General features: G+C 44.5%; 51 protein-coding genes. 23 read left to right on the top strand and 28 right to left on the bottom strand.

Going from position 1 to position 51,169, the window contains the following annotated elements:
- Positions 1–795: 795 nt before the first annotated feature.
- From ACFPFU_RS19540 to ACFPFU_RS19530, 3 genes are read right to left on the bottom strand one after another with little or no spacing between them, the layout of a single operon-like run.
- The gene (locus ACFPFU_RS19540; protein WP_377067240.1) at positions 796–990 is read right to left on the bottom strand and encodes a hypothetical protein; all 195 of its coding nucleotides are present in this window, start codon (positions 988–990) and stop codon (positions 796–798) included.
- A gap of 48 nt (positions 991–1,038) precedes the next feature.
- Positions 1,039–1,872: a helix-turn-helix domain-containing protein gene (locus ACFPFU_RS19535; protein WP_377067238.1), complete on the bottom strand. Its 834-nt coding sequence runs from the start codon at positions 1,870–1,872 to the stop codon at positions 1,039–1,041.
- On the bottom strand, positions 1,854–2,981 hold the full coding sequence (locus tag ACFPFU_RS19530; RefSeq protein WP_377067236.1) for an MBL fold metallo-hydrolase: 1,128 nt from the start codon (positions 2,979–2,981) through the stop codon (positions 1,854–1,856). Before ACFPFU_RS19530 ends, ACFPFU_RS19535 begins: the two co-directional genes overlap by 19 nt.
- Positions 2,982–3,301: 320 nt before the next feature.
- Between ACFPFU_RS19530 and ACFPFU_RS19525 the strand changes: the two genes are divergently transcribed.
- Positions 3,302–3,505, top strand: coding sequence for a S26 family signal peptidase (locus tag ACFPFU_RS19525; RefSeq protein WP_377067234.1), 204 nt, complete (start codon positions 3,302–3,304; stop codon positions 3,503–3,505).
- 71 nt (positions 3,506–3,576) lie between these two features.
- On the opposite strand, the gene ACFPFU_RS19520 is transcribed toward ACFPFU_RS19525, so the two are convergent.
- The 8 genes from ACFPFU_RS19520 to ubiE all read right to left on the bottom strand — a co-directional run bounded on the left by ACFPFU_RS19520 (position 3,577) and on the right by ubiE (position 10,714).
- The gene (locus ACFPFU_RS19520) at positions 3,577–5,061 is read right to left on the bottom strand and encodes a beta-galactosidase (RefSeq protein WP_377067232.1); all 1,485 of its coding nucleotides are present in this window, start codon (positions 5,059–5,061) and stop codon (positions 3,577–3,579) included.
- The gene (locus tag ACFPFU_RS19515) at positions 5,058–5,522 is read right to left on the bottom strand and encodes a MarR family winged helix-turn-helix transcriptional regulator (RefSeq protein ID WP_377067230.1); all 465 of its coding nucleotides are present in this window, start codon (positions 5,520–5,522) and stop codon (positions 5,058–5,060) included. Before ACFPFU_RS19515 ends, ACFPFU_RS19520 begins: the two co-directional genes overlap by 4 nt.
- A gap of 591 nt (positions 5,523–6,113) precedes the next feature.
- Positions 6,114–6,569, bottom strand: coding sequence for an Hsp20/alpha crystallin family protein (locus ACFPFU_RS19510; RefSeq protein WP_377067228.1), 456 nt, complete (start codon positions 6,567–6,569; stop codon positions 6,114–6,116).
- 280 nt (positions 6,570–6,849) lie between these two features.
- Positions 6,850–7,629, bottom strand: a complete 780-nt coding sequence (locus ACFPFU_RS19505; RefSeq protein WP_377067226.1) for a ThuA domain-containing protein — start codon at positions 7,627–7,629, stop codon at positions 6,850–6,852.
- A gap of 40 nt (positions 7,630–7,669) precedes the next feature.
- Positions 7,670–8,434 carry a M15 family metallopeptidase gene (locus ACFPFU_RS19500; RefSeq protein ID WP_377067224.1) on the bottom strand — a complete coding sequence of 255 codons (765 nt, stop codon included), beginning with the start codon at positions 8,432–8,434 and terminating at the stop codon, positions 7,670–7,672.
- Positions 8,434–9,195, bottom strand: a complete 762-nt coding sequence (locus ACFPFU_RS19495) for an SDR family NAD(P)-dependent oxidoreductase (protein ID WP_377067222.1) — start codon at positions 9,193–9,195, stop codon at positions 8,434–8,436. Before ACFPFU_RS19495 ends, ACFPFU_RS19500 begins: the two co-directional genes overlap by 1 nt.
- A gap of 71 nt (positions 9,196–9,266) precedes the next feature.
- Positions 9,267–10,043, bottom strand: a complete 777-nt coding sequence (gene porT, locus ACFPFU_RS19490) for a type IX secretion/gliding motility protein PorT/SprT (RefSeq protein WP_377067220.1) — start codon at positions 10,041–10,043, stop codon at positions 9,267–9,269.
- Positions 9,992–10,714 (bottom strand): bifunctional demethylmenaquinone methyltransferase/2-methoxy-6-polyprenyl-1,4-benzoquinol methylase UbiE, encoded by a 723-nt coding sequence (ubiE, locus tag ACFPFU_RS19485; protein WP_377067218.1) that lies wholly within the window; start codon positions 10,712–10,714, stop codon positions 9,992–9,994. The genes porT and ubiE overlap by 52 nt, the downstream gene beginning before the upstream one ends.
- Before the next feature lie 118 nt (positions 10,715–10,832).
- Here ubiE and yihA point away from each other — a divergent pair, with 118 nt between their 5' ends.
- Genes yihA through ACFPFU_RS19470 form a run of 3 tightly spaced genes read left to right on the top strand, consistent with a single transcriptional unit; the run spans position 10,833 to position 12,279 of the window.
- Positions 10,833–11,447, top strand: a complete 615-nt coding sequence (yihA, locus tag ACFPFU_RS19480) for a ribosome biogenesis GTP-binding protein YihA/YsxC (RefSeq protein ID WP_377067216.1) — start codon at positions 10,833–10,835, stop codon at positions 11,445–11,447.
- 47 nt (positions 11,448–11,494) lie between these two features.
- Positions 11,495–11,947: a DUF5606 family protein gene (locus ACFPFU_RS19475; protein WP_377067214.1), complete on the top strand. Its 453-nt coding sequence runs from the start codon at positions 11,495–11,497 to the stop codon at positions 11,945–11,947.
- Positions 11,948–11,958: 11 nt separating this feature from the next.
- A complete protein-coding gene (locus tag ACFPFU_RS19470; protein WP_377067212.1) occupies positions 11,959–12,279 on the top strand; it encodes a hypothetical protein in 321 nt (106 codons plus the stop codon).
- 7 nt (positions 12,280–12,286) lie between these two features.
- On the opposite strand, the gene fbp is transcribed toward ACFPFU_RS19470, so the two are convergent.
- On the bottom strand, positions 12,287–13,309 hold the full coding sequence (fbp, locus tag ACFPFU_RS19465) for a class 1 fructose-bisphosphatase (RefSeq protein ID WP_377067210.1): 1,023 nt from the start codon (positions 13,307–13,309) through the stop codon (positions 12,287–12,289).
- A gap of 56 nt (positions 13,310–13,365) precedes the next feature.
- Between fbp and ACFPFU_RS19460 the strand changes: the two genes are divergently transcribed.
- Positions 13,366–14,646 (top strand): aspartate kinase, encoded by a 1,281-nt coding sequence (locus ACFPFU_RS19460; RefSeq protein WP_377067208.1) that lies wholly within the window; start codon positions 13,366–13,368, stop codon positions 14,644–14,646.
- A 9-nt stretch (positions 14,647–14,655) separates the two neighbouring features.
- Here ACFPFU_RS19460 and ACFPFU_RS19455 read toward each other — a convergent pair whose 3' ends face one another.
- Together ACFPFU_RS19455 and ACFPFU_RS19450 are read right to left on the bottom strand one after the other, a co-directional pair.
- Positions 14,656–15,537: a fructosamine kinase family protein gene (locus ACFPFU_RS19455; RefSeq protein WP_377067206.1), complete on the bottom strand. Its 882-nt coding sequence runs from the start codon at positions 15,535–15,537 to the stop codon at positions 14,656–14,658.
- Entirely contained in the window at positions 15,524–16,015 is a 492-nt protein-coding gene (locus ACFPFU_RS19450) for a low molecular weight protein-tyrosine-phosphatase (RefSeq protein ID WP_377067204.1), read from the bottom strand. The genes ACFPFU_RS19455 and ACFPFU_RS19450 overlap by 14 nt, the downstream gene beginning before the upstream one ends.
- A 162-nt stretch (positions 16,016–16,177) precedes the next feature.
- On the opposite strand from ACFPFU_RS19450, the gene ACFPFU_RS19445 reads away from it, so the two are divergent.
- Positions 16,178–16,591 (top strand): Fur family transcriptional regulator, encoded by a 414-nt coding sequence (locus ACFPFU_RS19445; RefSeq protein ID WP_377067202.1) that lies wholly within the window; start codon positions 16,178–16,180, stop codon positions 16,589–16,591.
- 49 nt (positions 16,592–16,640) lie between these two features.
- Positions 16,641–17,270: a peroxiredoxin gene (locus ACFPFU_RS19440; protein WP_377067200.1), complete on the top strand. Its 630-nt coding sequence runs from the start codon at positions 16,641–16,643 to the stop codon at positions 17,268–17,270.
- Positions 17,271–17,374: 104 nt separating this feature from the next.
- On the opposite strand, the gene ACFPFU_RS19435 is transcribed toward ACFPFU_RS19440, so the two are convergent.
- The 4 genes from ACFPFU_RS19435 to ACFPFU_RS19420 form a co-directional block, all read right to left on the bottom strand.
- Positions 17,375–17,989: a thioredoxin family protein gene (locus ACFPFU_RS19435; RefSeq protein WP_377067198.1), complete on the bottom strand. Its 615-nt coding sequence runs from the start codon at positions 17,987–17,989 to the stop codon at positions 17,375–17,377.
- A 9-nt stretch (positions 17,990–17,998) separates the two neighbouring features.
- On the bottom strand, positions 17,999–18,478 hold the full coding sequence (locus tag ACFPFU_RS19430; protein ID WP_377067196.1) for a TlpA family protein disulfide reductase: 480 nt from the start codon (positions 18,476–18,478) through the stop codon (positions 17,999–18,001).
- Between the two features lie 168 nt (positions 18,479–18,646).
- Positions 18,647–19,489 carry a sugar phosphate isomerase/epimerase family protein gene (locus ACFPFU_RS19425; protein ID WP_377067194.1) on the bottom strand — a complete coding sequence of 281 codons (843 nt, stop codon included), beginning with the start codon at positions 19,487–19,489 and terminating at the stop codon, positions 18,647–18,649.
- Between the two features lie 509 nt (positions 19,490–19,998).
- Positions 19,999–20,340, bottom strand: coding sequence for a hypothetical protein (locus ACFPFU_RS19420; protein ID WP_377067192.1), 342 nt, complete (start codon positions 20,338–20,340; stop codon positions 19,999–20,001).
- Positions 20,341–20,577: 237 nt separating this feature from the next.
- Here ACFPFU_RS19420 and ACFPFU_RS19415 point away from each other — a divergent pair, with 237 nt between their 5' ends.
- The 3 genes from ACFPFU_RS19415 (at position 20,578) to ACFPFU_RS19405 (ending at position 25,543) form a co-directional block, all read left to right on the top strand.
- The gene (locus tag ACFPFU_RS19415; protein WP_377067190.1) at positions 20,578–23,052 is read left to right on the top strand and encodes a bifunctional UDP-N-acetylmuramoyl-tripeptide:D-alanyl-D-alanine ligase/alanine racemase; all 2,475 of its coding nucleotides are present in this window, start codon (positions 20,578–20,580) and stop codon (positions 23,050–23,052) included.
- 108 nt (positions 23,053–23,160) lie between these two features.
- Positions 23,161–23,832, top strand: coding sequence for a hypothetical protein (locus tag ACFPFU_RS19410; RefSeq protein ID WP_377067188.1), 672 nt, complete (start codon positions 23,161–23,163; stop codon positions 23,830–23,832).
- Between the two features lie 10 nt (positions 23,833–23,842).
- A complete protein-coding gene (locus ACFPFU_RS19405; RefSeq protein WP_377067186.1) occupies positions 23,843–25,543 on the top strand; it encodes a capsule assembly Wzi family protein in 1,701 nt (566 codons plus the stop codon).
- A 20-nt stretch (positions 25,544–25,563) separates the two neighbouring features.
- On the opposite strand, the gene ACFPFU_RS19400 is transcribed toward ACFPFU_RS19405, so the two are convergent.
- On the bottom strand, positions 25,564–26,460 hold the full coding sequence (locus tag ACFPFU_RS19400; protein WP_377067184.1) for a M28 family peptidase: 897 nt from the start codon (positions 26,458–26,460) through the stop codon (positions 25,564–25,566).
- A gap of 74 nt (positions 26,461–26,534) precedes the next feature.
- On the opposite strand from ACFPFU_RS19400, the gene ACFPFU_RS19395 reads away from it, so the two are divergent.
- Positions 26,535–27,530: an NTPase gene (locus ACFPFU_RS19395; RefSeq protein ID WP_377067182.1), complete on the top strand. Its 996-nt coding sequence runs from the start codon at positions 26,535–26,537 to the stop codon at positions 27,528–27,530.
- A gap of 169 nt (positions 27,531–27,699) precedes the next feature.
- On the opposite strand, the gene ACFPFU_RS19390 is transcribed toward ACFPFU_RS19395, so the two are convergent.
- The 4 genes from ACFPFU_RS19390 to ACFPFU_RS19375 all read right to left on the bottom strand — a co-directional run bounded on the left by ACFPFU_RS19390 (position 27,700) and on the right by ACFPFU_RS19375 (position 29,642).
- Positions 27,700–27,957, bottom strand: a complete 258-nt coding sequence (locus tag ACFPFU_RS19390) for a DUF6952 family protein (RefSeq protein WP_377067180.1) — start codon at positions 27,955–27,957, stop codon at positions 27,700–27,702.
- A complete protein-coding gene (locus ACFPFU_RS19385; RefSeq protein WP_377067178.1) occupies positions 27,938–28,252 on the bottom strand; it encodes a thioredoxin family protein in 315 nt (104 codons plus the stop codon). Before ACFPFU_RS19385 ends, ACFPFU_RS19390 begins: the two co-directional genes overlap by 20 nt.
- 89 nt (positions 28,253–28,341) lie before the next feature.
- Entirely contained in the window at positions 28,342–28,911 is a 570-nt protein-coding gene (gene yjjX, locus ACFPFU_RS19380; protein ID WP_377067176.1) for an inosine/xanthosine triphosphatase, read from the bottom strand.
- Positions 28,912–28,934: 23 nt separating this feature from the next.
- Entirely contained in the window at positions 28,935–29,642 is a 708-nt protein-coding gene (locus ACFPFU_RS19375) for a YebC/PmpR family DNA-binding transcriptional regulator (protein ID WP_377067174.1), read from the bottom strand.
- Positions 29,643–29,806: 164 nt separating this feature from the next.
- Here ACFPFU_RS19375 and ACFPFU_RS19370 point away from each other — a divergent pair, with 164 nt between their 5' ends.
- Positions 29,807–31,147 (top strand): NAD(P)/FAD-dependent oxidoreductase, encoded by a 1,341-nt coding sequence (locus ACFPFU_RS19370; protein WP_377067172.1) that lies wholly within the window; start codon positions 29,807–29,809, stop codon positions 31,145–31,147.
- Positions 31,148–31,183: 36 nt separating this feature from the next.
- On the opposite strand, the gene ACFPFU_RS19365 is transcribed toward ACFPFU_RS19370, so the two are convergent.
- From ACFPFU_RS19365 to ruvB, 3 genes are all read right to left on the bottom strand, one after another.
- Positions 31,184–32,281: a peroxiredoxin family protein gene (locus ACFPFU_RS19365; protein WP_377067170.1), complete on the bottom strand. Its 1,098-nt coding sequence runs from the start codon at positions 32,279–32,281 to the stop codon at positions 31,184–31,186.
- A 74-nt stretch (positions 32,282–32,355) separates the two neighbouring features.
- Positions 32,356–33,282 (bottom strand): tRNA epoxyqueuosine(34) reductase QueG, encoded by a 927-nt coding sequence (queG, locus tag ACFPFU_RS19360; RefSeq protein WP_377067168.1) that lies wholly within the window; start codon positions 33,280–33,282, stop codon positions 32,356–32,358.
- Positions 33,283–33,319: 37 nt separating this feature from the next.
- On the bottom strand, positions 33,320–34,357 hold the full coding sequence (ruvB, locus tag ACFPFU_RS19355) for a Holliday junction branch migration DNA helicase RuvB (RefSeq protein WP_377067166.1): 1,038 nt from the start codon (positions 34,355–34,357) through the stop codon (positions 33,320–33,322).
- Between the two features lie 169 nt (positions 34,358–34,526).
- Between ruvB and ACFPFU_RS19350 the strand changes: the two genes are divergently transcribed.
- From ACFPFU_RS19350 to ACFPFU_RS19315, 8 genes are all read left to right on the top strand, one after another.
- A complete protein-coding gene (locus ACFPFU_RS19350) occupies positions 34,527–35,585 on the top strand; it encodes an FAD:protein FMN transferase (protein WP_377067164.1) in 1,059 nt (352 codons plus the stop codon).
- A gap of 37 nt (positions 35,586–35,622) precedes the next feature.
- Positions 35,623–36,357: a ZIP family metal transporter gene (locus tag ACFPFU_RS19345; protein ID WP_377067162.1), complete on the top strand. Its 735-nt coding sequence runs from the start codon at positions 35,623–35,625 to the stop codon at positions 36,355–36,357.
- A gap of 240 nt (positions 36,358–36,597) precedes the next feature.
- On the top strand, positions 36,598–36,861 hold the full coding sequence (locus ACFPFU_RS19340) for a DUF4212 domain-containing protein (protein WP_377067160.1): 264 nt from the start codon (positions 36,598–36,600) through the stop codon (positions 36,859–36,861).
- 25 nt (positions 36,862–36,886) lie between these two features.
- Complete coding sequence (locus ACFPFU_RS19335; protein ID WP_377067158.1) at positions 36,887–38,575, top strand: sodium:solute symporter family protein; 1,689 nt, start codon at positions 36,887–36,889, stop codon at positions 38,573–38,575.
- Between the two features lie 62 nt (positions 38,576–38,637).
- Positions 38,638–39,117 carry a GNAT family N-acetyltransferase gene (locus tag ACFPFU_RS19330; RefSeq protein ID WP_377067156.1) on the top strand — a complete coding sequence of 160 codons (480 nt, stop codon included), beginning with the start codon at positions 38,638–38,640 and terminating at the stop codon, positions 39,115–39,117.
- A gap of 96 nt (positions 39,118–39,213) precedes the next feature.
- Positions 39,214–41,112 (top strand): acetate--CoA ligase, encoded by a 1,899-nt coding sequence (gene acs / locus ACFPFU_RS19325; RefSeq protein WP_377067154.1) that lies wholly within the window; start codon positions 39,214–39,216, stop codon positions 41,110–41,112.
- A 97-nt stretch (positions 41,113–41,209) separates the two neighbouring features.
- Positions 41,210–43,156 (top strand): DUF294 nucleotidyltransferase-like domain-containing protein, encoded by a 1,947-nt coding sequence (locus ACFPFU_RS19320; protein ID WP_377067152.1) that lies wholly within the window; start codon positions 41,210–41,212, stop codon positions 43,154–43,156.
- Between the two features lies 1 nt (position 43,157).
- On the top strand, positions 43,158–43,832 hold the full coding sequence (locus tag ACFPFU_RS19315; protein WP_377067150.1) for a 3'-5' exonuclease: 675 nt from the start codon (positions 43,158–43,160) through the stop codon (positions 43,830–43,832).
- 5 nt (positions 43,833–43,837) lie between these two features.
- On the opposite strand, the gene ACFPFU_RS19310 is transcribed toward ACFPFU_RS19315, so the two are convergent.
- Complete coding sequence (locus ACFPFU_RS19310; RefSeq protein WP_377067148.1) at positions 43,838–45,250, bottom strand: DUF4403 family protein; 1,413 nt, start codon at positions 45,248–45,250, stop codon at positions 43,838–43,840.
- A 190-nt stretch (positions 45,251–45,440) separates the two neighbouring features.
- On the opposite strand from ACFPFU_RS19310, the gene ytxJ reads away from it, so the two are divergent.
- Both ytxJ and ACFPFU_RS19300 read left to right on the top strand, forming a co-directional pair.
- Positions 45,441–45,776: a bacillithiol system redox-active protein YtxJ gene (ytxJ, locus tag ACFPFU_RS19305; RefSeq protein WP_377067146.1), complete on the top strand. Its 336-nt coding sequence runs from the start codon at positions 45,441–45,443 to the stop codon at positions 45,774–45,776.
- Between the two features lie 149 nt (positions 45,777–45,925).
- Positions 45,926–48,820, top strand: a complete 2,895-nt coding sequence (locus ACFPFU_RS19300; RefSeq protein ID WP_377067144.1) for an outer membrane beta-barrel protein — start codon at positions 45,926–45,928, stop codon at positions 48,818–48,820.
- Positions 48,821–48,916: 96 nt separating this feature from the next.
- Here ACFPFU_RS19300 and ACFPFU_RS19295 read toward each other — a convergent pair whose 3' ends face one another.
- Complete coding sequence (locus ACFPFU_RS19295) at positions 48,917–50,158, bottom strand: 6-bladed beta-propeller (RefSeq protein ID WP_377067142.1); 1,242 nt, start codon at positions 50,156–50,158, stop codon at positions 48,917–48,919.
- A 368-nt stretch (positions 50,159–50,526) separates the two neighbouring features.
- Here ACFPFU_RS19295 and ACFPFU_RS19290 point away from each other — a divergent pair, with 368 nt between their 5' ends.
- The gene (locus tag ACFPFU_RS19290; protein ID WP_377067140.1) at positions 50,527–50,838 is read left to right on the top strand and encodes a hypothetical protein; all 312 of its coding nucleotides are present in this window, start codon (positions 50,527–50,529) and stop codon (positions 50,836–50,838) included.
- Positions 50,839–51,169 lie beyond the last annotated feature (331 nt).

Raw genomic sequence — 51,169 nt, 5'->3', positions numbered from 1 at the left:
TAATAAAAAACCGTCCTGGAAATACCTTCGCCCTCAGCAAATGAAGCTTTGCTTATACCGGAAGCCCGCCACCTGCAAAACAGGTTATAATACTCGTCGTTGCTTATCTTTTTCATGATGCAACTATGCGATGTTTGCACCAGCTATGAAATATGGGGTTTATCGGACGGATACTGATTAATTGGAATACGTAATTTTGTGGAACAATACCCAAGTAGTTCCGGAATCTTTCAGAAAGTTGTGCATACTCTAATGCTTTATCAATGATTATCATTTACTTAAGATGGCTCACTTTACCCTTTAATGTGAGTACATTGGTGGTTTTCAGATGAAGTACTTAAACTGAAATCTATATTTGGAATTTAGGAAAAAGGGTTCTGAACTATTTTCCGGGAGACAGATATGTTCAACGCTCCTGACCAGCACCAACAAGCCGTGTGACCAAATGCCACTCTCTATAATTTATGTCAAGTTCTACCAAATCTTCCGACCCATCAAGGTTTGCACATATGAACTGATCTTGAGTCTTGATTCTTTCATATCGGTAATACATAGAAACGTCTTTTGAAAAGGTATTCCTGTATAAATTTTCTACATTCTATTGACTTTCTTTCCTTAACTGATCCAAGGTTTTTCCGATTCCCGGAAAAATTTCCTCAACGTTTTCTTCCTCAAAATTCCAATGTGATTTTCACCTATCCAAATACCTCAAAAACCGGTTTCAATCGATCAGAAATTTCGCTTCAGAAACAGCTTCTATATCCTCAAAAAAGTTCGACATTTTGCCGCTTCTCTCTACAAAAACCCCGTTTGCGGTACGTATGCGGGGTTTTTTGGTTTTTGGGGAAAGCGGCTCTGAAAAAGCAACTGGTCACCGGTCTGCAGGGCGTTTTCGGGATGGACGTCCAAACCATATTTTTTAAGCGCAGTGGTTGCCATCCTTTTTAGATGATCCTTGGCGGGGGCATTGGTGATTTCTAACGGATCCATAGAAAACCCCCTCTGGGCAGAAAGTGTCCGACAATTGTCCGAAAGCGCCTAGGTGGTTATTTTTCGCAAAATTTTCGACGGTGCTACCCCGAATTTTTTCTTAAAGGCAAAGGAAAAATGGGACAGGTCTTCAAAGCCCAGATCAAGATAGACTTCGGTGGGTTTCCTCTTCTTTTGCTGGATCTGGAAATGAGCCTCCTGTAATCGCTTTTGTTGGATCCAATGGCCAGGGGTATCCTTGAACAACTGTACAAACTCTCTTTTGAAAGTGGAAAGGCTGCGGCCGGTCAGAAAGGCCAACCGCTCCAGGCTCACGTTGAACCGGTAATGCTGGAGCATAAAGGCCTTCAAATCGATTTTTTGGGGAATGCTGAAATCAAAAAGAATATTAGCAAGCCCGGAATCAAGCTGCAAAAGAATCAAGAGCAATTCCTCCCTTTTTACATCCCTGAACCGGTCATCAATTTGACCGTCCCTTTGATAATAGGGGACCAATGACCGGATGAAGTTGGGGATCAGGTCCGTTTTTTCAAAGAATACAAATGTGCCTTCTGCATAGCGTGCCCCGGTTTTAAAAGCATGCTTCTTCTGGAAATCTTTCAGAAATGGTTCGTCAAACACCACCACTACCTTTTCAAATTGGTCATTTTCCTTTTGCTTGGCATACCTTGCCAAATTGTTTTTTCGAAGCAGGCAGTAGTCACCGGAATGCATGGCGTATTTTTTGTGTCCGTCATAACCTTCGACAAACCCTTTTGCCAAGAAAAAGAAAATATGCTCTGGGATAAACTGCTCGTCCGATATTTCCGGCCCGATATAACAGGACTTGATCTCCGGAGTGGCATATTGTATACCGCTCAATTTTAGTTTACTTCGGTCCACCACGATCTAAAGGTTTGGGATTCATCTTCAATATTCACTTTTTCACCGATAATCGGCGTCACCAGGGGAATTTCCTTCTCCAAGGCAAACCTGCTCACCTCTCGCAGAGGTTCATCCCAAGGGTGCATCGCGAGCCTAAACTTACCGGAGTGAACAGGCATCACCCGTTTTGCCTGAAGGTCGGCCGCCGCAGCAATAACCTGATCGGGCATAAAATGAATTTTATCCCAGGCTACATTGTACTGCCCATTTTCCAGGATCGCCAGATCGAATGGCCCGTGTGTAAGGCCAATCTCAGCCAAATGGCTATCGTAACCGCTATCGCCTCCCACAAAGATTTTGAGGTTGGGGGTCTCTATCACATAGGAAAGCCATAAGGTATTGTTTCTTCGCATGCCCCTTCCCGAAAAATGCCTGGCCTTGGTCGTATGGATTTTCAGTTCTCCAAAGGCCATGGTTTCATCCCAGTCTTTTTCGATGATCACCGAAGGGGAATAACCCCAATGTTCAAAATGAGAACCCACCCCCAGGCCACAGACCACTGTTTCTACCTTATCACGCAGGCCCACAATGGTGCTGTAATCCAAATGGTCGTAGTGGTCATGGCTGATCAGGAGGTAGTCGATCTGCGGAAAATCAGTTACCGTATATTGATCTGTTCCTTGAAAAGCTTTCATACTGCCGGGTATGGGAGAAGCATTGCCGCTCAACACCGGATCTACCAAAAAACGCTTGCCCCCGATTTGCATAAAATAGGAGGAATGGCCAAACCACACCAGCACATTTTCCTCTGGGACTAATTGCAGCAGATCGGTTTTGGTGGAAGGAATCAACCCCTTCGGATGGCGATTGGGATGGCTTTTGAAAAATTGGTCGAAAATAATCCCTGCCATTGAATAGCCTTCTGATAGCATGGGTGTGGGACTGAAATTCTCAAATTGACCGTTTTTGAATTGAGGGGATTCCTGGATCCTGGCCAGGCGATCCCCACTCGGGGATTTGCCAAACATGGGAAGCTGCAGAAACAATAATCCGCCCACTGCAAATAGCAGGATAATACTCAGTACTGTGATCATGATGCGTTTCAGTAAAACCAGGAATCTATTCATTTACAGCAAAGGTACACATTGCATCAATACCCAACTTTGTTGAAAAGTTCAAATTTATTTGTTGGGAGGGCCAGGTTATACCCCCAACTATTGGGGTGCACCGCAGTGTACTCGAAAGTTTTGCTAAAAGGGGCCCCCTTAGGGATTTCAAAATGGGGTCAACCTTAGAAAAGACCTTCGCGTATTTGACAACCCCAAAGGTCCGGCATCACAAACCTTTCCCTCTTCGTTAATATTTCTTAAATCACTGGATATGAATAGCTTTGTGAGAGAATTACTCCTATAGACTTGCTCGACCCACTGAGAGGCCCACTGACCTGATGACCTATCTGGTGAAGCGCTGTGTGGTCCTCCCGGGGGATGTACTGGAAATCAGGGACAGGCAGGTATATATCAATCAGCATAAAATGAACAACCCTGCTGGAGTGAAACTCTTATATGAAGTGGTCACGTATGAAGTGGTCACGGAATACCCCCTTCAGCCCCATCCGCTGCCCTGTCCGTTTTCTCGCCCAAATTCATAGTCATCTGCCCTATCTGATGTTAAACATGCCTGAGGTTGTAAAAGTGGATTTCGAGGGGGAAACTGGCCCCACTAATGAGAAATAACAAAAACAGGACTTGATGAAACCGGAAATGTAAAAGTATGTTCATTTTTTTCAAAATTCACAGGCTCACCATAAATATCCTGAATGTGCAACTTCTTAAAGGGTAAAGTCACTGTGCGCATTTCAGGAATTAACTTTTTGGACAGATTGTCGGTCCGTTTTTCCCAAATTATAATGATTTTATCTCCGGATATTTTTTCAACCAAAAAGCTTAAAATGTCTTCATTTTCAGATATTTCAATTTGACTGATATGTTGAAAGCCTTCCATTTTATGTGCAAAACCTTTCATTACCCCAGCAAGTGATCTGTAGTTTTTAAATTCTCCATTTTCATAATCAGCCATTTTGTTTTTGCCATACATGATCGTCATCAAATCGTACTTATTTTCTGTATCATGCCAAAAATCCCAAAAGAATGTCTTTTGAACACCTGCTTCCAAAGCCAGGATATTTCTAATGACCAAATCCGCTGCCTGGAATTTTTCATATAGCTTGCCATAATCAGAATCACTTTCTTCCAAAAATAGCCTCGTCTCAGGAGCCAGTTCGTCCTTCCGCTCATAAAAGGCCTTGATCTTTTCCTGCACTTGGTAATAGGCTGCAGTATCTTGGCTGGCATATGCTGCACTCCACTGGGCCAATAATGAGCCATACTGTCTATTGACCGGAAATTCCATAAATCCGGGTCCATTGTATTCTGAACAGATAATAGGGATATCATCCAATTTGTTGCGAAAGTAGGCTACCCTTTCCCGAATGGTGTAGGGATTGGCATATAGCCTCAGGTCAAAAACATCAAAAAAGCCCCGGGCCTCTTGGATGACATCTTCGAAAAAGGAAAGTCCGGCTTTTTGATTGGGCATTTCAGGCATCCCAGGTGGATTGAACAAACCATCATACCCACCCAATACAACCAGGGCTTTGGGATCCGCATCCTTGACCGCTTTGTAAAAAACCTTGGTTTGATCTATAAACTCCTGCTTGTTTCCAGCCCAATATACCGGATTGTTGGGTTCACAGTCATTTTGCCAGTATTTCACTTTTCCTTTGGTCCGTTTGACGAGTTGATAAATGAAATCATAATAATCCTTTTCGGACTTAGCAGGTGAGGGGGGCAAAAGATTCGTGGATATTGATGTAGCCCAAGTAGATGCGGAATAAATTGCCAACAATACCTCGTCTCCTTCAGCGAGCTGTTCCATCAATGCATCAACAATTCCCCATTCATATTTTCCTTTTTCAGGTTCGATTTGATTCCAAAAAAGATAAACTTTTGTGGAGTGGATTCCCAACTCCCTAATTTTGTCCATAAAAAGAGGCGGTTCTGAATTATGGCCATAATCAAACCCCCAAGCAATACCCAATGGAAAGGTGTTTTGTCGTTGGAGTTCCTGTGCTTTTAGCGGTGAACAGCAAATGAATTGAATGAAAAACAGGATCAAGGTGACCCGGTGACAAATTGTCGGTTTCATTTCCTGGAAATTTTTGATGCGTTATTTCGATAAATTTCTATCAGGCTTTGTGTAAACTCCCTTAATGATTCGAGCTCTTCGTTATTATAATGGCTAAGCTTCAAAATCACATCATGGGCCAAAGCTCCATAAATTTGAGCTGCTTTCTTTTCTTTTCCGGGAAGGTATGTTACGATGACCTTTCTTCTATCCAAGGGATCTTTTTCCCTTTTCACGAAACCTGATCTTTCCAACCTGTCGATGACACTGGTGATGGCTCCGGTGGTCAGGCCCGTCAACTTTGCCAGTTCCCCTGCAGTAGTGGATTTCCTTTCCATCAGGAAATCCAAACATTCTCCATCGGTGGCGTTGAGTCCTATACTTAGGGCAGCAAGACTCTGAAACAGCAAAGTTTCCCTGGTTAAATCTTTAATGGACTTGACCAAATCAAGTAATTCAGGTGAGTGTGTGGGATTGTCCATCTATCTTAATAATTAAATATCTTAATTATTAAGGCAAATATAAGGAATAGGTTTGTTTAAAAAAAATTTAAGGACCTTTTTATAATTTTACGATTGACTGCAAGGATTTAATTGTAAATCTTACCGTAAAAACCCAACTTTTGCCTGCAACTTGAAATAAAAATCTTTACAATTATAGAAAAAGAGGTCTTTCTGTTTTTGACCCAGTATGGGATAATGTTCCTCATCTTGGAAGGATAAATTGGGTGACTTTCCTTGTCATGTGTGATTTTATTTTGATAGCGCTGAAAACATTTAACCTATCGCGGTTTCGCAAATCAAGATAATGAGGCTGTACTCCTGTTCAGTCCCGGAATTTTCCTAAAAATCCAATACTCCCCAACAGAAAAAACCAGGAGGCTGGATAATAAGTCTTTGCCATTGCTCACTGCACCAAGTTTTCTTCTGTGAATGAAATAAAAATGATAAAAGAGAGTCCTACAAGGGTTCAAAACCCTTGTAGGACTCTCTTTTTTTCCGATGCCGGAATCGAAATAATATCGGGGGATTACCGGAGGTTTTTACCTATGATAAAACTTCTGTGATGATCTGTCAGGAGATTTTGATTTCTCTGGCAGGTTTTGGCTTGGCTTCTTCACGTTTCGGCAAGGTGATGTGAAGAATACCGTCCTGATAGTTCGCCATGATTTTATCCGCATCTATGGTATTTTCAGGAATACTGAAACTCCTTTGAAATGACTGGTAACTGAACTCACGTCTGGTGGTCCTGTCACCGTCTTTTTCTTCGCGTTCTGTTTTTTTCTCAGATGAAATGGTCAGTCTGCCATTATCAAAATTGATCTTGAAATCCTCTTTTTTCAGCCCGGGAGCCGCCACTTCGATCTGAAACCTGTTTTCATTTTCTTTTACATTTACAGCGGGCAGGGTCGAATCATTTCCTGCAAAATTCGAATTGTCCCAGTCCATCAAACCCCCATCGAAAAACCTGTCTATCAATGAAGGAAAAGATGGAAACCAATCGTTGGATCTTCTTCTTGCTAGTGTCATGGTTATTCCTCCTTTTTATTAGTTAAACATCTTAATAAAATGTTAAAAAAATAAATTCAAATTATGTACCAGAGCAAGGTTACAGGATGATTAATTGAAGGTAAATCGTTTGATTTTCAATATTATATAAAAAAACCCGTTTTTATCTCCTTAGCGCCATCGCTCCTGTATGTCATCCTGGCCTAACCATGCCAAAAGATGTCAATTTGACATATTGAAAAAAGGCCACCGGAATCACTTCCGGCGGCCCTATTATTTATTTTTACTACAGGATTAGCTATCATAAAGGCATTCCCAACGCTGCATACCAGATACCCCCATACAGGTGGTCCAGAAAGTCAGCGTCTTCAAAGGCTTCCTCCACGTGTCCCAGTCCGGTATAAAAAATCCGGCCGCCATCGTATTCATGATACCAGGAAATAGGGTGTACAGCGCCCATACCCATTTTGTTTCCGCCCCTCTCCCCCACATCATAGGAAGTCTCATCCAATTGGATCAAAATGTTTACTTTGTCATTGAAATTTTTGAACTCATACCATTCGTCCGTCCTGAGCCATTTTTCATTCAGATGATAGGTAGACGGATGATTCCCGTCCACCACTTCCATGCGGGCTGTCTGTTGGTGGGGGTGGTGGGCAAATTGGCCTCCGATCAGTTTGCTGTACCATTCCCATTCGTACTCTGTGTCTGTCGCACTGTGGACGCCTACCACTCCCTTTCCACTTTGAACAAACGCTTCGAAAGCAGCCTTTTGCTCTTCATTGAAAATGGTTCCCGTGGTGCTCATCAGAATGATCACATCGTATTTTTCAAGGTTCTCACTGGTAAACTGACCGGCATCTTCTGTGGCATACACCTGAAAACGGTGTTTTTCCCCTAGTTTTTTAATGGCAGCTACCCCTTCAGGAATGGACTGGTGCCTGAACCCCTGGGTTTTGCTGAAGACCAAGGCCCTAAACTGCGGCCTGGCCTGGCCAAAGGTCATTTCAGGTAAAAGCATCAGGACCAGCGCAATCACCAATAGGCCCAATGGTTTGAATGTATTGTTCAATTGATTCATGGATTATAATTATTTAAAACAAATGACGATTATACAATTATTATTTCACAATTTCGAATTTCTCCCCAGCTTCTTTTCTGCTAAAAGCATTAAAATGCCACCATTCTGATCCAATGCCTGAAAAACCGGCTTTTTTCATGACACTTCTCAGTATTTCCCTGTTATTCACATGTCCTTGTACAATTTTTCCTTCCCTGAGCATCTGTTTTTCCCGGTCCGGATAGGCCGCGTATCCAAAATAATCATAGTCAGTGCCCATGTCCAATGGTCTGCCGGTGTCGCTATGGGCCAGGGTAAGGTCCACAGCCACTCCGAAATTATGCAGGCTGCCTTTTTCGGGATCGGCCACATACAGTGGTTTTATACTGTCCGGTTTATCTAAATTGTCCCAGAGCACTTGCTGGACACTCAGAGGCCTGACGCCGTCATAAACCAAAAAGGTGAGATCCGGATGGTCTTCCTTTAGATAGCCGTGTGCCTGTTTCAACATTTCGGCCACCTCCGGTTGGAGGTAGCAGTTTTGGAGTTCGCCGTATACGTCTTTTCCGAAAAAATTATCTTCCGTAGAATATTTCAGCTCCACATAAATCCCGGGTATTACCGTCTTGATATCCACCAAACCCGCATTGATAAGCCGCTGTTCCAATTTTCCGACAGGCCGCTGTCCGGAGGAGAAATCCAAGGAAGCAGTGTCCGCTTCTGACAGTTCAGGCCATGCTTCCAGTGATTCTGCGGGCTCATCATTTCGGGGGGCCTGGCAGGCCATAAGGCAGCCAAAAAGATAAATGAACCAGGAAAACCGCATTATTGCTCTTTTTTGTGAAAGACCATGGTACTCGCCTGTGCCACGGGAAGAATAATTACATCGGCCATGACCACATGCGCCGGACGGGTCACAGCAAAAGTAATGATATCAGCAATGTCTTCGGCTTTCAAAGCATCAAATCCCTGATAGACGGATGAAGCCCTTTTCTCATCCCCTTTGAACCTTACCAGGGAAAACTCGGTCTCTACCAGCCCGGGATGGATTCCCATGACCTTGATGCCATAGGGGTTGAGGTCAAGTCGCATGCCTTTGGTGATGGCATCAACCGCATGTTTGGAGCCGCAGTAAACATTCCCTTTGGGATACACCTCTTTTCCTGCTGTGGAGCCCACATTGATCACCTGCCCCCGTTTGCGTTCGACCATACCGGGAATGATCTTTTTAGATACATAGAGCAAACCCTTGACATTGATATCCATCATGGCCTCCCAATCCTCCACACTGCCTTCATGGATAGGATCAAGTCCATGTGCGTTCCCCGCGTTGTTGATGAGTATTTCAATCTCCTGCCAGTCTGCCGGGAGAGAATCAATGGCTTCATTTACTTCGGTTTGGCTCCTGACGTCGAATGTGAGATAATGGTAAGGAGTACCTTGAGGCAGGTCTTCCTTAAGACTTTGCAGTCTTTCTTTTCTTCTGCCGCAGGCAAGGATCGCAAAACCTTCCTTGGCTAATGACACGGCACAGGCCCTACCTATGCCTGAGGTAGCCCCTGTGATAAAAGCAATTTTATTTTCCATAACTTAAATTAAAGGATTTCATTATGGATAAAAAATTTGGATAGGGTAATTGACCGGCTTTTTGTATCAGCCTACTGAAAGTTAAGGTAAATGGTAATGGATTTCCTACGGATATCAGTAATGGCGCCATCAATGCGGGGATCCGAATGCCCTTCTCTATACAGGTTCATGAGACCGTGCGAAAACCTGATTTCAGGGGAGAATTTAAAGTACTTAAAATACAGATCAAATCCCATCCCCATTTCAAGAGCCAAATCCCTGCCCAGCAAAACCACCGGGTCTTCATCGGCTTCTTCCTGTTTTTTGGTCCGGACCTGGCCGTTTACTCCCCCTATAAAGAACATACGGGTGTTGTTGAATCGCTCGGATTTATACTTGAAGAGAACGGGAAACTCTATCAGGGTTTCTTCGGTCATCAGAGGAACCGTGTTGATTCCTATTCCCCCTACTTCATTGGGATCGTCAGCAAAGAGCTGTACATCTGTCCTGTGTTCATAAAAGCCAACCTTAGGGGTGAACAGCACATTGACTTGGTCATGTAACCTTCCAGTGACCAAAAAACCCAGGGCAAAACCGGGCGAAAAAACAGGCATGATCGCCCTCACATTGGTCAGATTGGTATTATCCGGATCAAGAAAATCTTCAGAATACTTTATCCTTAAGGTGCTGTTATGGCCTGCTAAAAAAAAACCATAGGAAACATTCTGGTCATCGCTGCCCGACTTGTTGAATATAAAATTTCTTTCCTGACCATATACCAGGGAATTGAAGAAAAGGAAAGGTAAAATCGCTAATATTACTTTTCTCCTATATAAATGGAACTTATCCCGAATGTCAGTTCTTTGCATTTCGTGTTTTTGAAACCTACCTTTCGCAGAATTTCCAAGAAATCATTTCCATCAGGAAATGCCTGTACGGATTCCGGCAGATATGTGTAGGCGGCGTTGTCTTTTGATACTAATTTTCCAATCCGAGGTAAAATATATTTAAAATAAAAATTATAAGCTTGTTTCATGGGGAATTTTTTTGGTTTGGAAAACTCCACAATGACCGTTTTTCCCCCGGGCTTCAGCACCCGGTGCATATCGGCCAATCCTTTCTCCAAATTTTCAAAATTCCTGACACCAAAAGAAACGATGACGGCATCAAATTTATTTTCCGGGAACAACAACTTTTCCGAATCCCCCATCTGCAGTTCTATCAAATGGTCCAGCTTTTTCCTTTTGATTTTCCGGCGGCCTTCTTCCAGCATTCCGGCTGATATGTCCACGCCCACTACCTTGTCGGGATGGAGTGCCAGGGCCTCAATGGCGAAATCCCCCGTGCCGGTAGCAATATCCAAAATTAATTTTGGCTGGTCTTTTTCCAGCAGTCTGATGGCTTTTTTCCTCCAGGTAATGTCTATTCCCAAACTCAGCACGTGGTTCAGCAAATCGTATTTTTTGCTGATGTTGTCGAACATGCTGGCAACCTGTTGCTTCTTGCCTTCATTTTTATCTTTATAGGGAAGTACTGACATGTCGTTTGATTTCCATGCAATATTACTAACTAAACCCGAGCATTGGAAAAATGTTAATCATTTATTGGTTTGGCCTGAATTTAACAATTTGGTTAACTTTGTCTAAAAGGATACGGCCATGATAAAGAAACCCAGTTTTTTGGTTAGCAATACGGATTACAAAAAATGTCCCTCGCCTAATAGGCCGGAGTTTGCGTTTATTGGCAGGTCAAATGTGGGGAAGAGTTCCCTCATCAACATGCTGACCAACCATAAGAACCTGGCTAAAATTTCCGGTAAGCCGGGGAAAACCCAGCTGATCAACCATTTTGACATAGATGGACGGTGGTATATGGTAGATCTTCCCGGCTATGGGTTTGCCAAAGTCAGCAAAAGCTTAAAGTCCGATTGGGATAAAATGATCAGGGAATACCTCACCCGAAGAGAAAATCTCACGGTCACGTTTGTTTTGGTGGACAGCAGGCTTGATCCCCAAAAAATAGACGTTGAATTCATCTACTGGTGTGCGGAAAATGCCATTCCCGTGGTATTGCTTTTCACCAAGGCTGATAAATTGTCACTTTCAAAGACCAATGCCAATGTGAAAAAGTTTATCGGGGCCATGGAGGAAATGTTTGAGGAGGCACCTGAATACTTTATCACATCGGCGCAAACAGGACAGGGCAAAGAGGAAGTTATCCGGTTTATTGAAGAAAACGTTGAAGAGTTTTATACTGCTGGCCAAAATTCTTGAGTAATTTAGCTTTAACCTTATATTTGCAGGCTCAAAACACAGACGACATGGAATTTAAAGACATTGCAGCAGTTTCCGGCAAGCCGGGATTATATAAAGTGCTTAAGCCCAGCAGGAGTGGGGTGATCCTCGAATCATTGGATGACAAGAAATCGAAGCTTGTGGTAGGGGCGGCCCAGAGGGTCTCCCTGCTCAGTGAGATATCCATTTATACCCTTACTGAGGAAGGAGCTGCTCCCCTTAAAGATATTTTGCATAAGATAGAAAACGAGTTTGAAGGCGACACGGGTTTGGAGGGAGCTGACAATGATGAATACAAGGCGTTTCTCAAGCATGTGCTGCCGGAATACGATGAAGAGCGGGTATACGCATCGGATATTAAAAAGCTGCTGAACTGGTACCATATCCTAAGGAAGGAGCAGCCTGAGCTCTTACAACCTCAACCTGAAGAAGGGAAGGAGAAGAGCGACGAGGATAAAAAAGAAGAAAAAGGAGAGTAAATCTTGGACCTTTGGAACGTGAACGGGATTATGAGGTAAAGATCATTCAGTCGGCAGCGGAAGATCTGGAATCCCTGCTTCAGGTCCCCCTGAAACCTCCCATAATGGACAAATATGACCTTGCGCGTGCCTTGGCTCCTTATATAGGAAGGCTTCTGAACCAAGACTTTGAGCGTCTTTTGCAGCTGTGTTATAAAATTGATCTGGGTGAGGAAAAGCTGAAAAGCATCTTGCACGAGGAGGAAGCCGACCGAATAGTGGACCGGCTTTCTCTTGCGATCGTGGAAAGGCAGCTTCTGAAAGCCTATTTTAGAAGAAAATACAGTGGCTGATTTTTGTTTATTTAATTTGTTTCATTAAGCTTCCTAATTCCTCTATCATTTTTTCAGAGCCGATGAATAAGGGCGTTCGCTGGTGAAGGGAGGTAGGCACGATGTCCAGGATCCGGTTCTTGCCATTGGTAGCCTTGGCTCCCGCTTGCTCAGCGATAAATGCCAGCGCATTGGCCTCATACATCAACCGGATTTTCCCTAGGGGAGCCTTTTTAGTACCAGGGTAGAGGTAGATGCCACCTTTTAACATATTTCTGTGAAAATCGGCGACCAGACTTCCTATGTACCTGGCAGAAGCCCCTTTTTGCTTGCAATGGGCGACGTATTCCAGAACATCGTCCTCCAGATAAGGCTGGAGCCCTTCATTAATGGTATATATATGACCATCGACGGGTGCTTTTATGTCTGGATGGGAGAGAAAAAACTCCCCTAATGAGCGCTCGTAAGTGAAGCCATATACTCCGAAACCCGTGGTATATACCAACATGGTGGAGGAACCGTACAGCACGTATCCGGCAGCCACCTGCTGTTTGCCCTGCTGCAGCACATCTTCTTCCTGAATGGGATAGCCTATAGGGGTAACTCTTCTGTAGATGGAAAAAATCGTCCCGATGGAGACATTGACATCAATATTGGAAGATCCATCCAGAGGATCTATGGCCACGACATATTTTCCCCTGCTGTTTTGGAGATCGATCACTTCATCTTCCTCTTCCGACACGATCGCACAGACCTCCCCTCCCTTGGTCAAGGCCCTGGTAAAACGGATATTGGCTATAACATCCAGTTTTTGCTGTTCTTCACCCTGCACATTGGTGTGACCATAGGCTCCGGCTACATTGACTAAGCCCGCCCTGCTGATTTCCCGGGACACGATCTTTGCGGCAAGGGCAATGTCGCGCAGCAGCTGAGAGAGTTCTCCTGTAGCAAACGGAAAGTCAGCCTGTTTGCTTTTGATAAACCGGTCCAGCGTGGTGCCTACAGCATAGGCAAGTACGTTGTCATCTTGTATGTAAGGTTTCGTCTTCATAACTTTGAAGTTAAATAAAAACAACGCTTCATAACCATCCCTCATAAAGATTTTTCATGATCCAACCCCTCATATTTAAATTCGGCGGAGCTTCCATCAAAGATGCCGATGCCATAAAAAACATAGCCCACCTTGTCAAAAACCGCTGGAGCAATGGCCTGGTTATTGTCATTTCAGCTGCCGGGGATACCACGGATACCCTGGAAAAAATAATCCAATTGGCCTCGGAGGGAAAAAATTATACCCCTGAATGGACACGGCTTTTGGGTTATCACCTGGAAATATGCAATGACCTGTTTGAAAAACAGCATGGTATATTCGAAAGGGTCACCAATCATTTTTCCATACTGAAAAGAACCTTGGATACCGCCTCTTTCAAAAACGACGCGGGGTATTTTTATGATCAGGCCGTAGGTTTTGGAGAACTGATCTCTACCCGTATCGTACAGGAATTGCTGTGTGCGGAGGGCTTTTACTGTTTGTGGCAAGATGCCAGAGAGCTTGTGGCTACAGATTCCAGCCACAAAATGGCCAGGGTAGATTGGGCATTGACCATGCAGCAATGCAGAAGAATCGTCATTCCCAAATTGGAAAAATATCCTGTCATTACCCAGGGGTTTATCGGTCAGGATCTTTTAGGCAATACGACCACGCTGGGCAGGGAGGGTTCTGATTTTACAGCGGCCATCCTGGCGGTCAGTCTGGGCGCGAAGTCGGTCACGATTTGGAAAGATGTGGAGGGTATTCTTAACGGCGACCCGGACTTGTTCCCTGATGCGGTGAAATTTGACCATTTGGATTTTGAAGAAGCTGCGGAAATGACCTATTATGGAGCGAAGGTCATCCATCCCAAAACCATCAAGCCTCTAGCCAAACACCGCATACCCCTGTTTGTGAAATCTTTCTTAAAACCAGACGCACCGGGAACCGTGATCGGTCCCTTTCCAGATGACCCTAAGCTTCCCATTACCGTGGTCAAAAACAGGCAGCTCCTTCTGACCCTCCGGATCAGGGATCTGTCGATGGTGGGCGGGTTCCATTTTGAATACCTGTACAGCGGCATGAAAAAACTTAAATGGAACATCAACCTGCTGGCTGCTTCAGCTTCAAATATCAAAGTGGTCGCGGATGCCGTTGCCTATGACGAGAATCTTGTTCAGAAGACTTTCAGGGATATATTCCACGTGACGTTGAAAAAGGAGCTTACGCTCATCACGGTCAAAAACTACAGGGAGGAACATTATCAGACTTACGTTCATCCCAACCGTCAGGTATGGCTGGAACAGAAAAGCGAAAACCTGCTTCAGGTGGTGTTGGAAGAAAGCCAGGTTCCGTAATGGTTTATTTTAGCGGTTGCTCAGCAATGCACTGAGCGTCTTTTGGATACCGGGGAGATATGATGCCCCAAAAAGATTCAGGTGTACCAATAAAGGGTAAAGGTTATAGACGTCTATTCGCTCTCTGAACCCTGGCTCCAATGGGAAGTGGTGCTGGTATGCCTCATAAAATTTTCTGTCGAAGCCGCCAAACAACCGGGAGAAAGCGAGGTCTACTTCCCTGTGCCCAAAGTAAACCGCAGGGTCTATCAAAGCCGGAGTCCCTTTGTCATTGACCAGGATATTTCCCGACCACAAATCCCCGTGTAACAAAGCAGGTTTTTCCTTTGGAAAAAAACCCTTCAACAAAGGATAGATTCTTCGGAATTCTTTCATAAAATCCTTTGAGATCAAACCTTCATAAAAGGCGCGTTGTAACATGGGTTCCAGTCTCTTGTTGACAAAAAAGTTTTCCCAGGTGTTTTCCTGCTCATTTATCTGGGGTAAAATGGCAATGTAATTATCGGAGTCCAGCCCGAATTTTTGTCCTACAACCATATGCAGCTCCGCGATACCCTCTCCCAGCTTTTGCCAATAATCCGGCAAGGGTGTCCTGCTGGCGATCCATTCCATCAGCAGATAATTGGTGTCCCCTATCCGGCCGTGAATAAACGTCTCTGGCACATGTAATGAAGTGTGCCTTCTGAGCCAATCCAGACCTTCGGCTTCTTTTTCAAAAATATTCCTGTTTTGACGGTGATTGGTTTTTAATAAATATTCGCCTTTGCCTGTTTTCAGAAACACGGCTTGATTTACACTTCCTGCGGTGATAAGATTAAAATCGAGAACAGGGACTGGGGTTCCGAAAAATTGGAACAAAACAGCATCATAAAAAGACTCAGGGTTTTCCATTCCAGGGTTGTTCCTGTTCCATTTTTTGAAGAAAACCTTCCAGGGCATCATCCAGGATGCGATAAACCTGCTCAAATCCATCAATTCCCCCGTAATAAGGATCCGGGACATCCTTAAAGTCAGGCGCCGCTTGGAAATCTCTCATGAAATAAAGGTTGCGGGGTTTTATCCTGACCTTATCAGACAGCTTGAGGATATTCGCCATGTTGGATTCATCCATGGCAATGACATAATCAAAATCTCTGAAATCACTCCTCTGGAGTTGTCTGCCGCGATGGTTCATTTGGATGCCATATCTCGTTGCACAATCGATGGTCCTGTCGTCGGGAAGCTCGCCGATATGAAAATCAGAAGTGCCACAGCTGTCACAGCTTATTTTATCCTCATAACCCCTAAGTTTAATCTTGTGGTTGAGTATCGCTTCTGCCAACGGTGATCTGCAGATATTGCCTAAACACACAAATAATACTTTAATCATCGAAAATGCATTTAAAAGAGAGCTGAGCGTTTATGATTGTAAATATTTTTGTTTTATAGCAAGCCCAATTTAAAAAAATCGTTGGACTATACATATGAATTGACAAAAATATTACATACCTTTGCGCACTTATTCTCAAACAGGAATAATTCCTATCAAAAAATGGATACTGCTGAAATCAAAAAAAGGATCGTGCAAGGGGGGATGAAGTTTACCCATCAGCGGATGGTGATCTATGGGGCATTGAGCTTATCAGAGGATCATCCTACAGCAGAGCGGGTGCATGAGAAGATCAAATCAGCCAACCCTTCCATATCTTTGGGAACTGTATACAAGACCCTTGACAGCTTTGTGAATGCAGGCATTTTGCAAAAATTCACGGATGACACAGGCATTATGCGGTTTGACCCTGTCCTTGAAACCCATAGTCATCTGTACTGTAATGACAGCAAAGAATTCCGGGACTTCAAAAATCCGCTATTGGAAAAACTTTTAAAAAGTTTCTTTGAAGAGAACGAAATTGAGGGTTTTGAAGTTGAAGAAGTATCGTTGGTAATTAAAGGAAAAACAAAATAATTTTCTTAAAACCTAAATAAATTAATTTAAAACCATAAAAATCTGATTTATGTCACTAGTTGGAAAAAAAGCACCTTTATTCAATGCACCTGCTGTAATCGACGGAGAAGAGATCGTTGAAAATTTCTCTTTGGAGCAGTATATCGGGAATAAAGACGTTATTTTCTTTTTTTATCCTAAGGACTTTACTTTCGTATGTCCTACCGAAATCCTGGCTTTTCAGGAAAAACTTGAAGAATTCGAAAAAAGAGGCGTGGCGGTAGTAGGCGCGTCCTGTGATACAGAAGAATCGCACCTGGCTTGGTTAAGCACAGCTAAGGAGCAGGGTGGCATTGCAGGTGTCACTTATCCTATCGTAGCGGATCCCGCTAAGACCATTGCCCACAACTTCGGTATTCTCGCAGGAGACTGGAATTACAATGAGGAGGGCGAATTGACTTATGAAGGACTTCCAGTGGCTTACAGGGCTACTTTCCTCATCGACAAGGAAGGAAAAGTAAGGCACGAAACGGTCAATGACCTTCCTTTGGGAAGAAATATAGATGAAATGCTCAGGCTGATTGATGCCCTGAGACATGTGGAGAAATACGGGGAAGTTTGTCCGGCCAACTGGGAAGAAGGTAAAGAAGCGATGAGCGCTACCAGGGAAGGTGTAGCTTCTTACCTGTCCAAACACTAATCCGGTTTCAGAAGCCGTCTTAAAAATAAAAAGCCCCTGGATTCTCCGGGGGCTTTTGCATTTTCGTTCTTGTTGAATCTTATCTGATCCGCCTCATCCAGGCATTAAGATTTTCTCCATTTGATGGTGCAGCCTATGGCCTTGGTTCTGTTTTCAGAAACCGGCTGGCCTTTCATCACTTCTTCCATGGCCTCTTCCACATATTTTTTGGTTACTGCTGAAGCGTCCTGATAGTTGTTGTCAATTGCTCCGACATATTTTACGATATATTCATTCCCTTCTTTTTCTAACAGATACACATGGGGGGTGTTGGTGGCGCCGTATTTTTTTACGACTTCCTGGGTTTCATCATAGACATAGGCGAAGGGAAAAGCTTTTGCTTTGGCTCTTTCTTTCATTCTTTCAAAACTGTCTCCCGGACTGCTGTTGTCGTCATTGGGATTAATGGCAATAACCGGATATCCCATCGGCGCATATTTATTATGCAAGGCTATCATGCGGTCTTCATAGGCCACCACATAGGGACAGGTGTTGCAGGAAAATATCACCAAAAAACCCTTGGCATCCCCGTGGTCGGCGAGAGACACCCAGGATCCATCTACATTTTTTAATTTAAAGTCGCTGGCCTTATCGCCGACCTCGTAGCCGCCCTGGGCCATTACACTGCCTGCCAGGAAAATGGCAATAATGCTGAATAATCCTACGATCAAGTTTTTCATGGTTCATTATTATTTAAGTTGGTCAATGAGTTCTTCTAGTTCATCTTTGTCAAGCTCTCCTTCATGAAAAAACCTGGAGCCGTCCGGTTTAAGAAAAAGGGTAGCCGGAATGGCCCCGGACCAGGTCTCGTTTACTTTGTCTATCCAACTGTTGAAATCCACTTCATCTAAAAGGTAAACCGGGGCTTGGATGCTTTTCTTTTCTATAAAAGCAGTTACCCTTTCAGGCTTCCTTCCATCATCCATGGAAATAAAAATCACCTCCACCTCCGGATCTGAGGCATTGATCTTTTCAAAAGCCGGCATCTCCTTGACACATGGCGCACACCAGGTTGCCCAGAAGTTAAAAATCCGCAATTTGTCTGACGGCTGTTTTGTTATGCCTTCAAATTCCTCAAAGGAAATAACCTGTAACTCCCGCATCACCGGCGTATGGGATTGATTATCCGAAAACAACATGAAGAAGATCAGAAGAAAGTTTATAAACATTATAGGTCAAGCTTATAATTCTTGTTGAAAGGATGAAAAGGTAAGGGATACACCCTTATTTTAACTACTTAATAATGTACGGATTACGCATGATCAGGTTTACATGCCCGGGAGAAATCCCCTGGAAAAATCATTCGGGGCCAATCCCGGCCCGGAATGAATTAGAATTTATTGCCCTAAAACTGAATTGATAAAATAGACACTTTGGGGGATCTGGCTTACTGATCTGGAGGATTCATCCTCTATAATAAGGTATTCGGTTCCATTTTTTTTAGCCTCTTTTATGATACCTGCCACATCAATATCGCCTGTACCAAGCACCACATTGGTTTCTACATCACCGGTTCCGTCAGAACTTCCCGGGGTTCCTTTTTTGCGGTCTTTAAGATGCAGGAGAGGAAACTTATCCCGGTATTTTCGCATGATGGCCAAGGGGTCCCCTCCTCCCATCTGTACCCAAAAAACATCCATCTCAAAATCAAAGTTTTCGGCGTTGTCCAGCATGTAGTCAAACAAGGTGCCCTTCCCATAGGGTTTGAACTCATATCCGTGGGGATGGTAACAATAGGTCAATCCTGCATCTTTTACCATTTTACCTGCTTTGTTAAAAACCTCAACAGCTTCTTTGGCCTCCCTTTCACTGAAATTGCCCGATGGGTGAGGTATCCAAAAAGTGACGATATATTTGGCCCCAAAGGCCTTTGCCTTATCTATCGCCGCCTGTGGGTTGTCCCTCATTTCCTCATATGACCCTCCCACACTTATCATCTGCAAGCCGTTCTTTTCCAAAAGCTCAAGGTATTCCTCCATGGACATACCATAGGTTCCGCCTCCTTCTATGTATTTGATCCCCCATTGGTCTATAATCTCATGGTACTTTTCCACATCGGTTTTCATTTGTTCTCTGAGACTGTACAACTGCAGACCGATTTCCTGACCATAGCCAGACAGACTTTGGATAAGCAGGATGGCGATGGCCAATATTCTATATAAGCGAAAATTTAAAACCATTGTATTTTTGGGTTTGATAAGTTATGGATAGCAAAAGATAAATAAAACAGCGCAATAATGAAAACAGGCACTCAACAAACATGCCTCCGGTTTAGGCTGCCGCAGCTCGGGTGCTTTGATTTTCGGCAAAAAACAAACTTTACCCGAAAACGGCTGAAAAATGCCGGGCTGTTCGGGTCAAACGGATAAAAGTTGGGAAGAATGATGTTGGGTCCATTAATCCCGAAGCAAATTCCCCGAAACCAGTTCGGGGCAGGCTGGGGCAGGTCTGCACCGGTTTGCACGGATTTTTTGCCCTTGAAAATTTCTAAAATATAATAAATAACCACTTTTAAGAGGCTCGTTGGATGTTTTTCAAATCCTTCCTGTCAATCCATGAACCAATTAAATCGGGAATTATTGCTTGATCCGGCTTTTTAAGAAATGAGATATCAATGGCCATCATACTGTCGCCCCCCCGGAATTGATCAGGCTTTCACACTTAAAGCCAAATTGTCATTGGAACAGGCTTATTTATCTTCCCGAAACCTGTCGAGAACATATAAAAAAATATTAAAGGAAAGGGTCGACATTTCCTCATTCTTTATCTGTTTTTCCCTGTTTTGGGAATATTCGGGCTTTTGCTCTTTTTCTTCATTCGGAATATTCCTGTCACGGTTCAACGGAGAATAATCGGAAGCACTTTCCTCGGAGGCAACTGCCTGTGTGGGAGAAGTTGTGTCTTTATACGAATGTTCAGATTTTATTTCACCAGGTAACACCAAATCCCCTTCACTTTGGGCCTTGAGTTCAGTTGAATATAAAAAACAAAATAAAATCCCCAAAAAGCTGAAGACTGAGCCCGTTTTCAAAATTTTATATGGAAAAGACATGGTGCGTTACATTAACCCTATTAGGTAAAGCTATTTTTTAAACGATTGTTTTCAAATATACAAAATTTATAGCCTTTGTGCAAACGATTGATCAATATGATAATCTAAATTTTCTTTGATGGCACGGCCGCAATTTGGCGATGGGTAAGATGTCCTAACTCCGGCTATTTCCATTAACTTTACCTCTGACAAAGCAAAGATACAGTCTAGATCAACATGATGGATAAACTCAACCTGCGGACTTTTGCAGAGGGATATCCCGGAAAACTGATAGAACAGGATCCCGGGATTTCTTTTACCCAAGTAGCTATCGATTCCAGAAAAATATTTTCCGGCGGGGACACCTTGTTTATCGGCCTTAAGGGGAATCGTCTAAACGGCCGGCAATTTTCCGACGAGGCTCATCTTGCCGGCACAAGAAATTTCCTTTTATCCCAAGAAACACCCGATACAAACTGGTCGGAAAAGTTGCCGGGTGCCAATATTTTTTTAGTGGAAAATCCGCTGGATGCGTTGCAGCAGCTGGCCATATGGAACAGGAATCAAATCCGCTACCCTATAGTGGGTATTACCGGCAGTAATGGAAAAACCATCATCAAGGAATGGTTGGGCCAGATACTGTCCCATCAGTACCGTGTCGGAAAAAGTCCCAAAAGCTACAACAGTCAAATAGGGGTCCCCCTTTCGGCCCTATCTCTGGAAAGCTACCATCAGATAGGCATCCTGGAGGCGGGGATTTCCGAAAAAGGCGAGATGGAGAAGCTGAACAGAATAATCAGGCCTGAGTTGGGGATATTCACCAACCTGGGCACTGCTCACGACGAAAATTTTACAAATGCCGAAGAAAAGCTTATAGAAAAGTGCAAGTTGTTTTCCGGGAGCAGGTATATCATTTACAGAAAAGACCAGAAGGCCGTAGCGGACTATCTGGAAAAAAACAGGGAGCGGGACAAGTTGATAAGCTGGTCGGAGGTTCCGGGATCGGACTACACGCTTTCCGTAAAAAATGACGATGCCGGCAGTAGGATTGTCCTCATTAAGCCTGACCTGGACATGTTTACCTTTTATACCGCTTTCCGGGACAGCGCTTCTCTGGAAAACCTCCGGCATGTCATCGTGGCCTGCCTGACGTTGGGGATGAAACCCCATGCCATACAAAAAGGCATTGCCACATTGCGTAACATAGATATGCGGCTGACTTTGAAGCCAGGCATAAATCGATGCAATATCATAGACGACACTTATAACAATGATCTCGCGGGATTGGAAATAGCGCTTGAGTTCATGGGGCTTCAAAGGCAAAGTGGAAGAAAGATCCTTATCTTATCGGATATGGTACAGGCCGGCAATGAAGAGCGCATTTATCAGAAAGCCGGAAAATTAGTGGGCCACTACGGCATAGACTTTTTCATAGGTGTGGGTGAACGGATCAAAGCCTTCGGGGAGTACTTTGGTGAAAAAGCTTATTTCTTCAGGGACACCTCCCACCTGCTGGAAAATCTCCAGGACTTCAAGCTGGAGGAAGACCTGATCCTCATAAAAGGCGCCAGAAAATTCTATTTTGAAGAAATTGTAAAAAAGCTCGAGGAGAAATTTCACGGCACCGTATTGGAGATCAACCTGAATGCCATCTCCCATAACTTCAATTTTTATAAACAGCGGCTGGCGTCTGGAACAAAGGTCATGGTGATGGTCAAGGCTTTCGCTTATGGAGGGGGATCGGCAGAAATCGCCAACCACCTGCAGAGCCTTGGGGCCGATTACCTTGCCGTGGCCTATGCGGATGAAGGGGTTTATTTAAGGCAAAAAGGGATCAGACTCCCCATTATGGTGATGAATACAGATGTGAACACCTTCCATCTGCTTGACGAATACCGGCTTGAACCTGTGATTTACAGCATTAGGATATTTAATGAACTTATCCACTATGTGAAAAATCATTCCTTGTTCCCATCAGTGCACCTGGAGTTGGAGACCGGCATGAGGCGTTTAGGAATAGACAGGGATGCGTTACAAGAGCTGGCATCTTTGATCCATGACTATCCGGAGCTGAAAGTTGCAAGCCTGTATACCCACCTTGCCGGTGCAGATGAAGCGGTCCATGATAAATTCACCCAGAAGCAGCTGCAACAATTTTCCGACATGTGCGATAAAATAATTGCCTTCTTGGGCTACACTCCCTTACGGCATGTGCTGAACTCTGCCGGCATCATCAGGTATCCTGAATATGCCTTTGATATGGTCAGATTGGGGATAGGTGTATATGGCGTGGAAGTCAGCGGCCGGGAACAATCTTCATTGCAGCAAGTATTTTCCTTGAAGACGGTGGTTTCGCAGATAAAAGAGCTGGAGAAAGGAGACAGTATAGGCTATGGCAGAAAGGGCATGATGACAGAAAAGGGCCGAACAGCCACCATCGCCATCGGCTATGCCGACGGGTTTGACAGGAGATTCAGCAATGGAAGGGGCTATGTGTTGATCCGGGGCCAAAGAGCTCCTGTAATCGGAAATGTATGCATGGACATGACGATGGTAGATATAAGCGGAATAGATGCAAAAGAAGGTGATACGGTCATCGTTTATGGGGAAAACATACCCATATACCAACTTGCCGAAAACATCGGAACGATTCCTTATGAATTGTTGACCAATATCGGTGAACGGGTAAAAAGACTATATTACCTGGACTAAGTTTTCCCCTTGTGTTTTATAAAGCAATGAAAATCATGTGTTGACTCCCTTTCATTGATAATTATTTTGTTTATTTGTTACTTTACCGTCACCACTATTTTATCCGACATGCAAAAAATCCCTTTTTACAGGATTTCTGAGTTCCATTTTCTGATAAGGATCTTTTTACCTTCTCTGTTTCTTATTTCCTGCGAAGATACCCTCCTTGAAGAAGTGCTTATCTATTCAAATGATTTTTCTCAATTGGACTTGGCCAACTTCCAGAAAGGCAGGTTATATGAATACAATGATGATACGGTACTGGGGTTCTTTCACAATGAAGAAATTCAGCTTACCATTCCCAATTTACCTTCCCATAATGCCGTAAAAGTTGTCATCGATTTGCTTGTGCATGACAGCTGGGATGGTAATCCGGATAATGTAGGGGGACCGGATTTCTGGTACATGCACCTGGACGGTGCGGAAATAATCAGAACTACCTTTTCCAACACGCCGTGTGGGTCCAATTATTGCTTGTACCAGTCTTATCCTGAAAACTATCCCCGGTTTTTTGAACCGAAGACAGACGCCATAGCAACTGATCTCCCGGGACGTTGCCAATATGCAGGAGTTCCCGGGTGGACCGTCAAATACAGGATCACCAGGATCATCTCGCATAAAGCATCTTCCCTGGAGATTATCTGTGGAGATGAATTAAAACAGGAAAATGCCTATAGTCCGCCTTGTGACGAGAGCTGGTCCATAGCTAAAATAGAAGTAAGTACCATGACCTTAAAGTGAGCCCTAAGATATGCCAACCATTCCTACCCAGATCACCTTTAAGTTTTTGATTTTTTGGGGCATTGCAATGTTGCCTTTGATAAGCCATTCACAAAGCTTATCATTGAATCTACCGGTTTTTGAGGATTACATGCGGAGGCAACAACTGCTCGGTAACCTGGATTCTGCCAGCAGTTTTATGATCAGACCTTTGTATCCCACACAGGCTTTTGATACCAAGGGAGTAGATATCAACGAAACTTTCATGGATGAGGGGACTTCCAGGTTCAATTTTGTCCTGCCAGACAAAAAAGGCGGGGTGGCGGTATTGCCGGTAATGTTGAGGGGACAATACAATTCCGATTATGCTTTCGGCATCAACAACGGGCCGATGATTCCCAATTCCGGGATGCAATACCTCTTTAGCGCAGGTGTTTATTTCGAATACGGGCCTCTGTCCGTCCAGTTTCAGCCGGAGTTCCTGCATGCGGGAAACAGGGATTATCAAGGTTTTCCGGTGGAGCATGATGGCAGCACCTGGATCCAGTATTATGAATGGTTAAACACCTCAGACATTCCGGAACGGTTCGGGGAAAGCTCCTACACCCGTTTATTGCCGGGGCAATCCAGTATCCGGTTCAACATCAATGAATTCTCCGTCGGTATTTCTACCGAAAACCTCTGGTGGGGTCCCGGAAGGCGCGCCTCATTGCTGATGAGCAACCACGCTCCCGGATTTCTCCACGCCACCTTCAACACCCGAGAACCGCTTCAAACAAAAATCGGGGCATTCGAAACCCAATTGATAGCGGGAAGGCTGGAGTCATCAGGGTTTTTGCCGCCACAATCAGATTATGTCTATAGAAACACGCCCTTATATGTTCCCAAAAGAGAAGACTGGCGGTACCTATCGGGTTTTGTCATCACTTACCAGCCCAAATGGGTCTCGGGACTGTTTTTAGGTTTCAGCAGTGTTTCTCAGATGTACCGCAGTGACATGGAAAGCTTCAGTGATTATCTTCCCGTCTTTAATGGCGGAAAGGGGCCGGAAAGCATCACCAGGCCTGATGTCAACAAGAGAAACCAGCTCAGCGCAGGTTATTTCAGGTGGATGGATCCCAGCGGCCATTTTGAATTCTACGGTGAATATGGTTCCAATGGCAATAGCAGGACACTCTACGACTTTTTAGTCAATCCCGACAAAAACCGGGCTTTTACCTTAGGGTTCTCCAATTTGATTCCTATGAAACGTGCAGAGGAATACCTGCAGGTAGGTATGGAGATGACCCAAACAGGTCAGACCGTGAGGGACGTCATTTTGGAGAAAAACAGCTGGTATACCCATCCTTATGTGCGGCACGGCTATACCCACCGCGGACAGGTGTTGGGATTTGGGTATGGGCCCGGCAGCAATGTCATCTCTGCTGATGCGGCATGGGTAAAGGGATTCAACAAGATCGGGATCCAGTTGGAATACATCAACCACAACAATGATTTCTACTACAAAAGATTTGAGGACATCAAGGACTGGCGCAGAAAATATGTGGATATAGTACCTGGTATTCTGGCGGAATGGCAGTTTGAAGGCCTGTTGGTAGGTGCCTCTTTCCAGTACGTCAACACGCTGAATTATAAATGGTACCTGGAAAACCATCCCCGACGGTACTTTGTAGCCGGTTTGGACAGGAAGAACCTGGTTGGGAAAGTAGGAGTCAGTTACCTGTTCAAATAGGATGGTTACCTTGTACTTTGTTACTTGAGGCCTCTATCCATTCGCATGATTGTATCCAGAATCGTAGTTACTGCCTGATAATAAAATTCTTGATCTATATTCTCAAAAGTATCTGACGGCTTGTGGTAATCTTTGTGGTCATCCACGCCAAAGTAGATAAACGGTACTCCTTTTTCATGAAATGCCGCATGGTCAGAAGCATTGGTCCAGTCTTTTCCGCCTCCTCCGTCATTTCCCGGGACCAGTTCTATTTTGGACCGCCTGGCCACATCCTCGATAAAAGGCTTCAATTGCGGATAATGTCTGGTTCCCACCGCATACAGCCGTCGCATGTCGCTGCGGCCTATCATGTCCATATTAAAGACTACGCTGATTTGGTCCAGAGGAAACGGAAAGTCCCTTGCCAGTGCCCGGGCTCCCAAAAGCCCCATTTCTTCTGCATCGGTAGCGGCAAAGAGCATGGAATGTTCAGGTCTGTTTTCTGCAAAATAGGCCGCAAAAGACAATAGCGCCGCTGCTCCCGAAGCATTGTCATCCGCTCCATGGAATATCAGGTCTTCTTTGGTTCCTAGGTGGTCATAATGCGCCATAACCAAAATAATCCTTGAAGATTCGCTTCCCGGAACAAAACCGATAATGTTTACCCCCTTCCGGTCCCGGGCCTTATCTTTGTCGGAAAGCCGGAATTTTTGGCTGTGATCGGGGAACTGGCTGGACAGTCCAAGGCTTTTGAACCTCTCCTTGATGTAATCTTGGGCCATCCGGCTTCCCTCACTCATCGGTGCCCTTCCCCGGAGTTTTTCAGAAGAAAGAAATTCCAGATCCTCCAGTAAAACTGACCGGTCTACCTTTTGGGCCTGCAGCACAAAAGGAACTGCCAAAAAAAGAAATAAAATGACTTTTCTTATCGTTTTCATATCAAAATTATTTGGCCAGCGTTACGTATATTCGTGAAAATACTAAACTTTAGCATTAGGAATAAGGTTTGTCTATGAAATATATTTCGGCACTTTGGCTGTTTGTCCTCTTTTTTTCTCAAAGTTTCTGCCAAAATAGCCCAGTCGAAGGATTCCTCAATGGTAAATCCGCTGTTTTGATTTCCGCATCTGCGGCTGCACAACCGGCCCTTACCTGGCAAGAGCTTGCTGAGGAGCTTCATATGAGTCTGGTGGAAGCCGGGGGTGATCCTGTGGCCTATTACGAACTTGAAGACATCGTCTTATCGGAAGTCATCCAGACTGCTTATGCCAACGCTTTCAACAAACGGCTCATCGCCAATATTGTCGTGGTTACCAGAAAAGATGATGGATCCTTTCATCTCCACCTTTTTCCCTTCAGCAAAGACAGCAAGATTGTCCAACAGGGTGAAAACTGGTCAACTTCTTCAAAAGAACTTGATGCTTTTAAAGAAAACATTGCTTCCATTGGTGCGAACAAAAGATCTGAAAATTACCTGGCCATAGAAGTACCGGAATACCCGGAGCTCCCCGGGGGTCAAGCCGATGCGGCTGCCTCGGGTTTTATCCGAAGGGCTCCCCTCAACCTGGATGTGTTTAAACTGGGGGTTATGCTGACTGGGGCTTCGGGGGATTCGGGATACCTGACCACTTTTCGTCATGATTTATTGGGCAAATCCCTCGAGCAGATCGAATCGGAACAGCGGGCAGAGAGAGCGGGTATGGAGGATGTCTTCTCCGGGATTTATCCCTTCGAAGTCCAGTTTATTACGGTGCCCAAATCCAATCAGGAACTTATTCAGGACAGGGTCCAATTTTTGTTAATGCGCCTTGAGGGGAGGGAAGGGGATTTAATGGAAAATATGGGGGTACCCATTGGGGATGAGGTGGACCGAAACCGGATCGTAGTGAAGTATTATATCCGGTTCCTCGTAAGAAATGAATTGTATATAGGGGAGAAATGGGATGCAGACCCTGATTGGAGAAAAGCGCTAGAGGCATTTTTAAAACAGATCAGCGCCCGGCAATAAGGAACCACCCTATTCCGGGTTAATCAGTAGGAAAAATCACGGTCATTTGAACCGCAAGGACAACAAAAAAGGGTACGCCATAAGGCATACCCCCACACTTCGTTTGGGTAGTAATTTAAGTGATTTAATTTAGGGTGATAAACAACTTTTCTACCTTTCCAAAGTGTGACTATTTGTCAATAGAACCGGTCACTCTTTTCATAAACGAATTCATGGCCTCTTTCTTGTCCATTCCCCCTTTGACCATCTGATTTACTTCAAGCGTTCCATAAAGATTGGAAAGCAATTCACCGATTACATCCAATTCCTCGTCTTTTAAGGAGCTGATTTCCGACATGGATTCCAAAAGTTCAATGGTTTCCACCACCCAGTCTTCATCGTTTTCCTCAATAAAACCCAATACATGTTTAATTATCGGCAACCTCATGGATCAGTTCTTTTAGTGCTTCTTCTTTATTGGTTTGTATTTGGCTGACCAAGATTCCACGCTTAAATGTTGCAAACGTAGGCAGGTTGTTGACCTGGGCAAGCTTTCTTGATTCAGGCAACTTTTCCGCATCCACATATATAAACTTGATTTGATCAAAGTCGTTGCTGAGGCGCTTCAATTTGGGTTTCATAATCCGGCAGTTACCGCACCAGGTTGCTCCGTACTGAACCAACACCAGTTCGTTTTCTTCAACGACCTGTTTCAAATTATCTTGTTCTAATTCCTGTAGCATAGCTAATTGGTTTTTGATTTGAAGGCACAAAGATATCATCTATGAAGTAAAAAACCCAATTGATAATATCTATATGCTATAGGCAGAATTTAATACAAATGTTTGTTTAAAAAAGGAATCAACGCAAGCATGACGGCCTGTTCGTAATATTCCTTTCTATTGATAACGCCGTTGGTTAAAATTCCCACGGCACCGCTTTCATGTTTGGAATTGTTTCTATTAAACACTTTGTCATCTGCCTCACCGAGTTCCAGGCCTTCTTTTACCAGTTTGTTGATCGCATCTGGAAGAAAGAAGGTGCTGGTTTTTGCCTTGCCTATGGCATTGTTTGTATCCATGACGACAATCCAGGCAAAAGCCACCAACTGCTCCCCCACTTCGTCCACGCCTCCTTCTATTCCAACCCAATAATCTGCTTCCGGAAAAGCTTTTTTGGATTCAAATGCGCGGTTGTAGGCGCCGGTATAGGTTTCCACATCACCCACGGGCTGGGAGCTGACTTTAGGGTCAACACTCAATCCCTGAATAATAAAATAATCCTCAAACAGTGTCTGAAATGCACTTTCCGTACATTTTACTTTAATAGGGTTTTTGCTTCCTACAATAACAAGCTTTTGTCTTTTCTGTTCCTGTAGATTCTTTCTTTTCGGAAATGCCATCTGTTTATTAAAAGGTGTCTGGCTTATGCCATGTTGTGATAGATATGGTTGACATCGTCGTCTTCTTCGATGCGCTCTATCATTTTGTTGATTTCTTCTTCCTGGTCTGCAGTCAATTCTGTGGTGGACATAGGAAACCGCTGGATTTCTGCGCTTATTAAATCAATTCCTTTATTCTCCAACGCACTTTGCATGTTTCCAAAATCCTCAAATGCAGTGTACACAAAAATCTCCCCTTCGTTTTCATCTATATCTTCCAAGCCATAATCGATTAATTCGAATTCCAGTTCTTCCATGTCCCAGTCTCCCTTCGCAAACCGAAAAACGGCTTTTCTTTCGAACATGAAGCTTACTGATCCGGATGTGCCGAGTGATCCACCTGCTTTTGTGAAATAATGTCTTATATTGGCCACAGTCCTGTTGATATTGTCTGTGGCCGTTTCCACAATTACAGCCACGCCGTGAGGACCATACCCTTCGTACACTACTTCCTCATAATCCTTCTCATCCTTGTTGCTGGCACGGGCTATGGCCGCCTCTATCCTGTCCTTGGGCATGGCTGCACCTTTAGCGTTCTGGATGACCGTTCTCAATTTGGTATTGTTTGCGGGATCAGGGCCGCCAGCTTTTACGGCCATGACTATTTCTTTGCCCAAGCGCGTAAATACCTTGGACATTTTACTCCATCTTTTGAATTTTCTTTCTTTTCTAAATTCAAATGCTCTTCCCATATGCTATTGGTTTCTGGAGTGTAAAAATAATTATTTTTTTCATTAGGACTAACATCAAACCAAAACAAGTGGCCCTCAGCACAAAATACTGTTTTAGTCTCTTCAAACTCAAACCGAAAACCTTTAATTTCGTTATGACACTTAGACTCCACCGTTAAAGTTTTATGGACTTTTATCCCGACCAACCCATTCCCAACATTCCTTCTACCTCATACCAAAGGATTGTGGTGATAGGAGCAGGCTTTGCGGGCCTCAAACTGGCCCGAAGCCTTCGCAATGCCCGCTACCATGTCATTCTATTGGATAAAAACAACTACCATCAGTTCCAGCCGTTGTTTTATCAAGTGGCTACGGCGGGTCTGGAGCCCAGCGCCATTTCATTTCCGCTCAGAAAGATTTTTCACAATACCCCGAATGTCACTTTCCGGATGGTGGAAGCCAAAAAAATTGACCAGGAAAAAAACAGACTGTATACCAACATAGGTTATATAGATTATGATTACCTGGTGCTGGCCATGGGTGCCGATACCAATTACTTTGGGATGAAAAACATCATGGAAAACAGTGTGCCGATGAAGTCCGTGTCTGAAGCGCTTTTTATACGGAACAAAATTATTTCCAATTACGAAAGAGCCATCAACATCGCGGACGAAGCGCAACGTAAAGCCATGATGAACGTGGTCATTGTGGGTGGAGGGCCAACGGGTGTTGAACTGGCCGGCGCCATGGCTGAGCTGCGAAACCGCGTTTTCCCCAAGGACTATCCCCAGCTGAATTTCAAAAACATGAAGGTGGTATTGGTTGAAGCCGGCAAAAACCTGCTTGCCGGCATGTCGTCCGTATCCAGCAGGAAAGCACAAAAGTACCTGGAGTCTCTGGGGGTGGAGGTGATGCTGGAGACCGCGGTGCAGGATTACGACGGCCTTAATGTAACCATCAACGGAAAAACCGCCCTCCAAACGCAAACCCTGCTGTGGGCAGCAGGTATCCGGCCCAATGGTATAGAAGGGTTGATCGAAAACCAAAAAATCAGAAACGGGAGGCTTCCGGTGGATGAGTTCAATAGGCTCACCTCGTCTGCCCATATTTTTGCTTTAGGGGATTTATGTATTCAGGTGTCCCCGGACTATCCGCATGGCCATCCCCAGGTGGCACAAGTAGCCCTGCAACAGGCAAAAAATCTGGCGGAGAACTTTAAACGCCAGCTTAAGGGAAAACCTTTCAAAGCATTTCAATACAAAGATTTGGGATCTATGGCCACCATCGGCCGAAAACTGGCCGTGGTAGAACTTCCTTTTGTCAAGTTCCAGGGCATATTGGCTTGGTTCACCTGGCTATTTGTGCACCTCATGGCCATATTGGGGGTCAAAAACAGGATTTTCATTTTCTTGGACTGGGCCTGGAATTACCTTTCCTTCGACCCTTCTCTGCGTTTGCTCATCAGACCCACCTATGTAAAGCCGAAAGACAGGGAAAAGCTGGTGGAGGAAAAGCATGGCGGGTGATGGCCATGCACGATGGATCATCTCTTCTGTTAAAGACTACCTTCCAAGACTATTGATAAAATCTTTTTGGTAGCCCGACTGGACCTTTTCAATTTTCCCTTCTTCATCGATCAGGTAAAAAGTAGGGTACCCATTCACCCTATAGGATTCTCCGACCGCCTTGGCTTCAGCTATTACCGGAAAGGGGACGTGGAATTTTTCCACATATTTTTCAACCTGGGCTTTTGAATCTACAGGATTGATATACAATACATTGATATTTTCGGAAAGCTGGAAATCTTCTCTGTTAAAATGATCAAGAGCGGTTTTGCACCAGCCACAGTTGATGATCGAGAAATTCAACAGCACCTTCTGTCCTTTAAAAGAGGACAGATTGACCGGCTTGCCGCTCATATCCGTGGTTTCAAAACCAGGCGCGTTGGTTCCTTCCGTGAGAGGTCTGATTTTTTCTTTTTTTCCTGCTATTTGAGTTACATAACCTTCAGGCAACGCATAGGCAAAATCTTTGGTATCTTTTCTCAGTTCGTAATCTGTAAAATAATAGGTAATGAATTGGGATTTTTCTCCATCAACAAAAGCCCGGCGTTCATATTGTTCCAATAATAAACTCCTGGGATTAATGAAAATGTGATTTTCGACATAGATGTTCTTGCCGTCAAAAACGGTATCGGTTTCCACCAAGAAATAATTATAGCGTTTGGAATTACCGGTGGTATCGGGTTTAAATTTCCAGGCTGTTTGTTTCAAAAAAGAAATTGGAGAAAAGGTTATAAACATACTCTCTTCGATAAGCCTTTTGTTCTTTTCAATGTCTTCTTCGGAGTAGACTGTCACGATACTGTCTTCATGGGTAATGATTTTAAAATCATTGTTGATATAGGTGATATCAACAATATCCCTTAAGCCAATGTAATCGTAGTCAAAGTAGATATTTTTGTTTTTCTGAAACTTGGTTACCCCGGCGATGGTGTCTATTTCACTGATCATATTAGGCCAAAGTGCCGTGTGGGCGTAAGAGATATAAGCGTGTTGTTCCAAATGATTTTTAGCCCTTTCCAAAAGCTTTTCGGGGTCCGGCTGGCAGGAGGCAACGAACATAACGATGAGGGGAAGGAAATAAACAAGTCTTACCATTGCGACGGTATTTTAAGGTTTCGTTATGGTGATGGGGAAAGTATGCAAAAAGTTTTAAAAAAGGAAGATTATTTTTATTTTTCCTCCAAAAACCGGAGATTTCTCTTCAACCCCTCCCATTTGGTTCGCTTCACGGCTGATTTCTGAAAAACCTTGGCAAAAGTCTCCTGGGTCATTTCTTCCCACTCCATGTCCTTCAGTTCAGGATGAGGTTCAAATAAGGGTTCATTATGGGGCTTGGCAAAACGGTTCCAGGGACATACGTCCTGGCAGATATCACAACCAAATGCCCAATTCTCCATTTTTCCCTTGAACTCATCAGGGATTTCTTCTTTCAGTTCGATGGTAAGGTAAGAGATACACCGGGAGGCATCCACCACTTCCGGTTGGATGATGGCCTCTGTGGGGCAGGCATCCATACAGCGGGTACAGGTGCCACAATAGTCTTTTGCCATAGGCGTATCCGCCTGCAAATCCACATCCAGGATCAGCTCCGCAAGGAAAAAGAAGCTGCCCATGTGCTTGTTGAGCAAAAGGCTGTTTTTTCCTGTCCAGCCCAACCCGGCCTTTTGAGCCCACTGTCTTTCCATCACCGGCGCACTGTCCACAAAGGCCCTTCCCGCTATCTCACCTATTTCTTCGCGGAGAATTTCCAAAAAGGTCTTAAGCTTGTCTTTGATGACAAAGTGATAATCTTTGCCGTAGGCATATTTTGCCAGCTTGATGTCGGAGCCATTTTCAGGCAGTTTTTCACCGGGATAATAATTGTATATAAGGCTTACTACCGATTTGGCTCCGTCTACGAGTTTGGTGGGATCCAACCTTTTGTCAAAATGGTTGGCCATATAGGCCATTTTGCCATGGTAGTTGCTGTTAAGCCATGCTTCAAGACGGGGTGCCTCTTCTTCCAGAAATTCCGCTTTGGTAATACCGCAAAAATCAAAACCGAGTGCTTTGGCGGTTTTTTTAACGATATGTGCGTGTTTCCCCTTGCTATCCATAGGCTTGCGCTATTAGGCAGGCGATTTGTTTTCCGGACTATATACCGAACAAACTACCTGTATGGCCGCCAAAATCAGGCTTTATATTCAGATGCTTGTAGGCCAGCTCCGTTGCGGTGCGGCCCCTGTTTGTCCGCTTCAGGTAACCTTCCTTTATCAAAAAGGGCTCATACACTTCCTCTATGGTTTCGGCTTCCTCTCCACAGGCAGTGGCAATGGTCGAAATACCTACCGGACCGCCCTTGAATTTCTGGATAATGGTAAGCAGAATCCGGTTATCCATTTCATCCAGGCCGTTTTCATCCACATCTAAGGCATTCAGGGCCATCTTTGCGATTTCCAAAGTAATGCAGCCATCCCCCTTGACCTCCGCAAAGTCCCTCGTTCTTCGGAGCAGCGTGTTGGCTATCCGAGGCGTGCCCCTGCTTCTTCTGGCGATTTCAAACGCAGCCTGTTCTTCAATGGGTGTGCCCAGAATGCCTGCTGAGCGGTTGACGATGCTGCACAGCAGTTCAGCATCGTAATATTCCAGCCTGGCATTGATCCCAAAGCGGGCTCTAAGAGGAGAAGTCAGGAGGCCGGAACGGGTAGTGGCCCCTATAAGGGTGAAGGGATTGAGGGTGATCTGTACAGAGCGGGCATTGGGGCCCGAATCCAACATGATGTCTATCCTGAAATCCTCCATGGCAGAATACAGGTATTCTTCCACGATGGGATTGAGTCTGTGGATTTCGTCTATAAACAGCACATCCCCCTCTTCAAGGTTGGTGAGCAGTCCAGCCAGGTCTGAGGGCTTGTCCAGCACGGGTCCGGAAGTAATTTTGATGCTGGATTCGAGTTCATTGGCGATAATATGGCTGAGTGTGGTCTTGCCCAGTCCGGGAGGGCCGTGCAGCAGTACATGGTCCAGGGAATCCCCACGCTTTTTTGCGGCCAACACAAAAATTTTAATGTTCTCCACCACTTTCTTCTGGCCGGTGAAGTCCTCAAAGCTCAAAGGCCGCAGCGCCTTTTCTATTTCCCTGTCATTGGCATTCAGGTGCTCTTTATCTCCACTCAAATAGTCTTCTCTCATAACGGCTTGGGTACGGATTACAAATATAGAAAAATCATTTTACCTATTGTTTTCAAATGCCATTGGTCTTGACTGTATGGTTCCCAACGGCAACCGGATATTGCCGAAATATTCTTAGGTTTTAAAAAATTAAATTTAACTTTCGGAAAATTTATCAACCTGTCCTTTTATGCGCAAAAATGCCAGAAAAAATATCATTTACAGCATCATATTGTTGCTGTTGGTTTTTTTGGTTTACCTGTATCGCCAGTACAAACAATCCCCTATTGTCCAGGAAAAGGATCCAAAGATGGTTCTTTCCGGGCCAACCATGGGCACGACTTACCGAATCGTATATTTGGACTGGGAAAGGAGGGATTTTAAAAAAGAAATTGATTCTTTGCTCAACGTTTTCAACCAATCGTTATCCACCTATATTCCGGATTCTGAACTCAGCAGATTCAACAGGTCAGACTCCGTGATTTTCCGTTTGCCCTATTTCTATCCCGTACTCGAAAAGAGCAAAGAAGTCTATGAAAACACTTCCGGGGCTTTTGATCCTACCGTGGGGCCGTTGGTCAATGTATGGGGATTTGGTCCGGAGGGAGCTTCCATGAAAGACAGCCTCCATATCAACCAGCTCTTGGATCGGGTGGGTTTTGAAAAGATAGTATTTGATGAGACAGGGGTAAAAAAGACCTATCCCGAAGTATACCTTGATTTCAGCGCCATAGCCAAGGGCTACGGGGTAGATGTGGTGGCCGACTGGTTATCGGATAATGGAATTGATAATTTCCTGGTGGAAATAGGCGGAGAACTGGTGGGTAGGGGTACCAACGAAAGCGGGGAACTCTGGCGGGTTGGGGTAACCCGGCCGGACGAAGAAGGGCTTGCCAATGACCTCTACAGTATCATCGCTTTGGACAACAGGGGCATGGCTACTTCGGGGAATTACCGGAATTTTTACGAAGTAGACGGACAAAAATTTTCACATACCATAAGTCCGTTTACAGGATACCCTGTAAGACACGGGCTGCTGAGTGCCACGGTGGTGGCTGAAAACTCCATGACCGCCGATGCCTACGCCACCGCGCTGATGGTATTGGGAACAGACGCATCCATAGCCCTGCAAAAAGATACCGGCGATTTTGAAATGCTGCTGATTTATAATGATGAGGAAGGGAACATGAAATCTTATGTAAGCGAAGGGCTCAAACCTTACCTTTCTGTGGCGAAAGAAGATAAATAATTTAAACACAGATCCTTTTATGGACCAAAAATAAAATATGCTTCATTTTATACTGCTTTTTTTGGCTGCATTTGGTGCCGGTTTATTGGCCTTGCTCATTCCCCAATGGAAAGAAAAAGACTTCAAACTGGCATTGATTTTTGCAGGTTCCTATCTTTTTTCCATTACCATCCTGCATATATTTCCAGAGCTCTTTGCCGACAAAGAATCCGCCTATTTTATGGGCCTTTACATACTCTTGGGCTTTCTGTTGCAACAAGTGCTGGATTTCATGTCTTCAGGTATAGAGCACGGTCATATCCACCAGCATTCCAGCCATGGCATTGGCAACAGCGTCTGGACATTGATGATTGGGCTGTTTCTGCATGCATTCTTGGAAGGCACCTTGCTTTCCAAACAGCCCATGCTCTCCGGCCATCATCATGGAAGCGAGACACTCCTTATAGGGATCATCCTTCATAAAATGCCTGAAGCCTTTGCTTTGGTGGCAGTAATGATGACCCGGTTAAGTAAATTCAACACCCTGCTTTTACTGCTGCTTTTTTCATTGGCTTCCCCGCTGGGGATGCTTTCCACGGACATTCTGTACAAACAGCAGCTTATAGGCCAGCAGACCATAAACATGTTATTTGGATTGGTGGCTGGAGGTTTTTTGCATATTTCCACCATTATATTCTTTGAAAGCAGCCCTCAGCACCGTTTTCAGCTTCATAAACTGATCATCATCATTTTTGCAGCGGCTTTGGCCATACTATCAGAATATATCATCTAGGTCTGCGGTGGTTCCATCAAAGACACCCGCTTCGGCAGTCGCCGGGTATCCCTGATTTACCGCGCTATTTCAGGAAAAACGACATACTCAAGCATTTTTTACTGATACTTCCAAAAATTCTCAATATTTTCAGGTTCTTTTAGCCTGATGGGTAAAACGACCGGTAAATACGGTAAGCTCACCGGGAAAGAAAAGTGATCTTGAATACAACAGAATTTCCAGACTATATCAACCTATTCTATGGAGCAACAAAAGCAACGCATGAAAGATTACTGGAGAAAAAACATAAAGACCGTTTTGATCCTTTTATCCATCTGGTTTGTCGTGTCCTTTGGCTTTGGCATTTTATTGGCCGAACCGCTCAACAGCATCAAGTTGGGAGGATTTAAACTCGGTTTCTGGTTTGCCCAGCAAGGATCCATCTTTACTTTTGTGATCTTGATTTTTGTTTATGTGTACCGGATGAACCAGCTTGACGAGGAGTTTGATGTCAATGAAAAGTAACCCAAAACCACTTTAAAACAAAAACATGGATATATTAACCTGGACTTATATTCTGGTAGGACTCTCTTTTGCCATCTATATCGGTATCGCGATTTATACCCGGGCAGCTTCCACCAAGGAATTTTATACTGCCGGAGGGGGGGTATCTCCCTTGGCAAATGGGATGGCCACCGCGGCAGACTGGATGTCGGCGGCTTCTTTCATTTCAATGGCCGGCATCATCGCCTTTTCGGGATACGACGGTTCTGTTTATCTCATGGGCTGGACCGGAGGCTATGTTTTACTCGCCTTGTTGCTGGCCCCTTATCTTAGAAAGTTCGGAAAATTCACCGTCCCCGATTTCGTAGGCGACAGGTATTATAGCAATAAGGCCCGGGTAGTGGCTGTTTTTTGCGCTTTGTTTATTTCCTTTACCTATGTAGCCGGACAAATGCGCGGTGTGGGCATTGTCTTTTCACGCTATCTGGAAGTGGATATCAATACCGGGGTAATTATAGGAATGGCCATTGTTTTCTTTTATGCCGTATTGGGAGGGATGAAGGGCATCACTTATACCCAAGTGGCCCAGTACTGCGTGTTGATTTTCGCCTTTATGGTACCTGCGATCTTTGTTTCCATTCAACTCACCGGCAACCCTGTCCCCCAATTGGGACTAGGGGGAACCGTGGAAGGCGGAGGCCACCACCTTTTGGATAAACTGGATGGAATATTAGGAGATTTGGGATTTCACGAGTATACATCAGGGAGAAAACCCATGATCGATATCTTCGCCATTACCCTGGCGCTGATGGTAGGTACGGCCGGGCTTCCCCATGTGATAGTCAGGTTCTTTACCGTTCCAAGAGTCAAAGACGCCAGGTTGTCGGCGGGGTTTGCGCTGGTGTTTATCGCCATCCTGTACACTACTGCTCCGGCGGTGGCCGCTTTTGGAATATACAATGCTATCCATACGGTGGCAGGACAGCCTGTCGATCAGTTGCCTCAGTGGGTGGAAAACTGGAAGAAAACGAATCTTATTGCCATTGATGACATAGATGGAGACGGGTATGTGCAGTATACCCCCTATACAGACACCAATGAACTGCATATCGACAAAGACATCATGGTATTGGCTGCCCCGGAGATTGCCCGGCTGCCCAACTGGGTGGTGGGTTTGGTAGCAGCCGGGGGGATGGCAGCAGCCCTTTCTACAGCCGCCGGACTCCTATTGGTCATTTCCACAGCCGTATCCCGGGATCTTTTCAGAACTTTTGTGCCGGGCATGACGGAAAAGATGGAACTTATCATAGCCAGAATAGCGGCGGCGACGGCAGTGATCATTGCAGGTTATTTTGGTATCAATCCGCCTGGGTTTGTGGCGGAAGTGGTGGCGTTTGCTTTTGGGCTGGCTGCCGCCTCTTTCTTTCCGGTAATCATCATGGGTATTTTCTCTACCCGGATGAATAAGGAAGGTGCCATCGCGGGGATGATCAGCGGGCTTGTTTTCACCATGGCTTATATTATCTATTTCAAATTTATAAGCCCGGAATATAATCACGTGGACCACTGGTGGTTAGGGATTTCCCCAGAAGGCATTGGCACACTGGGCATGCTTCTTAACTTTGGGGTATGTTATGCGGTATCCAAAATGACACCTCCGCCCCCGCAGAAAGTACAGGACATGATACAGGAAATCAGGATTCCCCGGGGAGCAGGCACTGCCCATCATCATTAAGCTGACGCTAGGGCCCGGTGCTGATAAACCCCATCTAACCCAAACCGCGAAAAACAATGGGCTTGGATACACCATCTAATATAAACGGAAAAGTCAGACGCCTCTACCCGGGCGAGGCCATACCTTATGATTTGCTGCTCCTTGCAGATGAGACCGAAGCGGCTATAAACCGCTATATTTACGATTCGGATGTATATGTATATGAGGCACAAAATGAAATTATAGCAATTTACGTGCTCCAGGTAACGGGCAGCGACGAAATAGAAATCAAAAATATTGCTGTGGAGAAAAGACATCAGAACCTGAGTATAGGCAAATTACTGTTGAGGGATGCTGAAATCAAAGCAAAGGAAAAAGGCTTTGGGTCGATCATTATCGGGACAGGGGATGCATCAATTAAACAATTGTATATCTATCAAAAAGCCGGTTTTGAGGTGTTTGACATAAAAAAAAATTTCTACATAGACAATTACCCCGAACCGATTTTTGAAAATGGTATTCAGTTGAAACATATGTTGGTCTTAAAAAAGAAAATAAGATAGTAAACCGGGCTTGTACAATCTGCATAAAATAACCGGGTTTATCTCAGAATTCATTTAATTTTATAAATAAGATAAAAACCTAAAATAGATCGTATTATGAGTGATAGGATTCATACCCTCAGCGGTTATTTTCACGAATACCAAAAAAGCGTCACAGAGCCCGAAAAATTTTGGGCGCGGATAGCGGACTCCTTTCATTGGAAAAAACGTTGGGATAAAGTTTTGGAATGGGATTTTGAAGGGCCGAATGTAAAATGGTTTTTGAACGCCAAACTGAACATAACAGAAAATATTTTAGAACGGCATCTTTATACTTTAGGAGATAAGCCGGCTATCATTTGGGAACCCAACGACCCCGAAGAAGAAGGCAGAACCTTAACTTACAGACAGCTCTATCACGAAGTATGTAGATTTTCAAATGTATTGGAGAAAAAGGATGTGAAAAAGGGAGACAAGGTCATCATTTACATGCCCATGGTTCCCGAAGCAGCCATAGCCATGCTTGCCTGCGCACGTATCGGGGCTGTTCATTCTGTGGTCTTTGCCGGTTTTTCCAGTAACGCCCTCGCAGACCGGATCGATGACAGTAAGGCCAAGGTTGTTTTGACTTCAGATGGTAATTTCCGGGGATCGAAAACCATTCCGGTGAAAAGGGTAGTGGATGAGGCTTTAAAAAGCACTTCATCGGTGGAAACGGTGATTGTGTATCAACGGACCCAGGAGGAAGTCAGCATGGAACCCGGAAGGGATCATTGGTGGCACGAATTGTCAGAAGGTGTCGAAGATACCCACACTGCTGTGGAAACGGATAGTGAAGATATGCTGTATATCCTCTATACATCAGGTTCAACAGGCAAACCAAAAGGGGTGGTCCACACCTGTGGGGGGTATATGGTTTATACCAAATACACATTTGAAAATGTATTCCAGTATTCGCCGGGGGATGTGTACTGGTGTACAGCTGATATAGGTTGGGTCACCGGCCATTCTTACATTGTCTACGGACCGCTGCTGGCGGGAGCCACTTCCATCATGTTTGAGGGAATACCTACCTATCCTGATGCAGGAAGGTTTTGGGCGATTGTGGATAAATACAAAGTCAACCAGTTTTATACAGCGCCGACTGCCATCCGGGCCCTGCAGGCATATGGCACAGATCCTATCGAGCCTTATAACCTGGATTCACTCAAAACGTTGGGTTCAGTGGGAGAGCCTATCAATGAAGAAGCCTGGCATTGGTACCATACCCATGTGGGCAAAACACGGTGCCCTATTGTAGATACCTGGTGGCAGACAGAAACCGGGGGCATTATGGTGTCTCCCCTGGCGGGCATCACCCCTACCAAACCGGCCTATGCGACACTTCCCTTGCCAGGCATTCAATTGGCCATCATGGATCCTGACGGGAAGGAACTTATTGGAAATTCGGTGGAAGGCAACCTGTGTATAAAATTCCCTTGGCCGGGTATGCTCAGAACAACCTACGGTGATCACGAACGATGTAAACAGACCTACTTCGCCGCCTATAAAGGGATGTACTTTACCGGCGACGGGGTGAAACGGGACCATGACGGCTACTATAGGATTCTCGGCAGGGTAGATGACGTGATCAATGTATCCGGTCACAGGATGGGTACCGCAGAAGTGGAAAATGCCATCAACGAACATCCTTTGGTAATAGAGTCGGCCGTTGTAGGCTATCCTCACCAGGTCAAAGGACAGGGGATTTATGCCTATGTCATCTGTGATATGAAAAACAGGACAGAACAGAACCTGGTCAACGAAATCAAGGATACGGTCAACAAGATCATTGGTCCTATCGCCAAGCCGGACAAGATCCAGATCGTCCCCGGCCTTCCAAAAACACGGTCCGGAAAAATCATGAGGAGGATACTCAGAAAGGTAGCAGAAGGTAGTCTGGACAATATGGGCGACACATCCACGCTATTGGATCCTGAAGTGGTGGATAAAATCATCAATGGAAGGGTAGAATAAACAACCCCTGCCCTTGATGGGGACGGCTTGGGGATCAATAATTGCAAGCCGTCCCCCTTTATTCCCGCCCATTATCACATGCCGTTAATCCCAAGTTATGGCCAATGTTATTGTCAATAGGGTAATGGAGTTTCTCAAAAAGTACCCTCCTTTTAGCTTTCTGTCCCCAGATTTACTGGAACAGGTAGCCAAAGAGGTCGAACTCATTTATTTTGAGAAGGGGGAATTCCTTTTTCAAAAAGGCGAGCCCGCTAAAAATTATTTTTTCGTCGTCAGGGAGGGAGCCATCAACCTTACCGAGAACAGGGACGGGCAAGAGATGGCTGTGGAGTTTTGTGATGAAGGGGATGTATTTGGCGTTTTGGCCCTTTTGGGAAAACGGCCTTACATCTTAACAGCTCAGGCAGCCGAAAACAGTTTGGTTTACGCTATTCCTGTCGGCATCTTTGACAGGATCATTCATGAAAACAATCAGGTCAGCCTTTACTTCGCTGCAGGCTTTGCATCGGGACAGGTGGTGGTACGGACAGACCTTTCCCACTCTCAAAAAGCACGTTCCCTTTTCACTGCCAATGAGAGGGAAAATAAACTGATGCTTCTCCCAGGGCAGACCAAAATCAATTATTCCTATCCGGTGCTCACCTGCAAGACCGGAGATACTGTGGCCAGCGCGGTAAAGAAAATGAGTGAAAAGGGTGTGGGGTCCATCGTTGTCATCAACCATGAAGGATACCCTGAGGGGATCATCACAGACAGAGACCTTCGAAACCGGCTGATTGCTTTGAACAAACCCTATTCAACCCATGTGGAGGCCATCATGAGCCATCCAGTGGTCACGGTCAGGAAAGACACCGCTTTTGCCGAGGCCTACCTCATCATGATTAAAAACCGGCTCCACCATCTGATATGCACAGAGGACGGAACATCGGCATCCCCACTGGCAGGTATCGTGTCGAATCATGATATATTGCTGTCTCAGGGAAACAGTCCGGCGGTCATCATCAACACGCTTTTAAACAGCAGTGATATCCATGAAATTGCCCGGATAAGAAACCAGTCAGAAATCCTCCTTCAGCATTATCTGGAAAATGAGGTGGCCATTGAATTTGTTTCAGATGTGATTACAGAAATCAATGATGCGATCATCAATAGGGCAGTGGCCATAGCCAAGGACAGGCATGGGCCCACATACCCCCGTGTAAAAAATCTGGCGTTTTGTTTTTTGGGGCTGGGCAGCGAAGGAAGGGGGGAGCAGCTTTTGAGAACAGATTTGGACAACGCGATGGTTTATGAGGACGTACCCGAAGAGCTCAGGGAAGAAGCAACGGCCTACATGCACCTTATCGCCAGAGATGTGATGGACATCCTTTTTGCTTGTGGATTTCATTCCTGTCCGGCTGAAATGATGGCCAACAATCCCAAATGGTGCCAACCGCTTTCGGTTTGGAAAAAGTATTTCAGCAGTTGGATCCGGGAACCTGATCAGGAATCCCTGATGATGGCCACGGTGTTTTTTGACTTCAGGCCGGTAGCTGGAAAGAAAATACTGGCCGAAGAAATCAGCCAGCACATTTACCGGGAAATAGAAAAGGAAAGGCTTTTCCTTCATTTTTTTGCTAAAAACGCCTTACTCAACCCTCCTCCACTGGGATTTTTCAGAAACTTTTTGGTAGAGAAATCCGGCGAACATGCTGAAAAATTCGACATCAAGCTCAGGGCCATGATGCCCTTAGCGGATGCAGCCAGGGTTCTGATATTGAGCCACCGCATTGTAGGCATCAACAATACTTTTAAAAGATTCGAAAAATTGGCATCACTGGAACCCAAGTACGAAGATTTATTCAAAGAAGCTGGAAAAGCTTATGAAATTTTCATGCGGATACGGGCGATTGAAGGTCTGGCTACACAGTCTTCGGGAAGGTACATCAGGCCGGATTCTTTGGGAAAGCTACACCGCCAGCTTCTGAAGAACGCTTTTTTTCCGATAGAAGAGATTCAGAAAATCATTAGAGTCAGATTTCAGTTGGATTATTTTGGCGATTGATATGGCATGGAAGGATATTTTCAACTGGTACAAGTTTCCCCCGCCGGAATTTGTCAAACAATACGAAAAACAACAGGAGAGAAGGATACCCAAGGAGAAGCGGATTTTTGAACTGGAGTTTTTGGTATTGGATACGGAAACTACCGGCTTGGACTTGAGAAGTGATTATCTTATTTCTTATGGTGCTGTATTGATAAAGGGATACCATATTATGGTGAATTCTGCCAGGGAATATTTTCTCCCTCCAAAGAAATACAGCAGGGAGGCTATCAAAGTCCACGGGATTGTAAAGGAACGCCCTACTGTTACGAAGGAACAACTGATTCGGAATTTCATCACCGATGCTTCCAACCGTATACTGGTGGGGCATCATGTCGGGTTTGATTTGGCCATGCTGGAAAAGGCCGGCAAACCGGTGGGTCTAAGAAAGATAAAGAACCCGGCACTGGACACTTTCCACCTCGCGGTGAGACTGGATATGGGCAAATATTATGATCCCAGAAACGTGCCCATACAGGAATATTCGTTGGACAGTCTTTGTCTGCGTTATGGAATTCCGCTGGATGACAGGCATACTGCGGCCGGGGACGCTTTTTTAACGGCGCAGCTATTGGTAAAAATGCTGAAACTGGCAGAAACCAAGGGAGTGCGCACTTACGGGGAACTGATGGGTTGACCGCTCTATTGTTTCCACCGGATCCTGATATCCCCGGTAGATTTCAGATACAACCGGATGTCATCCGCCGTCGTGTAAATGCCTTCCACATTCAAATCCGTATTGTCCAGGGCCACCGCTGCAAAGGCGGTTTGCCATTCCCCCAGGTTATGGAGTTCCTGTTTGGCTTCTTCCATGTAACTGCCGATGGGAAACACCGCATTTTTTTGGATGGCACTCAGGATTCTGCGTTGTCGGAGCCTATGGGCCGCATTGGCCAGAAAGTTCTTTGTGTTAAGCTCAAAATCAATATTTTCAAATTTGATGACATTTATTTCCGGATCATATACGGGCTTGCCCACCAGGAGCATTTGCCCGCTCAGGTCCTTTTTTTCAGATCGGACCGTGGTAAAATCCATTTTTACCAATGCCCTTTCGCCGTAATGGCTCGTGGAAAAAGCATGCGGGACCAGATGGGTCTTGCTGTCTATCCGGAAGCTTTTCCCTACCAGTTCTTTATTGAGGTAGTCGTCGATGGTACCATATTGAATAGCCAAGGGCAAGGTGATGTCTATGAAATTCTCATTGCCGTCGGCTTTTTGTAAGCTCAGACTGGGTAGAACAGAAGCCTTGGTCTTGGGTGCTTCCCCAATTTGGCTGTGGACTTCGCCCTCAAGACCTATGGCAAACAGCATTTTTTGGTCTGTGATGACAATATCGTTGACCTTGATGTTTTCCGGAACAGTGTGGAGGTACAGGTCGGTTGTGCCATTTTTTATGTGAATGGGCTTTCCATAAGCGTTCCAGGTCTGTTGAGCCATATTTTTGAAATCCAATCTGGACAATGCCTCCTTCTGAAGCTGGTTTTCAATGATGCCTTTTACCCTTTTTTTCACCAAAGGCTCAAAATCAATTTCATAACCCAGCAAGTCATATTGGAGCGGCTTCCCCCAGCTTTCGATTTCAAGTGCTTCGATTTCCATCTTCCAATCTTCTCCTAGTACAGGTCGAAAACTGATGACAGGGGCCAGGTTTTCTGTAAAAGGAACCGCCGTAGAAATAACCTGACCAAAGATTTTCTTTTCCAATTTCAGGTTGCCCTTCAATATGATCGGCATGGAAAGCCTGAGTTTATCATCTTGTCCCGAAATCAATTTCAGCAATCCGACCTTATTGATATCAATATCGGCAAAAAGGCCGTTGCCAATTTCCAATCCTTGTTCCGCATATAGCCGTTGGCCCAGGCTTTGGTTAAGCTGTTGTTCAAGGTAAGAAAGCGGTATTTCCAGGGAAATATTGATCTGGGAAGTAGCTTTTGGTAAGGGAGGTTGACTTTCCCATCCGATCTTATCAGGCTGGATACGCCGGCAACTTCCCGATATCAGCAGCAGCACAAGTCCGAAAAGAAAAAAAGCTTTTTTAGGTTGTGATTGGTACATACACCTTAAACGTCGAAAGATAAATTTTGGGATAAATTTTAGCGAATGCTGAGCATTTTTTTTCAGCCTGGCCTCAAAGATAACGATACCTGAACAAGGTTTTTTGAGATGTGTCATGAACTTTTAGGCCTGGGGAATCGGTTATGTTAACCGTAGTAAATAGAAACGAACCATCAAAATTATTGATTAAATGAGTTGGAAAAAACTGGATAATATTTCGCAACTGTCCACAATACGTGAAGAAAGCAAAGAAAAGCCGGTGTTGATTTTTAAACATTCTACAAGATGCTCCATCAGCAGCATGGCCTGGAACCGGATCGAGAGAAGCTGGAATGCGGAGGACAGTGAGAAAATTTCTCCGTATTTTCTGGACCTGATCTCCTATAGGGAGATTTCTGATGCCATCGCGCGCGAGTTCAATGTAGCCCATGCTTCACCGCAGGTTATTGTCATCAAAAACGGCGAAGCCATTTATGACAACAGCCATATGGGCATCAACTACAGGGAAATTATGGCCTTTTCATAACCGTCTTTGGTGAAAAAAAGGGATTAAAATATTTTAATCCCTTTTTTTCACCATTTATTCATTTTTTCTGCCTTTTAAAATTTATGGAATTCGCTCATTAAACCTTGTTGCTTGTTGGTGGTCTAACCCTAGCAACTAACCCAGCGTTTATGAGAATTTCTACCTGCATATTTTTATTTTTATGTATTGCCCATGGTCTCATGGCACAGCAGAGAAGGGGAGAAGGAGGACAAGGACGGCAAGTGCCTACCATCACCGGCAAGATTGTGGAAGCTGCCACCCAGGAGCCCTTGATAGGTGCTAATGTGATGATCAAAACTCCCGAAGATTCGTTGGTCAGTAATACCGTTACGGATCAGGAAGGGGTTTTTTCCCTTGCTTATCCAAGATTGCCGGCTTTTAAGCTGGAAATATCCTACATCGGCTACGAAAGAATAATCCAGAACATCAGTAGGGGAACTCCCTTGGACCTCGGCACCATCGCCCTCCGTGAAGACAGCAAGCTTTTGGGAGAGGTGGTCATCGAAGGCCAGACTGCGGTAGGCGAGATGAAAGGCGACACCGCCGTCTTTAACGCCAGCGCCTTTAAAACCCGGGAAAATGCCATGGCGGAGGACCTTATCGGAAAACTGCCGGGGGTCACCATAGAAAACGGGCAGGTCCAAGCCCAGGGCGAACAGGTACAAAAGGTCCTGGTCGATGGCCGCGAGTTTTTCGGAAGCGATCCCTCCATCGCCTTGCGCAATTTGCCAGCCGACATGATCGAGAGTGTGGAGGTGCTGGACCAAAGGTCAGACCAATCCAGGCTGACGGGATTGGATGACGGCAACTACGCCAAGACCATCAACATCATTACGCGGGGGAATATGCGCAACAGCCACTTTGGAAGGGTTTATGGAGGATACGGAACCGATGACCGCTACTCATTGGGAGGAAACATCAATTTTTTTAAAGGGAACAAGAGAATATCCATCATCGGGCTCTTTAACAACATCAACCAACAAAACTTTTCTTCTGACGATCTGCTGGGTGTCACCAGCGGGGCTGCCGGCGGCGGCGGCAGAAGAGGCGGAATGGGCGGCGGTGGTTTTGGTGGCGGACGCGGTGGCAATAACTTCGCCGTAGCCCAAAACAACGGGATCATCACCACCAACTCCCTGGGGCTGAATTACAGTGACAAGTGGGGCGAAAAAATAAATTTTACCGGAAGTTACTTCTTCAATTCCACCGACAACAATGTCTTTGAAAGCACCAACCGCGAAACTGTGGTGACCGAAACCCAGAGACAAATCTATCAGGAAGACCAAATATCCACCATCACCAACAACAACCACCGGATGAATGGTAGGATTGAGTATGACATCAACGAGAAAAATGCTTTGATCATCACCCCTTCCATCAACTTTCAGAAGAACTTCCGTTATAGTGCTCTCGATGGATTGAATATGAATGAAAGGTTGGACTCCTTAAGCGATACAAGGACCATCACGGACAACGAAACCAAAGGGTACAACATTTCCAATAACCTTACTTACCGCTATATGTTCGGAAAGCGGGGAAGGACGCTTTCTACGGATCTCTTTACTTCTTTGAACAAGAGAGACCAGCTTACCGATTTGATCGCATCCAACCAGGACTACGTACGGAATGCTATGGACACCCTTGTCCAGGAGACTTTTGCCCTTTCTGATGGCTTTAACTACCGGGCCAACATCACCTATACGGAGCCCATTACAGAAAGATCAATCGCCACCCTGAGTTATCAGATAGGCAATAACAAAAGTGCGGCTGACCAAAAAACTTTTCAGCTGGCCAACGAACAGGGGATCATGGTATTGGACACGGCATTGAGCAACGAATTTGACAACAAGTTCATTACCCAAAGGGCCGGTTTGGGATACCGCTATAATTACAAAGGCTTTAATGCCAACCTCAGCCTGGATTATCAGTATGCTGTGTTGGACAATGAAATTACGTTTCCTGCGGAGGGGACGTTCTACAGGGATTTCAAAAATATATTGCCCACCGCCATCCTTAATTACCGGACGGAGAAAGGGACAAACTTCAGGTTCAGGTACAGGACCAATACCAACGAACCTTCTGTCAATCAACTGCAAAATGTGATCAATAACAGCAACCCGCTGAACCTATCCGTGGGGAACCCGGATCTGGGACAGAGTTTCAACAACACTTTTTTTGTGAACATGTCCAAAGTGAATATGGAGACGAACAAAACCTTGTTCTTATTCCTCTTTGCTTCCTTCACAGACAACTTTATAGGGACAAGTACCTTTGTAGCGCCGCAGGATACCCTTATCAACAATGAGGTCCTGCTGAGAAGCGGTGGACAGATCACGAGGCCCGTTAATCTCAACGGGCAGATGATGTCCAGGCTCTTCCTGAACTACGGCACCAACATTCCCAAGTTAAAAACCAAGCTGAATCTCAACCCGGGCATCAGCTATGGCAGAACCCCCGGCCTGATCAATGACCAGATGAATATCAATGAAAACATTGATCTCCGCCAGGGCATTACATTCGCCAGCAATATCAGCAAAGACGTGGATTTCACCTTGTCTACCTTTGGAACCTACACCATCGTGAAAAGCAGCCTGCAAACCAACCTGAACAACAATTATTACATACAGAGCAGCAACCTCAGGTTCTATTATTCTCCGAACAACGGTAAAACGTTCATCGCCAACAATGTAAATAACATGCTGTACAGGGGGCTGTCTGAAGGATTGGACCAGTCCGTGTGGCTGTGGAACGTGGAGGCAGGCTACCGGTTTCTTAAGAACAACAAGGGTGAACTTAAGCTGTATGTGTTCGACTTGCTGAAGCAAAACAACAGTATCTCCAGAACCGTGTCCGATGTGGCCGTGACGGATGTGTTTACCAATGTTTTGACCCGTTATGCCATGGTCTCCTTCACCTATATCATCGGGAATTTCAAGAAAGCCGAAAATGATGACAGCCAAGACCGTTTCGGCCCCGGAGGACCTCCGCACAGGCGTCCGGGAGGAGGTGCCAGGAGCTGGTAGGATAAGGTGTCCGATAGAAGTCGGGAGATTTGGCACAGGCATCATTCCGCCCATTTGAGCAAGAGACAATGAATAGTGAGTAGTTATTTCAAAAAATCACTTCAGAAAATATTTAGTAATCACGAGTGGAGAAGACTCTTTGTCCAAGCCTCTCACTAATTTTGTAAACTCATTATCCACCTCCGTCAGCTTTTCTATATGGTATTCATAGTAACTAAGCAATATATCAGATTCATAAAATGAATAAAGAACATTGTTTTTGAGAAGCTTTGGAACGATTTTATCGCTTCCGTGGTCAATATCATTGACACTGATTGTCCCGTATAATGACAATTTAGTATCCCGGTTGTATATTATAGGAGAAAAACCATTCTTATCTATATAGGTGGTTATTATATATTTATCACTAGCGTATAAATTAGCCCGTTGAAAACTATAGGGTTTTATTCTTTCTTCATACTGCTTATCCGGTACATTATATTTTGAAAGCAACTCCACGGGAAATTGACCTTTACCAAAGTCTAACACATATTTCCTTTTAATATGATTGTCTTCATTAAGGCAGTAAATGGTATCTGAATAAGTCATTGAGAAAAAACAATCGTTGTTCCATTTACTTAGAATATTATTATCCGTAACAGCGGGCAACCCATTTTTATAATGTTGGGGTATAACAGGAGTAATCAGGTTTTTTCCAGAGTCCCAATTGAACAAGACAAATCCCGATAACTCCTCATTTGCCAGACCCTCAGTGAAGTAAGAAGGTATATAAATCATATAATCATCTTTCTTAAGGTGCTGGAAGTTTGTGAATTGGATAGGAATTCTAAATTCTTCCAAAAAATCGCCGTTAAAATCAAACCTCAATATTTTTGTTAAAGAAAGGATATCAATGGTGTTTAAATCATTATTTATAGTAACATCCCGAATATATGGGTATTCTTTTGGACCTTCTCCAAAATTTTTAACCGTCCCAATGTGCTCAAAGTTTTTATCCAAAATTACAACTCCCATAGAAAAATAAAAATCACACAAAAAATACAGCTCGTCATTTGCCATTACTTTATCGATATACCTGATTGGTAAGTCATCAGGAAGTACAAAATATTCAATCCTCTCTACAAATGAACTGAATTTCAAGATCGAGCGCTTTTGGGCTTCAATAACTTCTACCTCTTGTTCCAACTTAGGTTTAAACTGGCTATTGCAGGATAGCGATATAAGAACTGCATAAAGCCATGTTTTATGTATTATGGCATTCAATAAATGATTCGTTTTATTTTTAATCATCTTATTATCATTGCTATAATTTGGTTTTTCCGCTGCCAGATGGTCCAAAAAAGCCGGTTGCCATTATGAAAACCGATGAGCTTTAGGTAACATAATACCGCAACGATATTGATATGAAATTACAAAAATACTAACCAAAATTCTACGGATACCACTTGATGGATAGAATAAAGTAAAAGTTTATGACTTTTATTCCTCCTTTGCCTTTGTGGTTAAAAAGTATACCACAGGAGCCCAGAGTTACAGGAGGGATTTGGTAATGAGCGTTGCGTCAGTAAAATAAAGATTTAAACCTCCTTTTCTTACCATATAAAAAGTAAAACATAAAAATCCCTGCACTGGAATTATGCCTTTCAAAAATCAGACGTTTCTGCAAAAAATGATTACATTTATCAGAAGAACTAACCTCTTAAAGAATGGCCAAGAAGAAATCTGCGTTTGATGAAATCGAAAAAATGCTTCAGGACATCGGGAGCAAAATCGAAATTTTGATCGAAAAAGGGGCCCAGGCTACGGGAGAGGCAAGGGATGAAATCGAAGAAAAGATCCAGGAACTGAAAAAAAATAAAGAAAAACTGGAGAAAGACCTTAAGGAGAAGAAAAAACAGTTTGAAAATAAATACAAGGGCAGACGAAAAGATGTGGAGCCCAAGCTTCAGGAGTCCCTCCAACACTTTAAGGAAGGCTTTTCCGCGTTGATAGCAGCCATCAATAATCTTTTCAAATAGGGTTTCATTGGCAAAAACAATTACCTTCCAGCGATAAACATGCCGGGGTGGCCTTTTTATATGTAAATCGCTCTACCGCGCGGCCTGTGAGAAGACACTCAGGCGAAGCTCATTTGTTCTGATGAGCCAAATTCAAAAAAAGCCGGATGCACTTTTTTCGGCCTATAAAAAATGCAAGCGGCAAATAACCAAAAAGCCGCTTTCACTTAATGTCTATGTCTGGGAAGTTTTTAAGTAGCATTTTGCGAACTGATTTTCACACCCCCGTCAATACTTCTATAAACACCGTGATTTTGATTTTATATCAACGTGAGTTCGGGGACGTTTTTTT

The sequence above is a fragment of the Negadavirga shengliensis genome, assembly GCF_042652345.1.
In the GTDB taxonomy this organism is placed as follows: domain Bacteria; phylum Bacteroidota; class Bacteroidia; order Cytophagales; family Cyclobacteriaceae; genus Negadavirga; species Negadavirga shengliensis.
The sequence above is the reverse complement of the archived record's forward strand: the minus strand, read 5'-3'. Positions and strand labels throughout refer to the sequence as shown.

What these genes read in the sequence shown, in the direction of transcription:
- ACFPFU_RS19540 (WP_377067240.1), bottom strand. Translation starts at nt 990, where the DNA reads ATGGATCCGTTAGAAATCACCAATGCCCCCGCCAAGGATCATCTAAAA.
- ACFPFU_RS19530 (WP_377067236.1), bottom strand. Translation starts at nt 2,981, where the DNA reads ATGAATAGATTCCTGGTTTTACTGAAACGCATCATGATCACAGTACTG.
- ACFPFU_RS19525 (WP_377067234.1), top strand. Translation starts at nt 3,302, where the DNA reads ATGACCTATCTGGTGAAGCGCTGTGTGGTCCTCCCGGGGGATGTACTG.
- ACFPFU_RS19520 (WP_377067232.1), bottom strand. Translation starts at nt 5,061, where the DNA reads ATGAAACCGACAATTTGTCACCGGGTCACCTTGATCCTGTTTTTCATT.
- ACFPFU_RS19515 (WP_377067230.1), bottom strand. Translation starts at nt 5,522, where the DNA reads ATGGACAATCCCACACACTCACCTGAATTACTTGATTTGGTCAAGTCC.
- ACFPFU_RS19510 (WP_377067228.1), bottom strand. Translation starts at nt 6,569, where the DNA reads ATGACACTAGCAAGAAGAAGATCCAACGATTGGTTTCCATCTTTTCCT.
- ACFPFU_RS19505 (WP_377067226.1), bottom strand. Translation starts at nt 7,629, where the DNA reads ATGAATCAATTGAACAATACATTCAAACCATTGGGCCTATTGGTGATT.
- ACFPFU_RS19500 (WP_377067224.1), bottom strand. Translation starts at nt 8,434, where the DNA reads ATGCGGTTTTCCTGGTTCATTTATCTTTTTGGCTGCCTTATGGCCTGC.
- ACFPFU_RS19495 (WP_377067222.1), bottom strand. Translation starts at nt 9,195, where the DNA reads ATGGAAAATAAAATTGCTTTTATCACAGGGGCTACCTCAGGCATAGGT.
- porT (WP_377067220.1), bottom strand. Translation starts at nt 10,043, where the DNA reads ATGCAAAGAACTGACATTCGGGATAAGTTCCATTTATATAGGAGAAAA.
- ubiE (WP_377067218.1), bottom strand. Translation starts at nt 10,714, where the DNA reads ATGTCAGTACTTCCCTATAAAGATAAAAATGAAGGCAAGAAGCAACAG.
- yihA (WP_377067216.1), top strand. Translation starts at nt 10,833, where the DNA reads ATGATAAAGAAACCCAGTTTTTTGGTTAGCAATACGGATTACAAAAAA.
- ACFPFU_RS19475 (WP_377067214.1), top strand. Translation starts at nt 11,495, where the DNA reads ATGGAATTTAAAGACATTGCAGCAGTTTCCGGCAAGCCGGGATTATAT.
- fbp (WP_377067210.1), bottom strand. Translation starts at nt 13,309, where the DNA reads ATGAAGACGAAACCTTACATACAAGATGACAACGTACTTGCCTATGCT.
- ACFPFU_RS19460 (WP_377067208.1), top strand. Translation starts at nt 13,366, where the DNA reads ATGATCCAACCCCTCATATTTAAATTCGGCGGAGCTTCCATCAAAGAT.
- ACFPFU_RS19455 (WP_377067206.1), bottom strand. Translation starts at nt 15,537, where the DNA reads ATGGAAAACCCTGAGTCTTTTTATGATGCTGTTTTGTTCCAATTTTTC.
- ACFPFU_RS19450 (WP_377067204.1), bottom strand. Translation starts at nt 16,015, where the DNA reads ATGATTAAAGTATTATTTGTGTGTTTAGGCAATATCTGCAGATCACCG.
- ACFPFU_RS19445 (WP_377067202.1), top strand. Translation starts at nt 16,178, where the DNA reads ATGGATACTGCTGAAATCAAAAAAAGGATCGTGCAAGGGGGGATGAAG.
- ACFPFU_RS19440 (WP_377067200.1), top strand. Translation starts at nt 16,641, where the DNA reads ATGTCACTAGTTGGAAAAAAAGCACCTTTATTCAATGCACCTGCTGTA.
- ACFPFU_RS19435 (WP_377067198.1), bottom strand. Translation starts at nt 17,989, where the DNA reads ATGAAAAACTTGATCGTAGGATTATTCAGCATTATTGCCATTTTCCTG.
- ACFPFU_RS19430 (WP_377067196.1), bottom strand. Translation starts at nt 18,478, where the DNA reads ATGTTTATAAACTTTCTTCTGATCTTCTTCATGTTGTTTTCGGATAAT.
- ACFPFU_RS19425 (WP_377067194.1), bottom strand. Translation starts at nt 19,489, where the DNA reads ATGGTTTTAAATTTTCGCTTATATAGAATATTGGCCATCGCCATCCTG.
- ACFPFU_RS19415 (WP_377067190.1), top strand. Translation starts at nt 20,578, where the DNA reads ATGATGGATAAACTCAACCTGCGGACTTTTGCAGAGGGATATCCCGGA.
- ACFPFU_RS19410 (WP_377067188.1), top strand. Translation starts at nt 23,161, where the DNA reads ATGCAAAAAATCCCTTTTTACAGGATTTCTGAGTTCCATTTTCTGATA.
- ACFPFU_RS19405 (WP_377067186.1), top strand. Translation starts at nt 23,843, where the DNA reads ATGCCAACCATTCCTACCCAGATCACCTTTAAGTTTTTGATTTTTTGG.
- ACFPFU_RS19400 (WP_377067184.1), bottom strand. Translation starts at nt 26,460, where the DNA reads ATGAAAACGATAAGAAAAGTCATTTTATTTCTTTTTTTGGCAGTTCCT.
- ACFPFU_RS19395 (WP_377067182.1), top strand. Translation starts at nt 26,535, where the DNA reads ATGAAATATATTTCGGCACTTTGGCTGTTTGTCCTCTTTTTTTCTCAA.
- ACFPFU_RS19390 (WP_377067180.1), bottom strand. Translation starts at nt 27,957, where the DNA reads ATGAGGTTGCCGATAATTAAACATGTATTGGGTTTTATTGAGGAAAAC.
- ACFPFU_RS19385 (WP_377067178.1), bottom strand. Translation starts at nt 28,252, where the DNA reads ATGCTACAGGAATTAGAACAAGATAATTTGAAACAGGTCGTTGAAGAA.
- yjjX (WP_377067176.1), bottom strand. Translation starts at nt 28,911, where the DNA reads ATGGCATTTCCGAAAAGAAAGAATCTACAGGAACAGAAAAGACAAAAG.
- ACFPFU_RS19375 (WP_377067174.1), bottom strand. Translation starts at nt 29,642, where the DNA reads ATGGGAAGAGCATTTGAATTTAGAAAAGAAAGAAAATTCAAAAGATGG.
- ACFPFU_RS19370 (WP_377067172.1), top strand. Translation starts at nt 29,807, where the DNA reads ATGGACTTTTATCCCGACCAACCCATTCCCAACATTCCTTCTACCTCA.
- ACFPFU_RS19365 (WP_377067170.1), bottom strand. Translation starts at nt 32,281, where the DNA reads ATGGTAAGACTTGTTTATTTCCTTCCCCTCATCGTTATGTTCGTTGCC.
- queG (WP_377067168.1), bottom strand. Translation starts at nt 33,282, where the DNA reads ATGGATAGCAAGGGGAAACACGCACATATCGTTAAAAAAACCGCCAAA.
- ruvB (WP_377067166.1), bottom strand. Translation starts at nt 34,357, where the DNA reads ATGAGAGAAGACTATTTGAGTGGAGATAAAGAGCACCTGAATGCCAAT.
- ACFPFU_RS19350 (WP_377067164.1), top strand. Translation starts at nt 34,527, where the DNA reads ATGCGCAAAAATGCCAGAAAAAATATCATTTACAGCATCATATTGTTG.
- ACFPFU_RS19345 (WP_377067162.1), top strand. Translation starts at nt 35,623, where the DNA reads ATGCTTCATTTTATACTGCTTTTTTTGGCTGCATTTGGTGCCGGTTTA.
- ACFPFU_RS19340 (WP_377067160.1), top strand. Translation starts at nt 36,598, where the DNA reads ATGGAGCAACAAAAGCAACGCATGAAAGATTACTGGAGAAAAAACATA.
- ACFPFU_RS19335 (WP_377067158.1), top strand. Translation starts at nt 36,887, where the DNA reads ATGGATATATTAACCTGGACTTATATTCTGGTAGGACTCTCTTTTGCC.
- acs (WP_377067154.1), top strand. Translation starts at nt 39,214, where the DNA reads ATGAGTGATAGGATTCATACCCTCAGCGGTTATTTTCACGAATACCAA.
- ACFPFU_RS19320 (WP_377067152.1), top strand. Translation starts at nt 41,210, where the DNA reads ATGGCCAATGTTATTGTCAATAGGGTAATGGAGTTTCTCAAAAAGTAC.
- ACFPFU_RS19315 (WP_377067150.1), top strand. Translation starts at nt 43,158, where the DNA reads ATGGCATGGAAGGATATTTTCAACTGGTACAAGTTTCCCCCGCCGGAA.
- ACFPFU_RS19310 (WP_377067148.1), bottom strand. Translation starts at nt 45,250, where the DNA reads ATGTACCAATCACAACCTAAAAAAGCTTTTTTTCTTTTCGGACTTGTG.
- ytxJ (WP_377067146.1), top strand. Translation starts at nt 45,441, where the DNA reads ATGAGTTGGAAAAAACTGGATAATATTTCGCAACTGTCCACAATACGT.
- ACFPFU_RS19300 (WP_377067144.1), top strand. Translation starts at nt 45,926, where the DNA reads ATGAGAATTTCTACCTGCATATTTTTATTTTTATGTATTGCCCATGGT.
- ACFPFU_RS19290 (WP_377067140.1), top strand. Translation starts at nt 50,527, where the DNA reads ATGGCCAAGAAGAAATCTGCGTTTGATGAAATCGAAAAAATGCTTCAG.